Annotated in this window: 40 protein-coding genes and 1 tRNA gene; 21 read left to right on the forward strand and 20 right to left on the reverse strand. The window is 70.8% G+C overall.

Annotated features, from left to right (window positions below):
• Nucleotides 1-148: 148 nt before the first annotated feature.
• Entirely contained in the window at nt 149-820 is a 672-nt protein-coding gene (locus N801_RS11705; protein WP_035937951.1) for a hypothetical protein, read from the reverse strand.
• A 40-nt stretch (nt 821-860) separates the two neighbouring features.
• Between N801_RS11705 and N801_RS21075 the strand changes: the two genes are divergently transcribed.
• Nucleotides 861-1028 carry a hypothetical protein gene (locus N801_RS21075; RefSeq protein ID WP_169744261.1) on the forward strand — a complete coding sequence of 56 codons (168 nt, stop codon included), beginning with the start codon at nt 861-863 and terminating at the stop codon, nt 1026-1028.
• Between the two features lie 3 nt (nt 1029-1031).
• On the opposite strand, the gene N801_RS11710 is transcribed toward N801_RS21075, so the two are convergent.
• The 6 genes from N801_RS11710 to uxaC all read right to left on the reverse strand — a co-directional run bounded on the left by N801_RS11710 (nt 1032) and on the right by uxaC (nt 8025).
• Nucleotides 1032-1901: a dimethylarginine dimethylaminohydrolase family protein gene (locus N801_RS11710; protein ID WP_052112911.1), complete on the reverse strand. Its 870-nt coding sequence runs from the start codon at nt 1899-1901 to the stop codon at nt 1032-1034.
• A gap of 125 nt (nt 1902-2026) precedes the next feature.
• Nucleotides 2027-2719, reverse strand: coding sequence for a nickel pincer cofactor biosynthesis protein LarB (gene larB, locus N801_RS11715; protein WP_084108793.1), 693 nt, complete (start codon nt 2717-2719; stop codon nt 2027-2029).
• The gene (gene larE / locus N801_RS11720; RefSeq protein ID WP_084108796.1) at nt 2712-3572 is read right to left on the reverse strand and encodes an ATP-dependent sacrificial sulfur transferase LarE; all 861 of its coding nucleotides are present in this window, start codon (nt 3570-3572) and stop codon (nt 2712-2714) included. Before larE ends, larB begins: the two co-directional genes overlap by 8 nt.
• A gap of 85 nt (nt 3573-3657) precedes the next feature.
• Nucleotides 3658-5127, reverse strand: a complete 1470-nt coding sequence (locus tag N801_RS11725) for a glycoside-pentoside-hexuronide (GPH):cation symporter (RefSeq protein ID WP_052112912.1) — start codon at nt 5125-5127, stop codon at nt 3658-3660.
• A 100-nt stretch (nt 5128-5227) separates the two neighbouring features.
• Nucleotides 5228-6625, reverse strand: coding sequence for a mannitol dehydrogenase family protein (locus N801_RS11730; protein WP_052112913.1), 1398 nt, complete (start codon nt 6623-6625; stop codon nt 5228-5230).
• Nucleotides 6622-8025, reverse strand: a complete 1404-nt coding sequence (gene uxaC / locus N801_RS11735) for a glucuronate isomerase (RefSeq protein WP_211254722.1) — start codon at nt 8023-8025, stop codon at nt 6622-6624. The genes N801_RS11730 and uxaC overlap by 4 nt, the downstream gene beginning before the upstream one ends.
• Nucleotides 8026-8123: 98 nt before the next feature.
• Between uxaC and N801_RS11740 the strand changes: the two genes are divergently transcribed.
• Nucleotides 8124-9419, forward strand: a complete 1296-nt coding sequence (locus N801_RS11740) for a lactate racemase domain-containing protein (RefSeq protein WP_052112914.1) — start codon at nt 8124-8126, stop codon at nt 9417-9419.
• A 31-nt stretch (nt 9420-9450) separates the two neighbouring features.
• Here the strand turns inward: N801_RS11740 and N801_RS20745 are convergent, their stop codons facing one another.
• From N801_RS20745 to N801_RS11750, 3 genes are read right to left on the reverse strand one after another with little or no spacing between them, the layout of a single operon-like run.
• A complete protein-coding gene (locus tag N801_RS20745; protein ID WP_169744262.1) occupies nt 9451-9609 on the reverse strand; it encodes an Hsp20/alpha crystallin family protein in 159 nt (52 codons plus the stop codon).
• Between the two features lie 29 nt (nt 9610-9638).
• Nucleotides 9639-10601 carry a class I fructose-bisphosphate aldolase gene (locus N801_RS11745; RefSeq protein WP_052112915.1) on the reverse strand — a complete coding sequence of 321 codons (963 nt, stop codon included), beginning with the start codon at nt 10599-10601 and terminating at the stop codon, nt 9639-9641.
• A gap of 44 nt (nt 10602-10645) precedes the next feature.
• The gene (locus tag N801_RS11750) at nt 10646-11689 is read right to left on the reverse strand and encodes a LacI family DNA-binding transcriptional regulator (protein ID WP_035937956.1); all 1044 of its coding nucleotides are present in this window, start codon (nt 11687-11689) and stop codon (nt 10646-10648) included.
• Nucleotides 11690-11803: 114 nt separating this feature from the next.
• Here N801_RS11750 and uidA point away from each other — a divergent pair, with 114 nt between their 5' ends.
• Genes uidA through N801_RS11775 form a run of 5 tightly spaced genes read left to right on the forward strand, consistent with a single transcriptional unit; the run spans nt 11804 to nt 18238 of the window.
• Nucleotides 11804-13585 (forward strand): beta-glucuronidase, encoded by a 1782-nt coding sequence (gene uidA / locus N801_RS11755; protein WP_035937959.1) that lies wholly within the window; start codon nt 11804-11806, stop codon nt 13583-13585.
• A gap of 3 nt (nt 13586-13588) precedes the next feature.
• The gene (gene gnd / locus N801_RS11760) at nt 13589-15040 is read left to right on the forward strand and encodes an NADP-dependent phosphogluconate dehydrogenase (RefSeq protein WP_035937961.1); all 1452 of its coding nucleotides are present in this window, start codon (nt 13589-13591) and stop codon (nt 15038-15040) included.
• 2 nt (nt 15041-15042) lie between these two features.
• Entirely contained in the window at nt 15043-16590 is a 1548-nt protein-coding gene (locus tag N801_RS11765) for a gluconokinase (RefSeq protein WP_084108799.1), read from the forward strand.
• Nucleotides 16587-17837: a nickel pincer cofactor biosynthesis protein LarC gene (gene larC, locus N801_RS11770; RefSeq protein WP_035937963.1), complete on the forward strand. Its 1251-nt coding sequence runs from the start codon at nt 16587-16589 to the stop codon at nt 17835-17837. Before N801_RS11765 ends, larC begins: the two co-directional genes overlap by 4 nt.
• Entirely contained in the window at nt 17837-18238 is a 402-nt protein-coding gene (locus N801_RS11775; protein ID WP_084108802.1) for an HNH endonuclease, read from the forward strand. The genes larC and N801_RS11775 overlap by 1 nt, the downstream gene beginning before the upstream one ends.
• Here N801_RS11775 and N801_RS19815 read toward each other — a convergent pair.
• The 3 genes from N801_RS19815 to N801_RS19820 all read right to left on the reverse strand — a co-directional run bounded on the left by N801_RS19815 (nt 18225) and on the right by N801_RS19820 (nt 20894).
• The gene (locus tag N801_RS19815; protein ID WP_084108805.1) at nt 18225-19172 is read right to left on the reverse strand and encodes a Gmad2 immunoglobulin-like domain-containing protein; all 948 of its coding nucleotides are present in this window, start codon (nt 19170-19172) and stop codon (nt 18225-18227) included. The genes N801_RS11775 and N801_RS19815 overlap by 14 nt on opposite strands.
• 88 nt (nt 19173-19260) lie before the next feature.
• Complete coding sequence (locus N801_RS11785; RefSeq protein WP_084108808.1) at nt 19261-20058, reverse strand: 2-oxo acid dehydrogenase subunit E2; 798 nt, start codon at nt 20056-20058, stop codon at nt 19261-19263.
• Entirely contained in the window at nt 20055-20894 is an 840-nt protein-coding gene (locus tag N801_RS19820; RefSeq protein WP_169744263.1) for an SDR family NAD(P)-dependent oxidoreductase, read from the reverse strand. The genes N801_RS11785 and N801_RS19820 overlap by 4 nt, the downstream gene beginning before the upstream one ends.
• 103 nt (nt 20895-20997) lie before the next feature.
• On the opposite strand from N801_RS19820, the gene N801_RS11795 reads away from it, so the two are divergent.
• Nucleotides 20998-21900: a universal stress protein gene (locus N801_RS11795; RefSeq protein WP_084108810.1), complete on the forward strand. Its 903-nt coding sequence runs from the start codon at nt 20998-21000 to the stop codon at nt 21898-21900.
• The gene (locus tag N801_RS11800; protein ID WP_035937967.1) at nt 21897-23270 is read left to right on the forward strand and encodes an MBL fold metallo-hydrolase RNA specificity domain-containing protein; all 1374 of its coding nucleotides are present in this window, start codon (nt 21897-21899) and stop codon (nt 23268-23270) included. The genes N801_RS11795 and N801_RS11800 overlap by 4 nt, the downstream gene beginning before the upstream one ends.
• Before the next feature lie 30 nt (nt 23271-23300).
• On the opposite strand, the gene N801_RS11805 is transcribed toward N801_RS11800, so the two are convergent.
• Nucleotides 23301-24368 carry an FUSC family protein gene (locus N801_RS11805; RefSeq protein WP_035937969.1) on the reverse strand — a complete coding sequence of 356 codons (1068 nt, stop codon included), beginning with the start codon at nt 24366-24368 and terminating at the stop codon, nt 23301-23303.
• Nucleotides 24369-24412: 44 nt separating this feature from the next.
• Nucleotides 24413-25423 carry an aldo/keto reductase family protein gene (locus tag N801_RS11810; protein ID WP_035937972.1) on the reverse strand — a complete coding sequence of 337 codons (1011 nt, stop codon included), beginning with the start codon at nt 25421-25423 and terminating at the stop codon, nt 24413-24415.
• A gap of 132 nt (nt 25424-25555) precedes the next feature.
• Here N801_RS11810 and N801_RS11815 point away from each other — a divergent pair, with 132 nt between their 5' ends.
• Entirely contained in the window at nt 25556-25999 is a 444-nt protein-coding gene (locus N801_RS11815) for a ferritin-like domain-containing protein (protein ID WP_035937974.1), read from the forward strand.
• A gap of 604 nt (nt 26000-26603) precedes the next feature.
• Here N801_RS11815 and N801_RS11820 read toward each other — a convergent pair.
• A complete protein-coding gene (locus N801_RS11820) occupies nt 26604-26930 on the reverse strand; it encodes a HepT-like ribonuclease domain-containing protein (RefSeq protein WP_035937977.1) in 327 nt (108 codons plus the stop codon).
• The gene (locus tag N801_RS11825; protein ID WP_035937980.1) at nt 26927-27397 is read right to left on the reverse strand and encodes a nucleotidyltransferase family protein; all 471 of its coding nucleotides are present in this window, start codon (nt 27395-27397) and stop codon (nt 26927-26929) included. The genes N801_RS11820 and N801_RS11825 overlap by 4 nt, the downstream gene beginning before the upstream one ends.
• A 208-nt stretch (nt 27398-27605) precedes the next feature.
• Here N801_RS11825 and N801_RS11830 point away from each other — a divergent pair, with 208 nt between their 5' ends.
• Nucleotides 27606-28232, forward strand: a complete 627-nt coding sequence (locus N801_RS11830; RefSeq protein ID WP_156996728.1) for a hypothetical protein — start codon at nt 27606-27608, stop codon at nt 28230-28232.
• Between the two features lie 6 nt (nt 28233-28238).
• The gene (locus N801_RS11835; RefSeq protein ID WP_169744264.1) at nt 28239-29051 is read left to right on the forward strand and encodes a hypothetical protein; all 813 of its coding nucleotides are present in this window, start codon (nt 28239-28241) and stop codon (nt 29049-29051) included.
• A gap of 645 nt (nt 29052-29696) precedes the next feature.
• Here N801_RS11835 and N801_RS11845 read toward each other — a convergent pair.
• Nucleotides 29697-30878, reverse strand: coding sequence for an IS110 family RNA-guided transposase (locus tag N801_RS11845; protein ID WP_035937987.1), 1182 nt, complete (start codon nt 30876-30878; stop codon nt 29697-29699).
• Nucleotides 30879-31578: 700 nt separating this feature from the next.
• On the opposite strand from N801_RS11845, the gene N801_RS11850 reads away from it, so the two are divergent.
• The 4 genes from N801_RS11850 (at nt 31579) to N801_RS11865 (ending at nt 35159) form a co-directional block, all read left to right on the forward strand.
• Complete coding sequence (locus N801_RS11850) at nt 31579-32112, forward strand: type IV toxin-antitoxin system AbiEi family antitoxin domain-containing protein (protein ID WP_035937990.1); 534 nt, start codon at nt 31579-31581, stop codon at nt 32110-32112.
• On the forward strand, nt 32109-32960 hold the full coding sequence (locus N801_RS11855; protein ID WP_035937992.1) for a nucleotidyl transferase AbiEii/AbiGii toxin family protein: 852 nt from the start codon (nt 32109-32111) through the stop codon (nt 32958-32960). Before N801_RS11850 ends, N801_RS11855 begins: the two co-directional genes overlap by 4 nt.
• 788 nt (nt 32961-33748) lie before the next feature.
• Nucleotides 33749-34465 (forward strand): UPF0158 family protein, encoded by a 717-nt coding sequence (locus tag N801_RS11860; RefSeq protein ID WP_052112920.1) that lies wholly within the window; start codon nt 33749-33751, stop codon nt 34463-34465.
• A 235-nt stretch (nt 34466-34700) separates the two neighbouring features.
• Nucleotides 34701-35159, forward strand: coding sequence for a hypothetical protein (locus tag N801_RS11865; protein WP_156996730.1), 459 nt, complete (start codon nt 34701-34703; stop codon nt 35157-35159).
• Between the two features lie 15 nt (nt 35160-35174).
• Here N801_RS11865 and N801_RS11870 read toward each other — a convergent pair whose 3' ends face one another.
• On the reverse strand, nt 35175-36128 hold the full coding sequence (locus N801_RS11870) for a tyrosine-type recombinase/integrase (RefSeq protein ID WP_084108812.1): 954 nt from the start codon (nt 36126-36128) through the stop codon (nt 35175-35177).
• Between N801_RS11870 and N801_RS20750 the strand changes: the two genes are divergently transcribed.
• Genes N801_RS20750 through N801_RS20305 form a run of 3 tightly spaced genes read left to right on the forward strand, consistent with a single transcriptional unit; the run spans nt 36098 to nt 38932 of the window.
• On the forward strand, nt 36098-37465 hold the full coding sequence (locus tag N801_RS20750; RefSeq protein WP_052112922.1) for a replication initiator: 1368 nt from the start codon (nt 36098-36100) through the stop codon (nt 37463-37465). The two genes, N801_RS11870 and N801_RS20750, sit on opposite strands and share 31 nt — an antisense overlap.
• 16 nt (nt 37466-37481) lie before the next feature.
• The gene (locus N801_RS11880; protein WP_035937997.1) at nt 37482-37664 is read left to right on the forward strand and encodes a helix-turn-helix domain-containing protein; all 183 of its coding nucleotides are present in this window, start codon (nt 37482-37484) and stop codon (nt 37662-37664) included.
• Nucleotides 37664-38932: a site-specific integrase gene (locus N801_RS20305; RefSeq protein WP_084108820.1), complete on the forward strand. Its 1269-nt coding sequence runs from the start codon at nt 37664-37666 to the stop codon at nt 38930-38932. The genes N801_RS11880 and N801_RS20305 overlap by 1 nt, the downstream gene beginning before the upstream one ends.
• Nucleotides 38933-39050: 118 nt before the next feature.
• On the opposite strand, the gene N801_RS11890 is transcribed toward N801_RS20305, so the two are convergent.
• Nucleotides 39051-39123: transfer RNA gene (locus tag N801_RS11890), tRNA-Arg, on the reverse strand.
• 359 nt (nt 39124-39482) lie between these two features.
• Here N801_RS11890 and N801_RS11895 point away from each other — a divergent pair.
• Together N801_RS11895 and N801_RS20755 are read left to right on the forward strand one after the other, a co-directional pair.
• A complete protein-coding gene (locus N801_RS11895) occupies nt 39483-41318 on the forward strand; it encodes a phosphoenolpyruvate carboxykinase (GTP) (protein WP_035938000.1) in 1836 nt (611 codons plus the stop codon).
• Nucleotides 41319-41531: 213 nt separating this feature from the next.
• A partial coding sequence (locus N801_RS20755; protein ID WP_156996734.1) for a hypothetical protein occupies nt 41532-41750 on the forward strand: 219 nt, incomplete at its 3' end.

Genomic DNA, 41750 nt, shown 5'->3' on the forward strand with positions numbered 1-41750 from the left:
CCACCCTCGTCCGCGGGCGCCGCGACGGCGGCGTACAGCTCCGTCAACGCCACCTTCACCGCCCCGAGATCCATACCCCGATTCTACTCGAACGCACGTTCGCAGACAAGAGTTGTCCACAACCAATCCCGTTGTCGCACAAGCGAAGTCACTCACGCGGCGAACCACCGGATCGGTGCACGGCGATCTCCAGGCCGAGGTCCCAGCCCGGCACGAGGGGCAGCGAGTCGCCGCTCCAGAACGTCCCCGGGTCGTACCAGTTCATCGGCGCATCCGGGTGGAGCAGCCCCATCTCCTCGTAGGTCAGCGCGACGACCTCGGCGCAGTAGGCGACCTCGGGCCGCAGCGCCTTGAGGTCGAGGTCCTTGCGGGAGACGTGGCCGTCGCGACCACTGAGCCAGCGCCACGCGAGCCGCCCCGTCGACGGGAACGAGACCCCGTCGAGGCGGGCGACGCACCGGAGCACCGCGTCCTCCTGCTCCTCCCCCACCTCGGGCGTGAGCTGGCGCAGCCACGCCCGCTGGTCGTAGGTCTCCTGCCAGCGGGTCACCGCCGCTCGCAGGTCGTGCAGCTGGACCCCGCGGTGGTGGTCGCCGGTCCACACGTCCTGGAGCGACTTGCCGAGCTCGGCGTGCCACATCAGCGGCGGAAGGTCCTCGAGGACGACGGCCATCCCGACGTGGTTGACCGGCGCGTTGGTCGCAGCCCGGATGGCCCGGTCGGCGACCGAGCGGCCCCTGAAGATCCAGACGTCACCGGTGCGGGTGAGGTCGACCGCCTCGTCGAGCGAGAGTCCGCCGGGTCGGGGCGTCGAAGGCATGCCCGCAGCGTATGCCGCGTGACCGGCATACGCTGCCGGCATGCAGCCGAACTGGTGGAAGCTTCTCGGGCTGGCCGGCGTCGTCTCCGTCGTCGCGACGGGAGCGGTCGCCGCGCGCAACGAGCGGAAGCGCCGCGCCTACACCCCGGACGAGGTGCGCGACCGCCTGCACCAGCGCCACGCCCGGGCAACCGCCCAGCGGCCCTGACGCTCAGATCCAGAGGGACGTGCAGCGGATGTAGCCGCCGCCCTTCGCGAGCTCGTCGACGTGCGGGGTGATGACGGACAGCCCGGCGCTCTCGATGTCGGCGCGCAGCAGCGGCGCCTGGTCGCTCATGACGACCGTGGTCCCGGTCGAGACGAGGTTGCAGGCGAAGGCGTCACTGGCCTCCCGCTCGTCGATCTCGATGGTGTCGACCGCGTCGAGGCCTGCGAGGATCGCGCGGCTCTCGGGCGTGAACGCCTCGGGGCAGTAGGCGATGAGGCCCTTGCTCGTCGAGTCCGGCTCGCGCAGCACCGCGAGGGTGAGGTCGATGTCGTACCAGTAGCTGTCGGGCCAGCCACTGACGACGTTGGTGACCGGGCGGCCGGCGTCGTCGAGGAGCGGCAGCGTCTGGAGCTGGATGCGTTCGAGTCCGAAGTGGTGGGCGGCATACTCCAGCGCCGCCTCGTCCGAGCGGTAGCCGGCGCCGCAGAACACGAGGTCGCCACAGACGAGGGCGTCGCCCTGGCCACTGAACCGCCACGGCTGCGGCAGGTGCTCGATCCGGTAGCCGAGCTCGGTGAGCCTGTCCTTGGCCCACGCCTCCTCGGACTGGCGCGAGGGCGGAAGGGTCGCCATGAGCGCCCGACCGTCGCGCACCAGGGCCCAGTTGGCGGTGTAGACGCCGTCCTGGCTCGTGGGCGGAGCGTCGACGGTGACGATCTCGGCGCCGGCGCGGTGGAGCGCGTCCATGATGCCGCGGTGCTCGATCTCGGCCTTGGCCGTGTCGACCGTGGCGCCGTCCTCGTAGTACGGGTTGAGCTTGTGGTCGTTGCCGAAGTAGTGGGCCGACGACATGAGCAGCGTCGAGTTCAGCACTCGCCCACCTCCTGATCCGAGCGGACCCAGGGCATCAGCAGGCCGCGCACGACTGGGTCACCGTCCGCGGCAACGTCAGTGTGACATCCACCCCGAGCGATCACGCAAAGGTGCTGGTGAGTCCGTCAGGGTCCGTGCGGCTCGGCGATCTGCGCGGCCAGGTGGCCTGCGCCGTAGCCGTTGTTGATGTTGACCACGGCGACCCCGGGTGCGCAGCTGTTGAGCATGGTGAGCAGGGGTGCGAGTCCCTCGAAGGCGGCGCCGTACCCGACCGACGTCGGCACCGCGATGACCGGGGCGGACACGAGCCCTGCCACCACGCCCGGCAGGGCACCGTCCATGCCGGCCACGACGATGATGGCGCGCGCGGACCTCAGCCGGTCCAGGCGCGACAGGATCCGGTGGAGTCCGGCCACTCCGACGTCGACGACGATCTCGGCACGGCGGCCGAGGTGCCGCGCGACGAGCAGGGCCTCGGTGGCGACGGGCAGGTCCGAGGTCCCGGCGGCGACGACGAGCACGTCTCCCCCCGTCGGCTCGGGCGGTTCGGCGGGCCAGGCCAGCAGCCGGGCGGTGGCGTCGTGGGCGGCGTCGGGCAGCTGGGCGAGGACGGCCTCGGCGTGCTCCGGACCGGCCCGGGTGAAGAGCGTCCGCGCCCCGCGGGCGCCGACCTCGGTGGCGATCGCGCCGACCTGCTCGGCCGTCTTGCCCTCGCAGTAGACGGCCTCCGGGTAGCCCCGGCGTGAGGCACGGTCGAGGTCGAGCTCGGCGATGCCTCGCAGGGCCTCGCCGGGCTCCCAGTCCGACCCGTCAGCCACGGGTCGCCGCCACCAGCGGCAGGGTGAAGGCCCCGGACTGGATGCCCGCGAGGTCGACCGCGACGAACCGGAAGCCGGCGGAGCGCACCACGTCCTCGACCTGCTCGCGCAGGCCGGGCTCCGTCGCGCGAGGGATGTCGGTGGGCACCAGCTCGATGCGCGCGACGTCGCCGTGGTGGCGCACCCGGCAGTCGGCGAAGCCGAGCGAGCGCAGGCCAGCCTCCGCCGCCTCGACCTGGGCCAGCTTCTCGGGGGAGACCTCCTCGAAGTGCGGGATCCGCGACGCGAGGCACGGTGCGGCCGGCTTGTCGGCGCACGGCAGCTCGAGGACGTGGGCGATGCGGCGCACCGCCGCCTTGTCGAGGCGGGCGTCGGCGAGCGGCCGCAGCACCCGGTGCTCCGCCGCCGCCCGCGACCCGGGACGGTCCGGCCGCTGGGCGTCGTCGGCGTTCTCGCCGTAGGCCACCGCGTCGAGGCGGTGCACAGCGACGACGGTGTCGTCGATCCGGCTGAACAGCTCGTCCTTGCAGTGGAAGCAGCGGTCCGGGCCGTTGCGCTGGTATGCCGGGTTGTCACCCTCGTGGGTCCGCACCTCGACCACCGGCACCCCGATGAAGGACGCGACCTCGTGGGCGGCCGTCCGCTCGTCGGCGGCGAGGCTGGGCGAGACGCCGAGCAGCGCCACGACGCGCGTCGGTCCGAGCTCGAGCGCGGCGAGGGCGAGGAGGGTGGCCGAGTCGACGCCGCCGGAGTAGGCGATGCCGATGCGGTGGTGGAGCGCCAGGGCCGCACGGACCGCCGCGACGCCTGCGTCGTCGGGGCCGAACCTCGGGTCGTCCTGCACGTGACGCATCCTGTCACTCCTTGCTCGTGGTGGGACGGGACCGGCCCCACGGGGATGCCGTGGGGCCGGTCGACGGGGTGTGGTCTCTCGGGCGTCAGTCGAGGACGTGGCCGTCGGGGGCGATGAGGTGCCCCTCCTGACGCTTGCGCAGCTCGGTCTCGTTGCGGATCTCCTTGAAGCGCTGGTCCGTGAGGGGGTACTTCCAGAAGATGATCATCGCGATGAGGGCCGCCAGTGCCGGGATGAGCCCCATCGTGGCGCGGATCGCCGTGACGGCGGTCTCGGGCTGGATCGGGTTCGGCATGTCCGGAGTGGCGGACAGGTAGCCGCCCCAGGCCAGCGCCGCGGCGCCGAGCGCCCCGCCGACCGACTGCGTGATCTTGCGGGTGAACGAGAACAGGGCGTACGTGGTGCCCTCCGCGCGCTTGCCGGACGTCCACTCGCCGTACTCGACCGTGTCGGCCTCGAGGCCGAACATCAGCGTGTTGATGAGCGCGGCGCCGATGCCCTTGACGCCGAGGAAGATCAGTGCCGGGATGACCGCGCCGGCAGGGGTGAAGAAGAGGGCCAGGCCGCCGACGATGGTGAAGACGCCGCAGTACTGGAAGAGCGCCTTCTTGCCGTAGCGGTTGACGAGCCAGGGGATGAACGGGGCGGCGAGGATGGAGATGCCGCTGTTGACGAGGGTGATGGGTCCGACCCACTTGATGTCGCCGAGGACGTACTGCGCGTAGTAGACCGACGCCCCGCCGACCGCGAAGAGGCCGATGAGGTAGAAGAAGCTCGCCGCACAGAGGTAGCCGAGCGGCTTGTTGCCCTTGAGGGTGTCCCAGGTCTCGCGCAGGGTCACCCGCGGCTGGGTGCGGACGACCTGCTCGCGACAGAAGTACCAGGTGACCGCGTAGGCGAGGCTCCCGAGGACGATGAAGAGCAGCGTGGTCTGCGTGAAGATGGTCTGCACCTTCTCCTGGTACTCGGCCGAGCTGAGGGTCTTCTTCTCCTCGCGCAGGCCGGATATGCGGGGCGCGATGATGTAGGTGAGGACGATGCCGCCGAGGGCGCCGCCGAAGAAGCGCGACGCGACAAGCTTGGCCCGCTCGTTGACCGACTGGGTCATCGCCGAGGCGAGGGAGCCGTAGGGGATGTTGACGAGCGAGTAGACCAGCCCGAGGACGGCGTAGGTGGCGTAGGCGTACAGCAGCTTCTGGCCCTGCTCGAGCGACGCGGGGACGTGGAAGGTGAGGTAGCTGAGGAAGAGCAGCGGGACCGCGCCGAAGAGGATGAACGGGCGGAACTTGCCCATCCGGGTCATCGTGCGGTCGACGAGCCGGCCGGCGAACACGTCCGCGAACGCGTCCCAGAGACGGACGACGAAGAACATCGTCGCGACCGAGGCGGCGGAGAGGCCGGCCACGTCGGTGTAGTAGTAGAGCAGGAACGCGGTGCTGAGCGTGAAGGCCAGGTTGTTGGCGAAGTCACCGAAGCCGTAGCCGATGACCGAGCGCTTGGGGAGCCGTTCGACGACGAACTCCTGGGCGATCGCCTCCTTCGTCACACTGGACATTGAATCTCCTTTGATACCAACGCTTGCGGGTGGGGTGGGGTGTTGTGTCCAGTGAAGCGGCGGGGTGGGAGTGGCGACAACGAGTTGCCAGTTGTTGCGCTCAGGTGCCGGACCCGGACGCCGACTCGAGCTCGGTGACCTGCTCGACGACGACGTCGTGGAGCGCCGGGGCGTCGAGGTCCAGCCACCCGAGGACCCGGTCGACGGCGTCGCCCACGGACCCGGCGACCAGCTCCTGGAGCATCTCGGCCCGGGTGTCCGTGACGGGCGCACCGTGTCCGCGGAGGTGGGCGACCCACGCCGCGACCATCCGGGTGGCGCCGGGTTCGACCCGGTCCTGCGCGAGCTCGGCCGCGATGACCGGCACGGCGCGGATCGGGACCTTCTGGGAGCCGTCCGCGGCGATCTGCGCGAGCAGGTGGCGGATGGAGGCGTTGGAGAAGCGGGCCAGCAGGGCGTCGCGGTAGCCCGCGACCTCCTCCGCAGGCAGTCGGAGGTGGCGCGAGGCGGCCTCCCACCACTCCTCGACCCACGCCCGGGCCCGGGGGTCGGCGATGGCGTCGGCGACCGTCTCGTGGCCGAGGATCGAGGCGCCGTAGGCGAGCACCGAGTGGGCGCCGTTGAGCAGCCACAGCTTGCGCTGCTCGAACGGGGCGACGTCGTCCACGACGCGGGCACCGACGGCCTCCCAGTCGGGCCGCCCGCCGGGGAACGACCCGGCGAGGACCCACTCGCTGTAGGGCTCCGTGGGCACGGTCTCGGGGTCGTCGACACCGGTGCGCGACCGCACCTCGTCGCGGTCGTCGTCGGTGGTGCGCGGCGTGATCCGGTCGACCATCGTCGTCACCCAGGACACGTGGTCGTCGACCCACGCGCGCAGCGTCGGGTCCACGGCGTCGGCGAGGTCGGTGACGACGCGCGCGACCATCGCCCCGTTGTCGGGGACGTTGTCGTTCGGCACGATCGCCAGGGCTCCGGCGCCCCTGGCGCGGCGGGCGAGCAGCCCGGCGACGAGGCGGCCCGGCGTCGTCGTCACGGTGCCCCCCACCGGATCGACGAGGAGGGCGGCGACGTCGGCGCTGACGCCGCCGTCCTCCCGGTCGAGACCGCCGTCGGCGGCCCGTCGGTACCCGGCCTCGGTCACCGTCAGCGTGACGACGGCGAGCTCGGGGCGGGAGAAGTAGTCGCGCAGGGCGGCGAGGTCGTCGCCGGGGTGCACGGCGGACAGGCTCGAGACGATCTCGGGCCGGGGACCCTCGGGACCACGCACGAGGAGCGTGTAGAGACCGTCCTGGGCGGACAGCGCCTCGGCGGCGGCCGGCGAGCGGCCGGTGAACGCCGCGATGCCCCAGGCGTCGGCGCCGGGAGCCCGGTCGGTGTACCAGGCCGCGTGCGCGCGGAAGAAGTTGCCCAAGCCGAGGTGCACGATGCGGACGGGCGCGGCGGGCCGTCCGTCGACGTCGCGCGAGAGCCGGCGCAGCCGGTCGTCGGCGCTCACAGCTTGAACGCCCGGCTCGGGATGGTGGTGACGAGCTCGACCGCGGTCTCGAGGGCCTCGTCCTCGTCGAGCCGGTGCTCGGCGACGAGCTGGGCGAGGTATGCCGCGTCGAGACGACGGGACATGTCGTGCCGGGCGGGGATGGACAGGAAGGCGCGGGTGTCGTCGATGAACCCCGACGTCCGGTGGAAGCCGGCGGTCTCGGTGACGGCGCCGCGGTAACGCCGCACCGCCTCGGGTGCGTCGAGGAACCACCAGGGCGCACCGGCATACACGCTGGGGTAGAAGCCGGCGAGCGGCGCGATCTCGCGGCTGAAGACCGACTCGTCGAGCGTGAAGAGGATGAGCTGGAAGCCCTCCGCCGTCCCGTACCGCTCGAGCAGCGGCTGCAGTGCCCGGGTGAACTCGACGGCGACGGGGATGTCGTGGCCGGTGTCGGGACCGAAGCGGTCGGCGGTCGGTGTGTGGTGGTCCCGGTGGACCCCCGGGTGCAGGGTCATGACGAGACCGTCCTCGGTCGCCATGCGCGCCATCTCCATGAGCATGTGTCGGCGGAACGCCGTCGCCTCCGTCGCCGAGGCCTTGCCGGTGAGGGCCTTGGCGTAGATGCGCTGCGCCTCCGCGGGGTCGAGCGTCAGGGTGACGACGTCGACGTGGCTGTGGTCGGTGGAGACCCCGCCGTGCGCCTTGAAGAACCGGCGCCGGTCCTCGAGGGCGGCGAGGTAGCCGGCATAGGTCGAGGTGTCGACGTCGGCCGCCCGCCCCAGCGCCGCGACGAGCTCGGCGAAGTCGGCGCGGGCCGGCTCGAGGTAGCGGTCGGGCCGGAAGGTCGGGGCGACCCGGGTGGCGAACCCGGGGTCCTCGGCCAGGGCGCGGTGGTGCTCGAGGCTGTCGGTCGGGTCGTCGGTCGTCGCGAGCACCGAGATCCCGAACCGCTCGGCGAGCGCTCGCGGCCGGAACTCCGGCGTCGCGAGCGCTGCGGAGATGGCGTCGTAGAGCGCGTCCGCGGACTCGGCGGACGGCCGCTGCGACAGGCCGAACACGTCGGACAGCACGCTCTCGAGCCAGAACCTGCTCGACGTCCCCCGGAACGCGGACCAGTTCTCGCAGAACAGCCGCCAGGCGCGGCGGGCGCCCTGCTCGTCCAGCGGCACGCCGCCGACGCCGAGGTCGGCCAGCGGCACCCCCTGCGCGTGCAGGAGGCGGAAGACGTAGTGGTCCGGCGAGATGAGCAGGGACGTCGGGTCGCGGAACGCGGTGTCCTCGGCCAGCCACTGCGGCGGCACGTGCCCGTGCGGGGAGATGATCGGCAGCCCGGCGGTGGCGGCATGCAGCCGCCTGGCGATGTCGCGCGTGCCCAGGTCCGCGGGCAGCAGTCGGTCGGCGTGGAGTGAGGTCATGCTCGTCATCGTGGGCGCCCCGTCGGCGCACGTCCACGGGTTGCCACGAGTTGCCAGGCGTCCTTGCCACGCGCCGGTCCCCCGGCGAGAGTGATGCCATGACGACGACCACCGAGGAGTCCCCCGCCGAGGCGGCCCAGCGCGCGGCCCGGATCGGCGACGAGCACGGCGTGCTCACGACCGAGCAGGTCACGTCGTTCATCCGTGACCGCCTGGCCGACACGGACGTCGACGGCAGGAGCGTCTGCATCGTCGTCCCCGACGGCACCCGCACCTGCCCGCTGCCGATGCTCATGGGCGCGGTGCACGCGGCGCTGCACGGGCGCGCGACGCGGCTGACCACGCTCATCGCGCTCGGGACGCACCAGCCGATGAGCGAGGAGGCCCTCGCCGCCCACCTGGGCTACGAGGTCGGGCGGCTCGAGGAGACCTATCCAGGCATGACCGTCGTCAACCACGAGTGGTGGGACGAGTCGACGTTCGCCGACCTCGGCACGATCCCGGCGGCGCGGCTCGCGGAGCTCTCCGGGGGGCGCCTCACCATGGACGTCCCCGTGCTGCTCAACCGGGCCGTCGTCGAGCACGACATCGCCCTCGTCGTCGGGCCGGTCCTGCCGCACGAGGTGGTGGGCATCTCGGGCGGAAACAAGTACTTCTTCCCCGGGGTCGCCGGGCAGGACATCATCGACGTCTCCCACTGGATCGGTGCCCTCATCACGTCGGCCGAGATCATCGGCACCACGGCGGTCACCCCGGTGCGGGCCCTCATCAACGAGGGGGCCGCCCTCGTCCCGGCGGAGAAGCTCGCGTTCTGCGTCGTCGGCGAGGCCGGCAGCCTCGACCTGCACTCGATCTCGTTCGGCGACACGATCTCGTCCTGGGCCAGCGCCGCCCAGGTCTGCGCCGCCACCCACGTGCACCGTCTCGACGAGCCGGTGCACCGCGTCATCTCGGTCATCCCGGAGATGTACGAGGACATCTGGACCGGCGCCAAGGGCTTCTACAAGCTCGAACCCGTCGTCGCGGACGGCGGCGAGGTCATCCTCTACGCGCCGCACATCACCGAGATCTCGACGAGCCACCCGGAGATCCTCGAGATCGGCTACCACTGCCGTGACTACTTCGTGAAGCAGTGGGACCGGTTCAAGCACGTGCACTGGGGCACGCTCGCGCACTCGACCCACCTGCGCGGCGCCGGGACCTACGACGCGGAGACCGGGGAGGAACGGCTGCGGGTCAAGGTCACCCTCGCCACCCGCATCCCCGAGGAGCAGTGCCGGAAGGCCAACCTCGGCTACCTCGACCCGGACACGGTCGACCTCGCGGCCGCCGAGGCCGACGGCGCGACGTTCGTCGTACCGAACGCGGGCGAGGTCCTCTTCCGGCTCCGTTGACGGATCGGACGGGAACCCTGCCCCACGAGCGTCAGCCGTCCGGGTCGACGTCGCGTGGCAGGCGGACGCGCCGGCTGCTGGCGCCGTCGTGGACCTCGTGGTGCCCCTCGGTCCGCTGCTCCTCGCGGCGCTCGCCGCAGATGGTCAGCACGTCGCCCTCGATGTCGAGGGTGACGTCCTCAGGGCCCAAGGTCCCGGGAGCCCGCCGACCCGGCCGAGTCAGCCCGGCTGACCGGCGTGGACGCCCGACCGGGGGCCGAGCGCGTGGGTCGTCAGGTGGATGTCCATGACGTTGCCGAGCAGGTGCACGGCCTCGTCGTGGGGGCGCTGGAAGGAGTTGCGGCCCATGATCGTGCCGAACCCGCCACCCATCGCCGTCTGCCGGTTCTCCTCGAGCACCGCGGCGGTGTCCTTGGCCGCACCGCCCGAGAAGATGACGATGCGGTGGCCGTCGAAGGCCGACTGCACGACGTGCCGCACCCGGTCCGCGAGCGTGTCCAGGGGCACCCCCGCCCGCTCCAGGGCGCTGCGGGCGGCCTCCGACTCGAGGTGCTCGGTCGGCGGCTTCACCTTGACGATGTGGGCGCCCAGCTGGCAGGCGAGGTGCGCGGCATACGCCACGACGTCCACCGCGGTGCGCCCGGTGTCGGACACCCCGCTGCCGCGCGGGTACGACCACAGGACCAGAGGGAGCCCGGCGGCGTCCGCGTCACGAGCGAGCGACCGGGCCTGCTCGTACATCTCGTTGCGGTGCGCCGAGCCCGGGTAGATGGTGAACCCCACGGCGGCGCAGCGCAGCGCGAGCGCCTCCTCCACACCGGCCACGACGGCGGGCTGGGGGTCGGCCCCGACGTACAGGCCGTCCGCGCTGTTGCACTTGAGGATGAGGGGCAGGTCCTCGGCGTACTCGGGGGCGACCAGACGGGCCGCGCCGAGGGGCAGCGCGTGCGCACTGCACCCCGCGTCGATCGCGAGCCGCGCGTGGTAGCGGGGGTCGTACCCGGCGGGGTTGGGCGCGAAGCTGCGGCCGGGGCCGTGCTCGAAGCCCTGGTCGACCGGGAGGACGACGAGCTTCCCCGACCCCCCTGTGCGGCCCTGCGACAGGATGCGACGCAGGTTGGCGCGGGTGGTGCGGTCGTCCGACGGGTACCACGACAGGATCTGGTCGACTCGGCGTGTCATGGCGGGCTCCTCTCGACCCTTCGATCCTCCTGCCCGCCACGCCCTCAGGGGAGGGTCGTTGGTCCCGCCGCCGACGGGACCCGTGCCGGCGAGGCCGCCTTCCGGCTGCGTGGAGCGGTCGACCGGCGGACGACGAGCGTCACCGGCAGGACGAGCGGCTGGCGCGACGACACCGCGCCGCCCACCATCGCGACGAGGTTGCGCACGGCCGTCTCGCCCTGCGCGCGCAGCGGCGCGGCGACGGTCGTCAGCTCCGGCTCCACGACCTCGGCCAGCAGGATGTTGTCGACGCCGACGACGCTGACGTCGTCCGGCACGCCGACCCCCATCCGGCGCAGGCCCTTGATGACGCCGATGGCCAGCACGTCGTTGTAGGCGATGACCGCGGTCGTCGGCTGCGACATGATCTCGCGGACGCGGGCGAACCCGGCGTCGATCGTCGGGTGCTGGGTCGGTCCGACCCGGCGGATCCGCATGTCCAGCTCGAACCCGGCCTCCCGCAACGCCTGCCACCGGATCCCGTCGGTCCAGCTGGCCTCGGGGCCGGCGAGGTAGGTCACCGACGTGTGCCCGAGCTCGCCGAGGTGCTCGAGGGCCCGACGCATCCCGCGGGCGTTGTCGACGAGCAGGCAGGGCACCTCCGGCAGGCGGCGGTTGAGGACGACCACCGGCTTCTGCTTGGCGAGCATGCGGATCGTGCTGTCCGACATCCGCGAGCTCGCGAGGACGACCCCCTCGACCGTGCCCAGCTCGTGCTCGATCCAGGCGCGCTCGATGTCGGCGTCCTCCTGGGTGTGCGACAGGCTCAGGGTGTAGCCGAGCTCGGCCGCAGCCTCATGCGCGCCCCGGATGATCTCCGCGTAGAACGGGTTGGTGATGTCGGTGACGACCAGCGCCAGGGTCCGGGACCGTGAGGTGGTCAGCCCGGGGAGCGCTGTGGTCCGGTAGCCGAGCTCGCGCGCCGCCTCGAAGATGCGTGCCGCCGTCTCGGCGTTGACCCGCCCGGGGCGGGCGAACGCCCGCGACACGGTGGAGGCGGCGACACCCGCGACCTTGGCCACGTCGTAGATCGTCGGTCGCCGCTCCATCAGCCCAACCTAGGGACCGTGGCAACTCGTGGCAATCACTGGGCAGCGCCGGCCCTTGCCTGCGTGAATGGACACCAGACCCCCCCCGACCCCGCCAAGCGAAAGGCACCACCCATGCTGCGACCCCAGGACACCACGAGCCGAGAGCGCAAGAACCTCGACGGCCTCTGGTCCTTCCGACTCGACGCCGAGGCGTCCGGTCGTGACGCCCGGTGGTACGCCGCCCCCCTCGCCGACGCGCGCGACATGGCCGTGCCGGCCAGCTTCAACGACGTCGTCGCCGACGCCGCCGTCAAGGACTACTTCGGTGACATCTGGTACCAGCGGACGGTCCGCGTCCCCCGCGGGTGGGACGGCCAGCGCGTCGTCCTCCACTTCGAGTCGGCGACGCACCGCGCGACCGTCTGGGTCGACGACCACGAGGTCGTCAGCCACGAGGGCGGCTACACCCCGTTCGAGGCCGACATCACCGAGTTCGTCACCGCGGGCGACGAGGTCCGCGTCACCGCGCTCGTCAACAACACGCTGAGCTTCCAGAGCATCCCGCCCGGCGTCATCGAGCAGCGGCCCAGCGGCCCGGCCCAGGTGTACTGGCACGACTTCTTCAACTACGCCGGGCTGCACCGCTCGGTCTGGCTCTCGGCCACCCCGCAGGCGCGGATCGAGGACCTCACCGTGGTGACCGGGTTCGCCGGCTCCACCGGTTCGGTCCAGTGGACCGCGGACGCGGTGGACCAGGACGGGCTCGACGTGCACGTCGTCCTCCGCGACGCAGCGGGCGAGGTCGTCGCCGAGGGCGACGGCCCGACCGGCACCCTCGACGTGGCCGACGTGCACCTCTGGGCTCCCGGCGACGGCTACCTCTACGACCTCGAGGTCCAGCTCGTCGACGACGGCGGCGAGGTCCGTGACTCCATCCACCAGAACGTCGGCATCCGCACCGTCGAGGTCCGCGGCACCGAGTTCCTCATCAACGGCGAGCCGTTCTACTTCACCGGCTTCGGCATGCACGAGGACCACGCCATCATCGGCAAGGCGCACAACAACGCCCACCTCGTCAACGACTTCGAGCTGCTCGACTGGATCGGCGCCAACTCGTTCCGCACCTCCCACTACCCCTACAGCGAGGACGTCCTCGACTACGCGGACAAGCACGGCATCGTCGTCATCGACGAGACCGCGGCGGTGGGCATCAACATGGGCCTCGGCGGCGGCATCTTCGGCGGGCAGGGCTACACGACCTACTCGCCGGAGACGATCAACGACGCCACCCAACAGGTGCACGCGCAGGCCATCCGGGAGCTCGTCGCCCGCGACAAGAACCATCCCAGCGTCGTCGTCTGGTCGATCGCCAACGAGCCCGAGTCCGACACCCAGGGTGCCGAGGACTACTTCCGGCCGCTGTTCGACGTCGCCCGTGAGGCCGACCCCACCCGGCCGGTGGGCTTCGTCAACGTCATGCTGGCGCCGCACGGGACGTGCCGCGTCTCGCAGTTCGCGGACGTCCTCATGCTCAACCGCTACTACGGCTGGTACGTCAACACCGGCGACCTCGCCGGCGCCGAGATCGCGTGGACCGAGGAGCTGCAGGGCTGGGCGAGCGAGGGCAAGCCGATCGTCATCACCGAGTACGGCGCGGACACGCTCTCCGGCAACCACTCCCTCACCCCGCAGCCGTGGAGCGAGGAGTACCAGGTCGACTACCTCGACATGAACCACCGGGTCTTCGACTCCATCGACGCCGTCGTCGGTGAGCACGTGTGGAACTTCGCCGACTTCGCGACGACCTCCGGGATCATGCGCGTCGACGGCAACAAGAAGGGCGCCTTCACCCGCGACCGTCGCCCGAAGTCCGCAGCGTTCGCGCTGCGCCGCCGCTGGAACAAGGAGGCCTGAGCCGTGACCACCGCACAACCCATCCCCGGGCTCGCCAACGTCGGCGTCGTCGGCCTGGCCGTCATGGGCAGCAACCTCGCCCGCAACCTCGCCCGGCACGGCCACACCGTCGCCGTCTTCAACCGCACCCACGCCCGCACCCTCGCCCACCTCGAGTCGTATGCCGTGGACGGCACCTTCGTCGGGGCCGAGACGGTCGAGGAGTTCGTGTCCTCACTCGAGCGGCCACGGCGCATCATCATCATGGTGCAGGCAGGTGCCGGCACCGACGCCGTCATCGACGAGCTGCTGCCCCACCTCGACGAGGGCGACATCGTCGTCGACGGTGGCAACGCGCAGTTCACCGACACGCGACGCCGCGAGGCGAGGCTGCGCGAGCTCGGTCTCCACTTCGTCGGGACCGGCATCTCGGGCGGCGAGGTGGGCGCGCTCAACGGCCCGTCGATCATGCCCGGCGGCTCCCGCGAGTCGTATGCCGCGCTCGGACCGATCCTCGAGTCGATCGCCGCCAAGGTCGACGGGGAGCCGTGCTGCGCCTGGATGGGTCCCGACGGCGCCGGCCACTTCGTCAAGATGGTCCACAACGGCATCGAGTACGCCGACATGCAGTTCATCGCCGAGGCCTACGACGTCCTGTCGGCCGCCGGGATGAGCGCCGCAGAGGTCGCCGACGTGTTCCGCGAGTGGAACACCGGCGAGCTCGACTCCTTCCTCGTCGAGATCACCGCCGAGGTCCTCGACCGGGTCGACCCGGAGACCGGCCGTGCGCTCGTCGACGTCATCACCGACGCCGCCGAGCAGAAGGGCACCGGCCGCTGGACCGTCCAGTCCGGCCTCGAGCTCGGCGTCCCCGTCTCCACGATCGCCGAGTCGGTCTTCGCCCGGGCCGCCTCAGGCGACGTCGCCATCCGCGACGCCGCCCAGGGCGTCCTGTCCGGGCCGGACCGCGCGCTCGGCGACGTCGACCGGTCGGCCCTCGTCGACCAGGTCCGCGAGGCGCTGTGGGCGAGCAAGGTCGTCGCCTACGCCCAGGGGCTGGAGCAGATCCGCGCCGCGAGCGAGGAGTACGGCTGGGACGTCGACGTCGCGACCGTGGCCCGCATCTGGCGCGGCGGCTGCATCATCCGCGCCCGGCTGCTGAGCCAGATCAGCGACGAGTACGCCGCGGGCGGCCTCGCCACCCTCCTCGTCGCCCCGAGCATCGTCGCCGGGATGGCCGAGCGCCAGGACGGCTGGCGCCGAGTCGTGGGTGTCGCGACCTCCGCCGGTGTCCCCGTGCCCGGGTTCTCCAGCGCCCTCGCCTACTACGACACCGTGCGCGCCGACCGGCTCCCCGCCGCGCTCATCCAGGGGCTGCGCGACAACTTCGGCGCGCACACCTACGGCCGCGTGGACCGTCCCGGCACCTTCCACACGCCGTGGTCGCAGGGCGGCGCCGAGATCCAGATGTCCTGACCATGACGACGTCGAGCCCGTACCCGCCCGCGGAGGTCGTCATCGGCCTCGACGTCGGGACCACCGGCACCAAGGCCGTCGCCTTCGGCATGGGGTCCCCGTGGCGCCACACGGTCGTGCGTGAGTACCCGCTGCTGGCGCCCGGCCCCGGGTGGCAGGTGCAGGACCCGGCCACCGTCGTCGCCGCGGTCATGGGCGCGCTTGCCGAGGTCGTGACGACGGCGCGGGGTGCCCGCGTGGTGGGGATCTCGGTCAGCACCGCGATGCACGCACTCATCGGGCTCGACGAGGGGCTGCGTCCGCTCACCCCGATCGTCACGTGGGCCGACTCCCGGGCCACCGCCGAGGCGGCGGAGCTCCGCTCCTCCGACGAGGCCGAGGCACTGCACCTGGCCTCCGGCACGCCCCTGCACCCGATGAGCCCGCTGGCGAAGCTCCTCTGGTTCACCCGTCACGAACCTGCCCTCGCCGCCCGGGTCAGGGCGTGGGTGGGCCTCAAGGACTACGTCCTCCAGACCCTCACCGGCACCTCGGCGACCGAGCTGTCCACTGCCTCCGGCAGCGGCCTGCTCGACCTCGCCACACGCACCTGGAACCCGCGCGCGCTGGAGCTGGCCGGCATCCGCGAGGACCAGCTGCCACCGATCCTGCCGACGACAGCGGTCCTCGGGCTCACCAAGTCCGCCGCCTCACGGCTCGGCCTCGCCACTGCGACGCCGGTGGTCGTCGGCGCCGGGGACGGCCCGCTCGGCAACCTCGGGACGGGCGCGCTCGACCGGGGGGTCGTCGGGCTGTCGGTCGGCACGAGCGGTGCTGCACGGATGGTCGTCCCCGCTCCCGTGACCGACCCGTCCGGGCGGCTCTTCTGCTACGCCCTCACCGACGACGCCTGGGTGGTCGGCGGCGCCGTGAGCAACGGCGGCATCGTCGTCCGCTGGGCTCGCGACGTCCTCGGGGACGCGGGCGGCGACGACGCCGCCCTCCTCGAGCTGGCCGCGAGCGTCCCCGCCGGCAGCGACGGCCTCGTCGTGCTCCCCTACCTCCTGGCCGAGCGTGCCCCGCTGTGGGACCCCACCCTCACCGGCGCGATCATCGGCATGCGCCACTCGCACACCCGAGGTCATGTCGTGCGCGCCGTCGTGGAGGGCGTCGCCCTCCAGCTCTGGAGCATCGTCGACGGGCTCGACGCGGTCACCCCGGTGACGAGCATCCGGGCGACGGGTGGCGTCTTCCGCTCCCAGGTGTGGCGAGACGTCACCGCCGGCGTCCTCGCGCGACCGGTCACGGTCACCGGTGGCGCGGAGGGGTCCGCGCTCGGGGCGGCCGCCCTCGGCCTGCTCGCCGTCGGTCGTGCCTCGTCGCTCACCGACGGGCTGGACCGGCTCGCGCCCGGACTGCGTCGGTCCGGGGACGCGGTCGTGGTCGACGACGCCGACCGCGACGCCTACCGCGCGGCTCGCGCGCGCATCCCCTCGCTCCTCGACTCGTATGCCGCCGTCGCGGACCTCTTCCGCACGCCTGCGCGTGCGGGCACTAGCGTTCACGGATGACCACCCACCTCTGGATCGATGCCGGCGCCGGCGTCGCCGGGGACATGCTGCTCGGCGCGCTCGTCGACGCAGGCGCCCCTCTCGGGGGGATCCAGGCCGCCGTCGACGCCGTGCTGCCCGCGACGGTCCGGCTCGTCGCGACCGACGCGACCCGGGCCGGGCTGCGGGCCTGCAAGGTCGACGTCGAGGTGCTCGCCACGGACCAGTCGGACCGCCGGTGGTCCGACATCCGCGGGCTCCTCGACAGTGCGCCGATCTCCGAGGAGGTGCGCACGACCGCTCTCGGCGTCTTCGCCCTGCTGGCCCGGGCCGAGGCGCACGTCCACGGTGTGGAGGTCGCCGAGGTCCACTTCCACGAGGTCGGCGCGTGGGACTCCATCGCCGATGTCGTCGGCGTCGCCGCCGCGGTGCATCTCCTCGGCATCACGTCGGTGTCGGCCGGTCCGGTCGCCCTCGGGTCGGGGACGGCACGGACGAGCCACGGTGTGGTGGGTGTTCCTGCACCCGCCACCCTCGAGCTGGCCACGGGCTGGGACGTCGCCCCGGTGGGCGAGGGCGAGCTGACGACGCCGACCGGCATGGCCCTCGTGCGCGGCCTCACCGACTCGTGCGAGGGACTGCCGGCGATGCGGATCACCGCGTCCGGGACCGGCGCCGGGACGAGGGACGTCGACGGGCGAGCGAACGTCACCCGCGTCGTCATCGGCGAGCTCGACGCCGCGGGCGAGGTCGACCTGTCCGGCCCCACCCCGCAGCCGCTGTGGGTGCTCGAGGCCAACGTCGACGACCTCGACCCACGCCTCTGGCCCGGAGTCCTCGAGTCGCTCATGGCCGCTGGTGCCGCCGATGCGTGGCTGACCCCGATCCTCATGAAGAAGGGGCGCCCTGCCCACACCGTCTCGGTCCTGTGCGACGGCGCCCACCGCGCCGCCCTGCGTGAGGTCGTCCTCACGCACACGACGACGCTGGGAGTGCGCGAGCACTCCGTCGACCGCGTCTCCCTCGGGCGCACCTGGCAGAGCGTCACGGTGCGCGACGAGCAGGTGCGGGTCAAGGTCTCCCTCGACGCCGACGGCAACATCGTCCACGCGACCCCGGAGTTCGAGGACGTCCGAGCGGCTGCCGCCGCGACCGGCGCGCCCGCTCGGGTCGTCCTCGCCGAGGCGACGGCAGCCGCCCACGCGGCCCGCACCGGGACGGGCCCGACCTCCACGCCGGCGACCCCGGAGGCGCCTACGCTGCCGTGATGGCGGTCAACCGGAGTCGTCGCGCCGTCGCCGCCCGTCGCCGCAGGCGCCGCATGGACCGCGTCGAGCACGACCTCAGCGGCGAGCAGTGGGTCGCGCTGACGTCGCTGTGGGGCGGCTGCGCCTACTGCGGCGCCACCGACCGGCCACTGCAGCGCGACTGCGTGCTCGCCCTGTCCCGGGGCGGCCGCTACACGCTCGCCAACATCGCGCCGGCCTGCGGTCCCTGCAACGCCAGCAAGTGCAACGACGAGGTCACCGGCTGGCTGCGGCGCAAGCGCCTCGACGAGCGTTCCTTCCTCGAGCGCCACCACGCCATCGGTGCGGCGCTCGCCCTGCGGTTCCCCGCCACCGTCCCGGACGAGGACGAGGTCGAGGACGACGTCGTCAGCGGACCGTGAAGGTCTTGTCGTCGGTGGCCGGACCGGCGCCCTCCGCGCCGCCGGAGGGGTCGTCGGTCGACAGCGTCACCGTGTAGGTGCCGGGTGTGAGCCTGGCGGTGAAGGACAGGGAACCGAAACCGCCCGTTCCGGTGCCGCCCATCGCCGACCCACGGGCGACCTCCGCACCGGAGCTCGTGCGGACGACCCACCCGAAGGTGGCCTCGAAGGACGTCCCGAAGCCCGCGAAGGTGACCGTGCCGGCCCGCCGGACCTCACCCTCCTGCGGCGAGGTGACCCAGGCGTGGGCCTGGATGTCCGCCATCGGCGCCCGCCGCATCGGGGAGCCGATGCGCACGGCGCCCCAGACGTCGGCGGCCCTCCCGTCCCGGGTGATCGTCACGGTGGTGGCCGGCGTTCCGCTCTGGGCGGCCGCGGCGGTCGCGGTGTGGACGAGCTGCTGGAGGGCCGTCTCGGCCAGCTCGCTGCCGACGTCGCCGTTCGAGAACGCGTCGGCGGAGAGGTCGACCGTGATCGCCGCCCCGCGCTGGGTCGCGGTCACGCGGCGGGCCGGACGCCACGGGGACGTGTAGTCCCGGTCGAGGGGAGCCAGTCGCGTCATGGCCGACACCGCGGAGACGACCGGACCCCCGACGTCGGGCACGGTGCGGAACTCCCGGTAGAGCGCGAACGAGCTGCGGGACTCCGCGACGTAGTAGACCGGAATGCTCCGCAGGCTCGTTGCCGGGCTCGTCGACGTCGGGGCCGACGGTGTGGGCGAGGCCGAGGGAGATGCCGTCGCCGACGTGCTTCCGCTCGGCGCGGGACTCGGGCTCGCCGACGCACTCGGGCTCGCGGACGGCGTCGCGCCGTCGTCGTCCCCGTCACCACACGCCGTGACGAGGGCGAGCACGACCACGACCGCCCCTGCCACCCGTCCGCTCCGTGCTCGCATGACTCCTCCTTCGTCGGTGGACCTGGTTCCAGTCGACGCCGGCGGCGACACCCACCCACAGGGCCGAAAGGCCCGGAACCTCCCCCGGTCAGGCAGGGGCGTCGAGCCGGTCGGGCTGCAGCAGGAGGTCGCGCACGATCCCGGCCATCTGCCCGGCGTGCGCGCCGTCGACGATGCGGTGGTCGGCCGTCGCCACGAGCACGACGACCGGGCGCGCGACGACCTCGCCGTCCACGACGACCGCCCTGTCCTGGACCGCGCCGACCGCGAGGTAGACGGGGGTGCGTGCGAAGGGCAGCGGCGCGAGGAAGGCCTCGTCGAGACCGAGCGAGCCGACGTTGGACACGAAGGCGGTGCCGAGGGGGAACCCCGGCTGGCCCAGCGCGGACCGTCCCAGCCCTCCGGCGACGAGGCTGGCGAACGACAGGGCCGGCCGCATCGCCCAGCTCGGCGCCAGTCGCACGATCCCGGAGCTGCGACGGTGGGCGACGTCCTCGTGGGCGCGAAGCCGGTCAGCACCTGCGCCGACCGCCCGGGCCACCTCGAGCGGGGTCAGCCGGTCCACGTCGTGCACCTTGACGGGGGCCAGGTCCGACCCCCGCGAGATGTCGACGGCGAACCCGATGTCACACGTGTCGAGGTCGACGAGCCGGCCCAGCACGATGCGGGCGCGGATCTCGGGGACCTGCCGGAGCGCGCGCCCCAGGGCCGCCCCGACGACGTGGGTGAGGGTGACCCGCTCCCCCGACTCGGACCGGACGCGGTCCAGGTAGGCCAGCGCCGCCGTGACGTCGACCTCCATGCGTGCGTGGATGCGCCCGTCGCGTGACGGCCGCCAGGTGGCCACCGCGATCTTCCGGCGCACCGGGGTCCGACGCCGGCTCATCCCGCGGACCGCGTCACGGTGGGGTGGGGGTGACGGGTCGGTATGCCGGAGAGTGCGATCCGTGCGAGCGCGCGGGGAGCTCCCGTCACCGCCGCGATCGGCGCTGCGCGCCTCGGCAGGCGCAGGTGGGGTCGGTCCGCCTCGATGGCCGAGACGATCCGGTGGGCGACGTGGTCGGGGTCGAGGAGGGTGAGGAGCCGGGCGCGCAGGACGCGGTCGAACGCCGCCTCGCTCGGCCGGTGCCGGCCGATGCGGTCCATCATCTCGGAGACGACCGGGCCGATCTCGACCGCGAGGGTGCCGACCGGGGTGCCTCGCAGGTCCGCCCGCAGGCCGGAGGTCGCGTGGGTCAGGCCCGCCTTGCTGCCGCCGTAGACGGCGAGACCCGGGAAGGTCGCCACCCCGGCCAGGGAGGAGACGTTGACGAGGTGACCGCGGCCCCGCGCGAGCATGCCCGGGAGCACCTGGCGGCACAGCTCCAGGGGGGCGGTGAGGTTGAGGTCGACGGTGCGGCGGAGGTCCTCTGCCGTGAGGTCGGTGAGGAACCCGGTGGTCTCGGCACCGGCGTTGTTGACGAGCACGTCGACGGGACCCTGCTCCGCCTCGACCCTGTTCACGAGCCCGTGGAGCCCCTGGAGGCCCTCCACGCCGTCCGGGTCGCACAGGTCGGCCGGGAAGGCGGTCCCGCCGGTGGAGCGGGCGAGCGCTGCGAGCGCGTCCGGGGTGCGCGCGAGCAGGGTGACCCGCGCGCCGCGGACGGCCAGCCGACGGGCCAGGGCTGCGCCGATCGTCCCGGTCGCGCCGGTGAGGAGGACGTGAGCGCCCGTGGTCCGCATCTGCACAGTGTCACCCACACCGGTCACCCACGCCGCCGGGACCTTCGCCCCTCCCCTCGCCGGTTCCGCACCGCGACGCTGGAAGGGCCGAGAGGAGAGCGTCATGGGCACATCGGGCACCCAGGTGCAGGGATCCGTCGTCGTCGTCGGGGTGGACGGGAGCCAGTCGGCCGGGAGGGCGGTGGAGGAGGCCGCCGCGCAGGCCCTGCGCTGGGGCCGACCGCTGCACCTCATGCACGCCACCGGCCGCACCATCGTCCCGTGGACCCCCGAGCACCTGCAACGCGTCGCGGTGGTCACCGAGCACTGCCGCCAGCGCGCCGTCACGGTGGCCCCGGACCTCCACATCACGACGGCGACCGAGGTCGACGACCCCGCGGCGATGCTCGTGGCGGCGAGCCGCGACGCGTCCATGGTCGTCCTCGACGGTGGCCGGCTCGGGCAGACCGGAGCCGTCCTCCTCGGCGCCACGGCCCACAAGGTCGTCACCCACGCCGAGTGTCCTGTCATGGTGGTCCCGCTCGCGGCCGACTGGTCCACGTCCGGGGCCGTGGTCGTCGGGGTGGACGCCCACGAGCACTCCGCACCCGCCGTCGAGCTCGCCTTCGCGGAGGCCTCCCGCCGAGGAGCGCCGCTCAAGGCCGTGCACACGTGGTGGTGGGACGAGGCGAACGCCTACCTCGCCGGCACCGACCAGAGGGGTGCTCGCTCGAAGGTCGTCGAGGCGCACCGGCTCCTCGTCGCCGAGATGCTCGCCGGCTACGGCGAGCAGTACCCCGACGTGGACGTCACCGAGATGCTCGTCCGGGGCCGCGCCGGGACGGTCCTCGTCCAGGAGTCGCGCGAGGCGCAGCTGCTCGTCGTGGGGCGGCGCGGCCTCGGCGGCTTCCCCGGCCTGCTGCTCGGATCGGTCGGCAGCCACGTCATCCACCACGCGCACTGTCCGGTCGTCGTGGTGCCCTCACCCCACGACGGCGGGACGCGGACCGCGAGCGCCGGCTCGTGAGCGCCGTCCTGGCCTTCCTCGGCGCCGCCGGCACGGTCACCGGGAGCAAGACCCTCGTCGAGCACGACGGGCGACGCGCACTCGTCGACTGCGGGCTGTACCAGGGGGAGCGGCAGTGGCGCCGGCTCAACTGGCAGCCCTTCCCCGTCGCACCGTCGGGCATCGACGACGTGGTCCTCACCCACACCCACCTCGACCACTGCGGCTACCTCCCCGCGCTGTTCCACCGCGGCTTCACCGGCCCGGCGTGGTGCAGCCCCGGCTCGGTCGCCCTGGTGCCGATCGTGCTGCGGGACAGCGCCCACCTCCTCGAGGCAGAGGCCGAGTACGCGCGCACCTCCGGCTACTCCAAGCACGACCCCCCGCTCCCGCTCTACACCGCCGCCGACGCGGAACGGGCGATCACCGCACTGCGCTCCACGGCATACGACACGCGGACCCGGTTGGCCTCGGGCGGCGAGCTCACCCTGGTCCGGGCGGGGCACGTCCTGGGGTCGGCCAGCGCGCTCCTCCACGTCGGCGACACCACCGTGCTCTTCTCCGGCGACCTCGGACGGCCGAACCACCCGCTCCTGCGACCGCGGGCCAAGCCCCCGGCCGCACGGCACGTCGTCATCGAGGCGACCTACGGCGACCGCGCCCACCCGGCGGACGACCCCGACCACCTCGAGATGGCGGCGTGCATCCGCCGCACCATCGAGCGGGGCGGGTCGGTGCTCGTCCCCGCCTTCGCCGTCGACCGCACCGAGCTGGTCCTCGAGGCGCTGGGGCGGCTGCGGGCCGACGACCTCATCCCGGACGTGCCCATCCACCTCGACAGCCCGATGGCCCTCAAGGTGCTCGCGGTCTACCGCAGCGCGGCCGCCGACGGCGAGCTCGTGGACGGCATCGAGGCGACCCTCGACGCCCTCCCGCGCTGGCGGACGGCGGCGACCGCCGACGAGTCGCGAGCGCTCAACCGTCCGAAGACGCCGTGCATCATCGTGTCGGCGTCCGGGATGGCCAACGGCGGCCGGGTCGTGCACCATCTCGCGTCGATGCTCCCCGACCCCCGCCACACGGTGCTGCTCACGGGGTACCAGGCCGTCGGCACCCGGGGGCGGGCGCTCGTCGACGGCGCGCGCGAGGTGAAGATCGCGGGCAGCTACGTCCCGGTGCGGGCGGAGATCGCCCGCGACGAGGGGTTCTCGGTCCACGCCGACGCGGACGAGCTGCTCGCGTGGCTGCACGAGCTGCCGCACGAGCCCGAGAGCGTCTTCGTCAACCACGGCGAGCCCAGCTCCGCGGCGGCGTTGGCGGAGCGGGTCCGTCGCGAGCTGGGAGCCGTCGTCGTCGTCCCCCGGTACGGCGAGCGGGTGCGCGTCGACTGAGCCCGCGCGCGCCCAATCGTCCCGGCCCGGTCAGCCGCCCGCGGGCAGGACCGGCACGACCGAGGCGTCCGCTCCCGATCGGCGCTGCGCGATGGCGAAGGCCTCGAGGCACCGCAGCCCCGAGACCGCGACCGCGCCGGCGACCCAGCGGCTCTCGCGACCCCCCTCGGTGTCGGTCTCGACCGCGTCGATCAGCTCGTCGACGCGCTGGCGGGTCAGCCCGACCTGGCGCTCGTGCGGCACCTCCTCGTCGAGGTCGTCGAAGAGGGTCGCCAGCGACGCGAGCAGGGCGGCAGTCCGGCGACGGAGGTTGTCCGCCAACGGTGTCGCGTTCGGGTCGAGGATGACGACGGCCATGGACTCCACGCTCGTGCTGCAGCGCTGCAGGGTCTCACCGAGGTCGAAGAGGGCCCGGTGGATGTGTGCGGCGCTCGGTGCGCGGGGGTTCCCCTTGAGCGCGCTGCGCGCCTGGACGATGGCCAGCCTGACCCGCTCCCGGGCGGGGCTGACGTCGGGAAGGGCGGCCAGCACCTCGTCGGCGTGTCCGTTCCCGTCGTCGGCGAGGGCGTCGGCCACGGCCTGGAGCTGGACAGCGAGCTCGCGGCGCAGGGCCGTCGTCGAGGACTGCAGCTCGTGCACCGGCAGCGGCGTGAAGGCGACGAAGTTCACCACCGTCCCCACCAGCGCGCCGAGGAGGATCTGGACGACGTAGCCGGCGACGTACCCCTCGGGCTTCGCCCCACCGACGGCGAGCACGAAGAGCGCAACGAGCGGGACCCAGGAGGCTTGGTCCCGCAGCCAGCGCCAGGCCCCGAGCAGCACCCCGAGCCCGATGGCCAGCCCGACGGTGACCGGGTTGGTCCACGCCGCGAGCTGGAGCAGCATCGCGAGCAGGGCGCCGAGGATGACCGCGACGACCGCGCGGGCGGCCTGGGTGAGGGAGTCGGAGACGCTGGGGTACATCACCGTGTAGGCGCCGAGGGCCGCGTAGTAGCGGTACTTGCCGACGTCGCCGGGCACCAGCCCGCCGAGCCAGAACGCCAGCCCCGCGGCGACCGCGGACTTCGCCGCGAGGGTGGTCGTCGGGTGGTGCCACACCCTTCGCATCCAGGGCGGGGGGCCGAGCGACCCCACCCGGGCGCTCAGGCGACCCGCGTGCGCGGCGCGTTCTCCGCGGTCCTGGCCGGGTCGCGCTCGACGACGTCACCGAGCACGTCGTCGATCCGCGCCATGAGCTCGGGCTCGAGCCGCACGCCGGCGGCCTTGACGTTCTCGTGGACCTGCTCCGGGCGCGAGGCGCCGACGAGGGCGGCCGCGACGTTGTCGTTCTGGAGCACCCACGCGACGGCGAGCTGCGCCATCGTGAGCCCGGCCTCGTCGGCGACCGGCTTGAGGTTCTGCACACGGGTGAGGACGTCGTCGTTCATGAACCTCTTGATCATGTCCGCGCCACCCTTCTCGTCGGTGGCGCGCGAGCCCTCGGGGGGCTTCTGGCCCGGCTGGTACTTGCCGGTGAGCACACCCTGCGCGATCGGGCTCCACACGATCTGGCTCACCCCGAGCTCCTTCGACGCCGGGACGACCTCGTCCTCGATGACCCGCCACAGCATGGAGTACTGGGGCTGGCTCGAGATGAGCTGGAAGCCGAGCTCCCGGCTCAGCGCCACGCCCTCGCGGATCTGGTCGGCGGTCCACTCGCTGACGCCGATGTAGAGCGCCTTGCCCTGCCGGACGATGTCGGCGAAGGCCTGCATCGTCTCCTCGAGCGGCGTCTCGGTGTCATAGCGGTGCGCCTGGTAGAGGTCGACGTAGTCGGTCTGCAGCCGCTGCAGCGATCCGTTGATCGACTCCATGACGTGCTTGCGGGACAGGCCGGTGTCGTTCTTCCCGCCGGGTCCGGTGGGCCAGTAGACCTTGGTGAAGATCTCGAGGCTCTCGCGGCGCTCCCCCTTGAGCGCCTCGCCCAGCACCGTCTCCGCCTTGGTGTTCGCGTAGACGTCGGCGGTGTCGAAGGTGCTGATGCCAGCCTCGAGCGCCGCGCGCACGCACTGCGTCGCCATGTCGTTCTCGACCTGAGAGCCGTGCGTGAGCCAGTTGCCGTAGGTGATCTCGGAGATCTTGAGTCCGCTGTTGCCGAGGTATCGGTAGTCCATCCCTGCACCGTATGCCGCCCGCCCCTGGCACGCGCAATTCGTCCCTGCGCTCCCCCGCACCGCGGCACGCTCCTCGCGTAACGTCGCGAACGGCCCCACCGGGCCCTGACCCCACACACATGAAGGAGCGCCATGTCGGATGACGAGAAGGCTGCCAAGGAGCTGGTCGAGACCCTGCGTGACGGCGAGAACGGCTTCCGTGCCGCCGCCGACAAGCTGCGGGACGGCGACCGCCCGGAGTGGGCCACGCTGCTGCAGCGCCTGTCGGAGCAGCGCGCGGACTTCGCCCGCGAGATCGTCGCCCTCGGTCACGCGTACGGCGACGACGTCGACGAGAGCGGCACCGCCGCCGCGGCCCTGCACCGTGGCTGGATCGCCCTCAAGGACGCCGTGACCGGCGACGACGCGGGCGCCGTCCTCGGGGCGGCCCTCACGGGCGAGGACCACGCGGTGTCCGAGTACGAGAAGGCTCTCGAGAAGGACCTCAGCGCGGGGTTCCGTGAGGTCGTCTCCCGCCAGCACCAGGCCGTCGTCGCGGCGCGCGACGAGGTCAAGGCGCTCCAGGCGGCCGACTGACCGTCCCGCACACGACGAAGCCCCGACAGCGTCTGCGCTGTCGGGGCTTCGCCCTCTGGGGCCCGGGCGCGCGAGGTTCCGTGAGCGTTGCCATGCGGCTCTCAGGGGCTCGAGGGCGGCGAGGCCGAGGTCGAGCCCCAACAGGAACTCCTCGCGCCGACCTTCGGCGCTCCGATCGAGGAGGTCCTGGCCTCCTACGCGGCCACCCGCGACTCGGTCGCGATCGCGTCCGTTCTGGTACCTCGACCTGCCCCTGATGCTCCTGTTCGTGAGGCCTTCGGCGTCCCTGCGGACGCCGGACGGAGCGAAGGCCCCGACTGCGTCTCCGCAGTCGGGGCCCTCATCCTCTGTCTCAACACAGAGTGCGCCCGAAGGGATTCGAACCCCTAACCTTCTGATCCGTAGGCACGCGAGGGCCCCGAATCGACCCGAATCCTGATGCCACGTCGCGACGCACAGGACCGCGTTTCCGCAGGTCAGGTGCCCTGTGGCGGCTCAGTTCGGCCTCTGGCGCATCGTTACGGGACCGATACCGAAACCGAATTTTGGGGCCCATTTTGGGGCCCACGCGAGGTGGCCGCGTCGGACAGTCCACGGAGCTTCACTAGAGCCGATGGATGGCAGCTTCGACCACCTCGATCATCATCGGCAGGTCTCGATCTACTGTGCTGCGCACGATTGCCGGCTCGACCAGCAGGTAGCCGTGCGCGATCCGGTTCCGCATCCCCCACATCTGGTTCCAGACATCACCAAACAGCGCCTCGCGGTCGGCCGCGCTGAGCGCCGACAGCGCCTCGATCCCCGCCGAGAGCCGCATGCAGATCGCGTCGACGGTCTTTTGGTCGGCCACTTCGCCCGAGCCGTATTCGGCCACGACCTCGAAGTGAGCCAACGCCTCTTCAAGCACCAACTTCGGCTGCCGGCGCCTCACAGGAGCACCGCCTCGTGACGAGCCCGGTCACGCAAGGCAGGGCGAAGCGAGCTCTCCGGCACCAGGTCAACAGGCACCCCGACCACAGCAGACACCTCGTCTTCGAGCCGACCCAGCTCCATCAAGCTCAGCGGGCGGCGCATCACGAACATCAAGTCGATGTCCGATTCTCCGTCATCGTCGCCCCGAGCCACCGAGCCGAACACCCGAACCTGTTCGCCGCCAGCGTCACTGACCAACCGCAGAATTTCGGACCGTGCGGTCCGCAGCCTTCGGGCCAAGGGGGTCGTTCCGTGGAACCGCATCAAGCGCGACACCTCGGGCTGGCTCCGACCGATCTGCTCGGCGATCTGCGCCTGAGTCATGCCCGCCGCGGCAGCGTTGCGCACTGCCCGCACCAGCGCCTCCCTGGCATGGCGCACGGCGGCATCGCTCTCCCGGGCTACCTCTGCCAGCCTCGCGTCCATGGTCCACTATAGCAATTGCTATACACATCCAGCAGGCCGCCGTGCGCCACCTCGTTTCACGCACATGCCGATGAGCGTGCGACACGTCCGGTAGGTCGACGCGCTCGAAGACGCGCAGCGTCCCATTCGCAGAGGCATTACGTTGGGGTGCGGCTGCCTGCGGCGACACACGACGCGGCTTGCCCCGTTTTGTGATAGCCCTTGTTGGGTGACGGGAAGTGCTGCAGCCCTGGAGGACTGGACGCGTTGGCTAGGGGTGGCCCTGGCGGTGGTGGGGGCGCTGCTGGCTAACCCGGCTGCCACGGACCACGCCCTCCGTGCGACCGGCCGGGAGGTGGTCGCGGGGTTGCGCCGGATGTTGCCGAAGCGCGGCCAGCGGACGCGCCGAGTCGGGACAGACCGCGCTACCACGTGGGCCATCGAGGCCGCGCACGTCGAGAGAACTTACGATGCCGACGAGTGGGCCGACGCCGACGCCGAGGGGAGGCTGGGGATCCTCGCGGCCCGTACGGCGTCGCTGAATCAAGAGGTCGCCGACTTGTACACCCTTGTCAGCGCAACGAGACAAGACCTGAGTGATCAGATCTCCGAGGCCGTGAAGCGTCTGTCAGCGGAGGTCACGGGGTTGCGTGACCACGTAGACGGCCTGCAGGACGCGAGCGTCAGATTCGACGCCTCCGCGTTGCCGCTGATCGTCGTCGGCGTGGTACTCGCCGACCTGTCCTCTGACGCCGAAAAGGTCCAGATGTGGGCGTGGATCCTTGGACTGGTGGCCGCGCTGACGCTCTGCTGGTGGTCCACCCGGCGCGTCCTCCGCACCTGGCCGCGGAACTAACCCGGCATGCCAGGGATCTTCTTCACCCGAGGTGCGCAGTTGCGCATCCCTGCGGGCGGGCTAACGATCCGAATGACGGACCAGGGCGAGGTCGTGATGGAACCTGTCCGCACGCAGTTGCGGATGGATCTCTGGCCGCAGTGGCTCCACGAGGCGCTGGATGCGACGATCGCCGCGCGCGTCGCATACGCCGATCTACTGGCGGAAGTCGCGGGGCAAGGGGAAGCCGGGGACCGGCTGGCTGAGTTGCTGGACCGGGAACTCCGGGCGTGCATGCGGGCAATCTCCTCCTCGGCCTTCGCCGTCGACGCTTTCTACGCGTCCGTGCAGGCCCGCTCGCCCGCCCACCCAGATCGGGCCAAGTGGCGTGCGCCGGGGCGTCGACGCACCCCGCGACAGGCCCAAGTGTCCGAGGCTCTGCGCTACCACCTGAAACTCAGGCAGCCCGGCGCCAGTGAGATCCGCGCGCGCATCAAGCAACTGTTCAAGTTCCGCGGCTGGGCGGTGCACGCCGACGCCACCTTTCGGGATGCGATACATCGGGAGGACCTAGACCTGGGCGTTGGCTGGCACCACGCCGCCTTCCGCACGGAGAACGCCGTCGCGACCCTTGGCTCCACCTTCCAGATGCTTGACGTGCTAGTCGTCCGTCTGGAGCGCGGCTGCCAAGAGTTGCGTGAGTATGCGCCCTTCGCCAGGGAGCGGCTGGACGATTTGCTCGACCTGTATGACGCCGAGCCGGGCCTTCCCCCGCTCAGGCGTGCCCGCGACGAGATGCGCGACACGGACGAAGGCGGAGGGAAGGGCGGCGCGGCCTGACCTACCGACCGTCAGGAATGCCGCGCGAACGCGAGCCGGTCCGGCGTCAGGTGCACGCCCCCGGGTTGGATTACCTCGTGACGGCCGATCATCGCTTCACGAAGGCAGGCCGCCGGTCCAAGTTGAGTTCGGCAGGACGTCCTGATGCCGCGTTCCGCGCTAGTGCCGATTAGCGGTCGTCGTGGTCTCGCATCGTTGATGATTGCGCCATGAGCATCGGAAGTCGCAGGTTTCCCGGCCGAGAGGCAAAACAGACGCTTGAGTCTGGGTGGGTGCGCTCGCTGAGGAAGAACGGTGGGACGCTACGGCTGGGGGCGGTTCCGCCCTGACTTCGCTTCGAGTTCACGCCCCTCGAACGCTCGCCTTGGAGTTCCGTCTTCAGGGCCCAGTGTCGCGACTCATCGAGTTCGCTGGACTGGCAGAACTGCACATCGACGGTGACCTTCAGTGGGAGGGAGAAGCCGACCTCGGGTGGGAGGTCTTGGATACCTCGATGTTCGTGGCGGCACGACCGAGACAAGACGGGCTGGTCGTTTACGCCCTTGAACTTCCACAGGCGATCTTGCGCTTTGCGAGCGCCCTTGGGTCTGTCCGGGACGTGGTCTGACGGGGCATCCAAGTGTCCGCTCATGGCACCCCTTTAGGTCAAGACATGGCTGGGAGTGGGGTTCTAGGCTTGGGCGTGGCGGGTCCGGGAAGTGGCTTGTCCGAAGTGCCGGTGTGGGGTTGTGAGCCGGTCGCGCTGGAGTCAGAGTCGTTGCCCCGTTGCCCTCCCGGGCCCGTCACCCTGTTCTGATCGCGCCTGTCCTGATCGGCGACCATGCGGGCGTACACGACGTTGGACAGGCGCCGTTTGAGGGAGCGCATGGCCATCATCGACGGGGTCCCGCCGGCCTTCTTCACGCGATAGAACTCCCGCCCCGGGGTGGGGTTTCGAAGCTGCACCACGGCCATGATGTGCAAGGTCCGGTTGATCCGCCGGTTACCGGCACGGGACAAGCGGTGTCGTTCTTGGTTGCCGGAGGACGCATCGAGCGGGGCCGTGCCGTTCCAGGACGCGAAGCGGTTCTTGTCGCGGAAGCGGTGGACGTCGCCGACGTCGGCGAGCAGCCGGGCGGCACCGGTGGGGCCGATCCCGGTCAGCTCCATCAGGGTCGAGCCGCGCTCGGTGACCAGCGCGGCCAGGTCCTTCTCTGCGGTCTTGATCTTGCGGTCGATGGCCTCGAGCTCACCGATGAGTTCGACCACGATCCTGCGGCGGGTCTTGCCAGGTAGGTCGCGCGGCTTGATCGTGGCGACCAGTGCTCGTGCCTGCGGCGCGGACAGGTACTGCTTGGCACCGCCGGGAAACAGTTCCAGCAGCAGTCGATGCAGCCGGTTGATGGTCTGGGTGCGGGCCCGCCCCAGCTCGTCGCGGCGGTCCACCAACAGCCCAAGCACGACAAGGTCGTCATCGACCAGTACGCGCTGCAGCCCTGGGTCGGGCGGGGCGTACAAAGCTGCCAGCGCCACCGAGTGCGCGTCGACAGGGTCGGTCTTGCGGCCGTTGCCGGTGGCGAACACCCGCACCTGCGCCGACAACTTGGCCGGTACATCGAGCACGACCTCGCCGTCATGAACGAGACGGCGGGCGATGTGCCGACCGATCCCGTTGCAGCCCTCCACCGCCCACACCCGGTCCTGGTGAGTTCGGCCTGCAGCGAGCATCTGCGCGTAGCCGACCTTGTCCGTGCCAAACCGGCCCACCTCCAGCCGCCGGCCAGTGCGGTCGATGACCTCGATCGTGGCCGAGCGCTTGTGCGGGTCCATCCCGATGATCACGCCCACCGTCGTGCTCCCTTCACTCGTTGTGATGTGAAGCGGGGAGGGCATTGCTACTTCGAGCGGAACAAACCCCTTTCGAGCCTCTCCTCGCGCGGTGCCCGACGAGAACGCATGCCATGAGAGAGCCACACCAATGACACCGGTGGGCAGCCGCAATTGAGAGCGCCTCGCCGAGCACCTAGACCGAGTCTGGCCAGACACCGATCCTGCGACCAGTCTCTAAGTAGCCGCGTTCCGCGCTCGTGTCGATGTGCGGAAGCTTGGGCTCGGCGTGTAGTCCTCCATACTGGGATCGCCCGAGTTACCTGCGATCAGCAGTGAGCCCCATGTCAGGATCACAGCCAACGGTCGGCAGGTCAGGAATACTTCCGAGTGAGCAAGCGTCCATGCAGTAGCAGAGCAGCATGGAGGATCTTTCGCAATCGTGCACCTGTGCCGCAAAGACTTGACAGGGCCGGTATCCTCGGAATCGACTCCGTCGATCGAAGCCCGGAGGGTCCGAGGATACCGGCCACGTGAAGATTCTGCTGTTCGGGTGCACGATTGCGAAAGATCCTCCATTATCGTGCGTGGGATCCCTGGCTCCAAGTCGCGTAGCAGCGCCGGTTGACACACCGCCCACCGGAGACAACCCGACCCGTCAGGCTCCTAGCGATGACAAAACCGTACCGCCTATGGTACGTTTTTGCCCTAGGAGGCCAGAATGACGTACCGAGAGACGCTTCGAGAGTTGGCGCACGACACCCATGGTGTTGTCACGCTCAGCGACGCCGTCAGTATCGGCGTTCCAGCGGTCGAGGTGCGCAAGCTCGCTAACCGTGGCGCTTTGGAACGCCGCGGTAAGGGCGTCTACCGGATGGTCGAGGCGCCCCACAGTCCATTAGATGAGTTCGCGGAGGCGGTGGCACTCGTCGGTCCGGACGCCGTCCTAGCGGACGAGGCTGTGCTTGCGGCTCTCGACCTTGGCCAGGTCAACCTGCGCCGCATCAAGGTGGCGACCGACCGGCGGATTCGGCACGCCCTGCCTGCCACTGTCGAGGTCGTCCACCGCCACATCGACGACCGCGAGCGCGATGACATTGATGGCATCCCGTCAATGTCGCTGTTCTCTGCTCTTCTGGGCGCCCGGAGTACGATCCTGCCCGAGCGCCTAGTCGAGGCCGTACGAAAGGCGAAGGCTCGGGACCTGATCTCCGAGCGCGAGGCCGACCAGGTCCTCGCGGCACTGCAGAGATGAGCGCGCAGGAGGGGTCGACGGCGGGCGTCGAACCGCCAAAGGGTGCCCGGCAGCTCCGGGCAGCGCTCGACGCCGCCGCTCGTCGGCGGGAGGCCACGGTTAAACGCCTCCAGGCGTTGGTCGGAAATGTGATCGTGGCTCAGATGCTGCCCGATGCGGCGGTCAAGGGAGGCACTGGTCTGAAGTTGCGGTTCGGCGACCGCCTGACGCGGGAGACCCCGGACCTCGACGCTGCCTTTCGGGGTGACCGGGAGGCCTTTCTCAGCGAGCTGGAAACGAGACTGCGAGCTGGCTGGGGCGACTTCGCCGGGACGGCCATCGTCGGGAAGCAGCGCGCTCCAGAGCAGCTTTTGGATCGCGTGACACTCGCTTACGTCATGCTGCCCGTCCTGGTGAAACTGACCTACCGCGAGAAGTCCTTCATGAGCATCGATCTGGAAATCGGCTACGACGAGCTTGAGGCGACCACCACCGACCCCGTCGAGCACGAGATGTCGTCGGACGTGTTGGACCTTTTCGCCGAGCTCGGACTGCCGGAGCCGGCTCCGGTGCGAGTGCTGCCGCTGCATCACCAGATGAGCCAGAAGCTGCACGCCTGCAGCGAGCCAGGAAGTCCGCGTGCTCATGATCTGGTCGATCTTCAGCTCATGGCACCGTCGTGCGACCCAGCACTGGTGCGCCAGACCGCAGAGCGACTTTTCGCCTTCCGTGCATCCCACAGTTGGCCGCCAACTGTCGTTGCAGGGGAGGGCTGGGCCTCGCGGTATGCAGACGCCGCTGACGGACTCGACGTACTCGACATGAAGGCGGCTGTGGATTGGGTGAACGAGTACATCCGCTCGCTCTGACTCGGTGTCCCGATGGTCATTCCGGTGTCGTCCGCCGGCAGCACATCGGGCGTGTTCGGCGTCAGCTACGGATCACGGGTAGGAGGGCGCTCCGTCACGAGCTCAAGTCTCTGCAGCTGTCGGGAACCAGGACCTGTGGGCGGGTCAGTCTTATGGCGACATCCGTTTGGCTCTGGCAGAGGGGGCACAAGATGAAGATGAAGATGAACACGAAGATACTTGGCGGCGGGGCCTGATCGGCTGTGCAGGTGTTGCCCGGTGCCCTGCTCCGGGTGGCGACACCGAGACCGCCCCGGCGACCATTTCGACAACTCGCACGGACGAAGTATCGCCGCCGGCTACTTGCCGCCAAGAATGCCGTGTCCGCCCGGGTTATTGGACTCTAAGTCCGGCGTGAAGGAAAAACCGGGCTAAGCGGCTCACTGGCCGGGTGGGGCTACGAGGCCAGCTGGATGTACCTGTTCGCCTTCTTGAGTATCGCCGCCGTACTGGCGCCTTCCTCGGTGAGGGTCTTAGACCGGGACGAGGTTCTTTGGCGCCGTCCGACGTAGTCGGCATCATCAACTCAGGGATGCACCGCTGCCTCCCGGGTAATGAAGGATCGCGCGCTCTTGCCGCAGACGGACGTCCTGCGGGAGCCCAATGCACTCTCATGCCGCGGACAGTGCCGCGCGGCTCGAGGCTGCTGACTCTGGCGTTCGCCGCGGCCTTCATCGGCATCCCGCCGTGACAGCCGACTCTCGGGGGCACGGCCACTTGTTGACGCGTGGTGGTAGCAGAATAGCGGGGTGTCGCTTCGCGAGTACCGCACGCAGCTGCGGGGTGCCACTGCTCGCGCAGACTCTCCGGCCCTGGTGGAGCTGTTGACGTCGAGCCCGTGGCCCAAGGATGCGCTGCAGCTTGTCGGCGACGCCATCCTCGTCGTTGTGGCCAGCGATGCGAACGACGCGGTGGCGTTGACCCGGCGGTGCATGGCCGCGCTGGAGGAGCGCGGCTGGGAAGGCGATGCCGAGCTTGCTGCCGCGCTGGCGTCAGCGGGCAACGACGGCCCGATGCCGATGCTTCGGCCAGTGCCGGTGGATCTGGAAGATCTGGCCTCGGTGCTGGAGGGCGACCCTGTGCACGGAGGCGGCCGGGTTGATCTGCGGACCGGCGGGGTGTGGCCTGAGTTCGTCGTCGACGACGTCGATGATGATGACGAGGAAGAAGACGATGACGAGGACGACTCGCGCTGGTTGTGGGTGGACCCGCAAGGCTCACGTGCAGGGCACCGCGACATGGAACTGTTCATCGGCACTGTCGACGACCCCGCCCTGGCCGACCGTCTGACCATTGCGGTTGCTGGGCGCGGCGCGTTCCGCCGCTTCAAGGACGTCATCGCCGCCGAACCGGCCGCCGCTGAGCGGTGGTACACCCTCAGCGAGGACCGGCTGCGCGGTCGCGCCCGCTCTTGGCTGGCTGCGCGGGGTTACCGCCCGACCAGGCCCGCCAGCCCTGATCGATAGAAGCCGTCCGGTCATCCTCAGCAATCTTGGTTGCACAGAGCACGCCCGCTGCCCCACTCCTCTGCACCCTTTCCGCGCCTCGGCCTACCCGACCGTGCACGCCGCACGCTCACACCGGCCGATTCGTCCCCACCGAGAAGTCCGAGATCTCATGGCCCACACACCTCATGCACTCCGGGCTCCGGTTATATCGTTGTGACGAAGAGATCCGCACCCACGGGCCAGGAGGGACGTCGTGAGGAACCCTGAGTCGGCGGAGCCCGCGGAGGCGTCCGCGACCCCCGCGACGACCCGAGCGCGGCCCGCTCCACGAGTACCGGGCCAGGTCGTCGAGTGCGGGTGGTGCGGGGCGGAGGTGGCCGTGCCGGCCCGCGGCCGCGTGCCCAAGTGGTGCTCGGGGACGTGTCGGCACCGGGCGTGGGAGCAGGCGCGCGCTGCCGCGTCCGGGCGTGCGGCCGTGACCGTGGTGGACCGCGTCGTGGAGACGGTACGGACCGAGACCGTGGTCCAGCACCACCGGACGACGGTGCCCGTAGCCGTCCATCCCGCGAGTGCCCACGAGTGGGCGCGGCTGCTGGAGGAGCTCGCCGTCGGGCTGGACACGGGACGGGTCTACAACCGCGACCTGCCGGTGCTGATCCCGGCGGCCAACGCGCTGATCGACGCCCTTGAGCGACGGATCCAGCGCCGTTGACGAGCCCGCAATGTGTCAGCCAGGCGGCTGGCGACTCCCCGCTGGTTCCGCAGAGGCGGCGCCCCACAGTGCCCCACCCATCCGCCGGGCCGCTTCATGCCGGAGCTCGTCGACGGCGTGGACGTAGCGCTGCGCGGTGGCCAGCTCGGTCCAGCCCATGATCGCCATGACGGTGCGGATGTCGACGCCCTGCAGCAGCAGCAGGGTGGCCGCGGCGTGCCGGGCGTCGTGCAGGCGCACCTCGCGCACCTCGGCGTCGCGCAGGATCTGCTTCCAGTCGCGGTAGTCGGCATGCGGGTCGATGAGCGCGCCCCAGTCGGTGCAGAAGACGAGGTCGTGGGTGTGGTCCCAGACGTTGGCCCGCTCCAGCTTGAGACGCAGCTGCGCCGTCCGGTGGGCGCGCAGCTCGGCCACCAGCGGCGGCGGCAAGGCCACCGGGCGCCGGGACGAGCGGGTCTTGGGCTCGACCAGCACCAGTCCCCCGTCGCGTCGCTGTGGGCACTCGGCGCCGCGGGTGTGGCCGCACGCCGGCTCCGCCCGCCGTCGAGGGCTGCAGCCGTGGCTCCACGTGCGGCGCTGCACGGCACGTCGCACCCTCAGCACCCCGGTGTCGAGGTCGACGTCGTCCCACATCAACCCGAGTGCCTCCCCCTGGCGCAGCCCCAGGGACAGCGCGACCGACCAGCGAGCCCCGTTCAGCCGTCCCCGCGACGCCCGCAGGATCGCGCGGCACTCATCCGCGGTGAGCGGTTCGATCTCGGTTCGCTCGACCCGCGGCGGCCGTGCCAGGGCCGCGGGGTTGGTCAGGAGCCGCTGGCGCCGGACCGCCTCATTGAGGCTGGAGCGCAGGACGCGGTGGACGCCGTGCACGACGTGGGTCGACCGGCCGTCGTCGATCAGCTGGCGGTAGAGGCGCTCCAGACGCCACGACGGGTGAAGTGCTGTCGTCGTACTCGTCGACCTCGGCACCGCTGGGGGTCACGTTCGTGCCGTGCGGGAACCGTCGCGCCTCCGCCTGCCCTTCCTGCTCCCGCACGTACGCCCGGGACACGTTCGAGCTCCTGCGCGCCGGGGCTGTCGGCGGCAAGACCGTGCCCGCCTCCGTGGCGGACAACCCGATGCTGTTCGTCACGCTGACCGCGCCGTCGTTCGGTCACGTGCACCGCACGGCCAAGCCGGGGCAGCCGGTCACCCGGTGCCGCCCCCGCGACAGAGCCCAGGTGTGTCAGCACGGACGCCCGGTCGGGTGCATGGCCACCCACGAGCAGGGCGATTCCGTTGCGGGACAGCCGATCTGCCACGAGTGCTACGACTACGAAGGGCACGTGGTCTGGCAGTGGTGGGCTCCCGAACTGTGGCGCCGGTTCGGAATCCGCCTCACCCGGCTCATTGCCCGACACCTTGGCGTCCCGGCGACCAAGCCCCGCCCGTGCAAGCGGTACCCGTACCCGCGTCTATGGCTCGGGGACCTCGCCTCGATCCAGTACGCCAAGGTTGGGGAGTACCAGACACGGGGACTGATCCACTTCCACGGCCTCGTGCGCCTCGACGGCCCCAAGACCCCGGACGGGTTCGCCGCCGCCCCCGATGCCCTGCCCGCGACCGTGCTCGCGTCCCTGATCGAGGACGCTGCCGCCGACGTCCACTACACCGCGCCACCCGCCCTGACCGGGTCACCTGAACGGGTCCTGAGGTTCGGGAAGCAACTCGACGTGAAGGTCGTGCGTGCCGCCCACCGACCCGACGACGACACCTCCCCGCTGGCGTCCGAGCATGTCGAGCGGGTGGCCGGCTATCTGGCGAAGTACGCCACCAAAGCCGTGTCCGACACCACCGGAGAGGGCCGCACGAACGCCCACTACGTGCGCATCCGAGAGACCTGCCGACGCCTCGCAGCGGACGCCGACCGTCGTGCAGCTGCACACCGGGAAGCCGGAGACCACGCCTACGAAGACCCCTACGCCCTGATCGGGAAGTGGGCGCACATGCTCGGCTTCCGGGGCCACTTCTCCACCAAGTCCCGCCGGTACTCCGTCACCCTCGGCAGGCTCCGCCGCGCTCGTCGACGCTGGCAAGCGATCACGGCAGAAGCCGCCCGCACCGGACAACCCGTCGACACAGCCGACCTCGAACAGCGACTGATGGCCGACGACGAAGAGGAAACCACCCTCGTCATCGGCTCCTGGTCCTACGTCGGCACCGGCTGGGACAGCACCGGAGACGCCGCCCTCGCAGACGCCGCCGCCGCACGCGCACGCGAGTACGACCAATGGAGGGCCAAGCGGAAGCACAACCAAAACTACTGAGAGAGGGAGATTCAGGATGAATGACAAGTATCTGTACCGGGTTCCTGAGGTCGCTGAGTACCTGAGTCTGAGCCGGTCAAAGGTCTACGTGCTGCTCCAGACCGGAGCACTTCCGTCCGTCCGTATCGACGGGTCAAGACGGATCAGGGGCGAGGATGTGCGTGCCTTCGTGGCTGCCCTGATGACGGACGCCGCCTGATGGCACAGGTCCGAGATGGCGTGGTCAAGCGGGGCAAGTCGTGGTCCTACGTCATCCGTGTTGCCGACCCTGAGACCGGCGTCAGCAAGCCCAAGTGGGTCAGCGGGTTCGCGACCGAAGAAGCGGCCAAGGCTGCCCGGGATGAGGCCCGCGTGGCTGCTCGACGCGGCGAGTACGTCGACATCAGCCGCGCGACGGTCAAGCAATACCTCACCGAGTGGCTGGAGGCTCACCAACTGGAGGTCAAGCCGAGCACGCACGCCGGGTACACCTTCATGGCGGAGACGTACCTGATCCCCCGGATCGGCACGGCCCGACTCCAGGCGCTCAAGCCCGCGACTCTGACACGCCTCTACCGCGAACTCCTCGAGGGCGGCGGGCGCAACGGCAAGCCGCTGTCGCGTCGGACGGTGGACTACGCGTTCGCCGTCGTGCGCAAGGCACTCAACGATGCCGTGGTGGTGGATCGGCTGCTGCCGAGCAATCCCGTGGAGCGGATGAAGCGACCCAAGCGAGAGCGCAGGGAGCCTCGATCGGTCTGGGACGCCGCGCAGCTGCGCGCCTTTCTGGCCTCTGCTGCATCACATCGCCTTGGGGCCTTCTATTGGCTCGCGGCCTACACGGGTGCTCGGCGGGGGGAACTGCTGAACCTGCTCTGGTCGGACCTCGACCTCGACGCGCGAACCGTCAACCTGCGTGGCTCCGTCGGGGTGTACGCGGGCAAGCGGGTCGAAGGAACCACCAAGGGCGGGCGTGCCCGAGTGGTCAGCATCGACGCCGGAACCGTGGCGGTCATGAAGGCCCACCGGAAACGGCAGGCTGAGGAACGCCTCATCGCCGGTGGCTCCTGGTCAGGTGGCGACCTCGTGTTCCGCATGGGGCTCGGCGGTCCTCTCTTCCCGGACACGGTCAGCCAGTTGATGCCGCGTCTCATCCGCGATCACAACAACGCGGTGAAGGAGGCCGAGCAGGCGGACAGCACTCCCCCGCCCCTGTTGCCGCCGATGCGCTTGCACGACCTGCGGCACATCCACGCGACCATGCTCCTGCTTGCCGGGGTTCCCGTGACGGTGGTGGCCGAACGCCTGGGCCACGTTGACGCGTCGATCACACTGAAGGTCTACGCGCACGTCCTCAAGGAGCAGTCCACGGCAGCAGCGGACATCTTCGCGAAGGCGGTCGAGACCGGCTCGACGGATGCGGCGTTGGACGCCATCGAGGACCCCGAGCACGACGACCCGGGAGCCGTGGGTGGGACCTCGTGTTAGCAAAAGTGTTAGCAAACGGGGCTCAGGAAACGACCATGCCGACTCTGCGCCGGGGAAAGCAAACAGCCCGACCGGCGTTTCCGCTGGTCAGGCTGCTTGGTTCTGTCTCAACACAGAGTGCGCCCGAAGGGATTCGAACCCCTAACCTTCTGATCCGTAGTCAGATGCTCTATCCGTTGAGCTACGGGCGCCTGTCACACCCGTGGGAGCAACGATCGGCAAGCGTACCCGAGCACCGGGTCGCACGAGAAATCCGCTCGGGTGGCGTCCTCTCGGGGCCCCGGACCCCGCCCGATCCCTGCGTGTGAGCGACCTCATAGATGCGGAAAGGCTTCCGCAGAGATGTACCCCTCGGTCACCTCCTACGGTGGGGTCAACGGGCTTCTCGAGCCCCGAACCACGGTTCCTTCGTCGTGACCAGATCCGTCTCACGATGCAGGTACGGTGGATCATCCAGCAGGTCAGTCGTCGGATCACCTCCGAGGTGGCTCCGGCATTTGGCCGGGTCACAGCCGGGCGCCAGCCCGGAACCGGAAGGACAACGGAGACCATGACCGCCCCCGCTGCACCCGTTCAGGGCACCACGCACGCAGGCCTTCAGGCCTGGGTCGACGAGGTCGCCGCGATGACCACCCCCGACGAGGTCGTGTGGGTGACCGGGTCCGACGAGGAGTGGACCCGGCTCACCGAGAAGCTCGTCGCCGCCGGGACCTTCGTCAAGCTCGACGAGAGCAAGAAGCCCAACAGCTTCTATGCCGCCTCCGACCCGAGCGACGTCGCGCGCGTCGAGGACCGCACCTTCATCTGCTCGCTCGACGAGAAGGACGCCGGTCCCACGAACAACTGGATGGACCCCAACGAGATGAAGGACCTCATGCGCGGGCTCTACGCCGGCTGCATGACGGGCCGCACCATGTACGTCATCCCGTTCGTCATGGGCCATGTCGAGTCCGAGAACCCGATGTTCGGCATCGAGATCACCGACTCCGAGTACGTCACCGTCTCGATGAGGGTCATGGCCCGCTGCGGCACCGAGGTCCTGCGCCGGATCGAGGAGCTCGGCGACAACGCCCGCTACGTCCCCGCCCTCCACTCCGTCGGCGCCCCCCTCGCGCAGGGCCAGCAGGACGTGAAGTGGCCCTGCAACACCGAGAAGTACATCGTCCAGTTCCCCGAGGAGCGGATGATCTGGTCCTACGGCTCCGGCTACGGCGGCAACGCCCTGCTCGGCAAGAAGTGCTACTCGCTGCGCATCGCCTCGGTGATGGCGCGCGACGAGGGTTGGATGGCCGAGCACATGCTCATCCTCAAGCTCACCTCCCCGGAGCAGCAGGTCTACTACATCGCGGCCGGCTTCCCGAGCGCCTGCGGCAAGACGAACCTCGCGATGCTCAAGCCGACGATCCCGGGCTGGAAGGTCGAGACCCTCGGTGACGACATCGCCTGGATGCGTTTCGGCAAGGACGGCCGGTTGTATGCCGTGAACCCGGAGTTCGGCTTCTTCGGCGTCGCCCCCGGCACCAACGAGCACACCAACCCCAACGCGATGTCGACGATCAACAAGGGCAACTCGGTCTTCACCAACGTGGCGCTCACCGAGGACGGCGACATCTGGTGGGAGGGACTCGAGAACATGCCCGAGCGCGCGACGTCGTGGAAGGGCGAGCCCTGGACGCCCGCGGACGGGGAGCGCGGCGTGCTGTCCTCCCACGCCAACAGCCGCTACTGCACGCCGATCAAGCAGTGCGACATCCTCGCCCCCGAGTACGACGACCCCAACGGTGTCCCGATCTCCGCCATCTTCTTCGGCGGCCGACGCAAGACGACCGTCCCCCTCGTCACCGAGTCCCGCGACTGGACCCACGGCACGTTCATGGCCGCCACCCTGTCGTCCGAGACGACCGCCGCCGCCACCGGTCAGGTCGGTGTCGTCCGGCGCGACCCCATGGCCATGCTGCCGTTCATCGGCTACAACGCCGGCGACTACTTCCAGCACTGGATCAACCTCGGCAAGGACGCCGACGCCTCCAAGCTGCCGAAGATCTTCTACGTCAACTGGTTCCGCCGCGACGAGGAGGGCAACTTCGTGTGGCCCGGCTTCGGCGAGAACAGCCGCGTCCTCAAGTGGGCGATCGAGCGCATCGAGGGCAAGGCCGCCGCGGTCGAGACCCCGATCGGCCACGTCCCCACCCCGGAGTCCATCGACACCGACGGCCTCGACATGGACCCGGCCGAGCTCGCCAAGGCGCTCGCGGTCGACCCCGAGGAGTGGAAGGCCGAGATCCCGCAGATCGAGGAGTGGTTCGCCAAGTTCGGCGACAACCTCCCGACCGCCCTGCGGGTCGAGCTCGACGGCCTCAAGGCCCGCCTCGGCGTCAAGGCCTGAGCCGGAGACCGCCTCACGCACCGACGCTCACGAGAGACGCCGCTTCCCCGGGGAGGCGGCGTCTCGCGTGTCGCGGCAGACCCCCGACGTGTGGTCTTTGCCAACTCCAGACCCGTACGTGGAAGTCCCCATACCGTGCGTTCGCTTGGCTGGACGTGGCACGAGGGGGCGGCGACACCGCGACCGTCACGGGTGCCTCGGAGGGAGCACCACATGACGAGCACCAGAGGACGGCGGGGACTCACCATCTCGGCCGCAGTGGTCGCCGCGGCGGTCGCCGTCGGCACGAGTGCGACGGGGGTGGCCCTGGCCGCACCGGACGGCACGCAGAAGCAGAAGGGGTCCCCGGCTGCCGGCGACCCGCACGACCAGCTGCCCGACCTCGACGCCCGCCGGGCGACGGCCGCACCGTCGGCGGCCCAGCGCGCGGCC

Source organism: Knoellia aerolata DSM 18566 (assembly GCF_000768695.1).
GTDB classification, from domain to species: domain Bacteria; phylum Actinomycetota; class Actinomycetes; order Actinomycetales; family Dermatophilaceae; genus Knoellia; species Knoellia aerolata.

Bases quoted from the DNA above. Each gene is read 5' to 3' on its own strand.
- N801_RS20305 (WP_084108820.1), top strand. From the start codon at position 37,664: ATGGCACAGGTCCGAGATGGCGTGGTCAAGCGGGGCAAGTCGTGGTCC.
- N801_RS11750 (WP_035937956.1), bottom strand. From the start codon at position 11,689: ATGGAGCGGCGACCGACGATCTACGACGTGGCCAAGGTCGCGGGTGTC.
- N801_RS11855 (WP_035937992.1), top strand. From the start codon at position 32,109: ATGAGCGCGCAGGAGGGGTCGACGGCGGGCGTCGAACCGCCAAAGGGT.
- N801_RS11850 (WP_035937990.1), top strand. From the start codon at position 31,579: ATGACGTACCGAGAGACGCTTCGAGAGTTGGCGCACGACACCCATGGT.
- N801_RS11810 (WP_035937972.1), bottom strand. From the start codon at position 25,423: ATGGACTACCGATACCTCGGCAACAGCGGACTCAAGATCTCCGAGATC.
- N801_RS11785 (WP_084108808.1), bottom strand. From the start codon at position 20,058: ATGAGCCGGCGTCGGACCCCGGTGCGCCGGAAGATCGCGGTGGCCACC.
- N801_RS11895 (WP_035938000.1), top strand. From the start codon at position 39,483: ATGACCGCCCCCGCTGCACCCGTTCAGGGCACCACGCACGCAGGCCTT.
- N801_RS11880 (WP_035937997.1), top strand. From the start codon at position 37,482: ATGAATGACAAGTATCTGTACCGGGTTCCTGAGGTCGCTGAGTACCTG.
- N801_RS11825 (WP_035937980.1), bottom strand. From the start codon at position 27,397: ATGGACGCGAGGCTGGCAGAGGTAGCCCGGGAGAGCGATGCCGCCGTG.
- N801_RS11815 (WP_035937974.1), top strand. From the start codon at position 25,556: ATGTCGGATGACGAGAAGGCTGCCAAGGAGCTGGTCGAGACCCTGCGT.
- N801_RS19820 (WP_169744263.1), bottom strand. From the start codon at position 20,894: ATGCGGACCACGGGCGCTCACGTCCTCCTCACCGGCGCGACCGGGACG.
- N801_RS21075 (WP_169744261.1), top strand. From the start codon at position 861: ATGCAGCCGAACTGGTGGAAGCTTCTCGGGCTGGCCGGCGTCGTCTCC.
- N801_RS11740 (WP_052112914.1), top strand. From the start codon at position 8,124: ATGACGACGACCACCGAGGAGTCCCCCGCCGAGGCGGCCCAGCGCGCG.
- N801_RS11765 (WP_084108799.1), top strand. From the start codon at position 15,043: ATGACGACGTCGAGCCCGTACCCGCCCGCGGAGGTCGTCATCGGCCTC.
- N801_RS11795 (WP_084108810.1), top strand. From the start codon at position 20,998: ATGGGCACATCGGGCACCCAGGTGCAGGGATCCGTCGTCGTCGTCGGG.
- N801_RS11775 (WP_084108802.1), top strand. From the start codon at position 17,837: ATGGCGGTCAACCGGAGTCGTCGCGCCGTCGCCGCCCGTCGCCGCAGG.
- uidA (WP_035937959.1), top strand. From the start codon at position 11,804: ATGCTGCGACCCCAGGACACCACGAGCCGAGAGCGCAAGAACCTCGAC.
- N801_RS11745 (WP_052112915.1), bottom strand. From the start codon at position 10,601: ATGACACGCCGAGTCGACCAGATCCTGTCGTGGTACCCGTCGGACGAC.
- N801_RS11835 (WP_169744264.1), top strand. From the start codon at position 28,239: ATGCCAGGGATCTTCTTCACCCGAGGTGCGCAGTTGCGCATCCCTGCG.
- uxaC (WP_211254722.1), bottom strand. From the start codon at position 8,025: ATGACCTCACTCCACGCCGACCGACTGCTGCCCGCGGACCTGGGCACG.
- N801_RS11705 (WP_035937951.1), bottom strand. From the start codon at position 820: ATGCCTTCGACGCCCCGACCCGGCGGACTCTCGCTCGACGAGGCGGTC.
- N801_RS11725 (WP_052112912.1), bottom strand. From the start codon at position 5,127: ATGTCCAGTGTGACGAAGGAGGCGATCGCCCAGGAGTTCGTCGTCGAA.
- larC (WP_035937963.1), top strand. From the start codon at position 16,587: ATGACCACCCACCTCTGGATCGATGCCGGCGCCGGCGTCGCCGGGGAC.
- N801_RS19815 (WP_084108805.1), bottom strand. From the start codon at position 19,172: ATGCGAGCACGGAGCGGACGGGTGGCAGGGGCGGTCGTGGTCGTGCTC.
- larE (WP_084108796.1), bottom strand. From the start codon at position 3,572: ATGCGTCACGTGCAGGACGACCCGAGGTTCGGCCCCGACGACGCAGGC.